The sequence below is a fragment of the Psychrobacter sp. AOP30-A2-5 genome, from assembly GCF_052378115.1.
Lineage (GTDB): Bacteria > Pseudomonadota > Gammaproteobacteria > Pseudomonadales > Moraxellaceae > Psychrobacter.
Genome location: NZ_JBQSXK010000014.1, coordinates 1 through 57,671, shown reverse-complemented (window position 1 = coordinate 57,671; position 57,671 = coordinate 1). Strand labels below are relative to the sequence as shown.

Sequence of the window (57,671 nt, the reverse complement as noted above, 5' to 3'; positions counted from 1 at the left end):
TCCATCAAAAACTGGTTTTTTGGCGGTAATCTAGTCGTACGCGTTGGCGTGATCGTCTTACTTATCGGTGTGGTGCTACTACTTCGCTTGTTAAGCGACTATATCGAAGTGTCGATAGCATCCAAGCTTTTAGCGATAGGCATCCTCGGTTTAGGTCTGGCAGCATTAGGTCTAAAATTGGCAAAAAATCGCTTTGCTTATGGCATCACCCTACAAGGCGCAGGCTTAGCGATTGCGTATTTAACGACCTTTTTTGCCTATAGCGTTTACCAAGTCTTGCCTAGTTTACCGAGTTTTATTGGGCTTGGGCTATTATCTGCGATTACCATTGCACTCGCCGTGCGTCAAAACGCTTTTCCGCTGGCGTTGTTGGCATTATCGGGTGGTTTTTTTGCGCCTATTTTGACCAGTGAAGACACGGGCAGTTTGGTGATATTGTTTAGTTACTATCTGCTATTGAACGTGACGATTGCGATTATCGCGCATTACCGCCCATGGAAAATACTGAATTTATTCGGTGTCACTGTGACCTTTGGGTTAGCTTACTACTGGGGCATCAGTGAAAATTTGAGCACAGTCATTGAGGCGCAGCGCTGGTCTTTAGTCCTACTGGTCACCTTACATTTACTGCTATATCTGTTTGTCGTCATTCGCTACGCCCAACAAATCATTGTCTACAATACCCTTAATGAAACAGACATCATCCAGACAGATAGCGCAGACAACGTAAAACATCTAGATAGCGTTCACGTAAGAAATAACAGCTATGTATTTCCTATTGATACTGGCTTACTATTTTCAGTGCCGATATTAGCCTTTGGTTTATTTGCGGCATTATTAGATGACATTTCTAACGCCTTAACCATCGCGAGTGCTATTTTAGCCACTGTTTATTTAGGACTTGGCTGGTTGTTTATACAACGTAGCCAGCGTTATGCCTTAATCACCGAAGGTATGCTGGCTTTAGGATTTGGTTTTTTGGCGCTGGTAATACCTTTAGCATTAGATGCTGAATGGATTGCTTTTGGCTGGTCAGTACAAGGACTGGCACTGGTATGGTTTGGACGGCGCTCATTGCGAGCGTGGTCAGTGCTATTCGGTCTTTTATTGCAGCTAATCAGTATCGGCATGCTGATGGTAAAAGTCGTCTTCGCCATTCAAGATTATCCGACATTGGCATTAACCATTTCGGCTATGACTTATCTAGCCACTGTATTTATTTTACGCACGAACAACTCGCCAGCTATGCTAAATGATAGTTTGAACGAAGACTTAAATGATAGCTTAGATAATCATTCAACATATTCTCAAGAGCAAAACGCCACGCCAGATGCGATAGCAACCTATACCAACGCGTTAGGTATTAGCACTCATGCCGCCCAGCAATGGCTAACCTCAATCAATAGCCAAAGCACCGTGTTTAATCTTGTTTGGCACAGCCCTGTATTCATGCGGTTTTTGACCTTTACTGCTATGGCTTGGATGATACAAGTATTGTTGCTTGATTTTAATCAATGGTTTGCCAGTTGGACACTGGCAACGACGACCATGATTGCACTCGCAGCACTGGTCAGCCTTGCCATTTATTGGACAATCAATCGTTATCACTCGTGGATAGAAATCAGACAGCTTAGCCACGGCTTATCGATCGTCTTTTATCTCATGCTCGTCATACAATTGCCGCAAAAATTCGAGTTTCATTTAATATGGCAGACAGCAGATTGGCTACTATTTACTAGTTTAATCGTTGGTTGGTTGATTATCGGACAATCGTGGTTAAAGACGTGGTACGACCATTCCGAGCTGTCACGCTATGATGGCACGAGCTGGCTGGGAGCTAGCATTTTAATCATTGCTGCCGCCGCCCACTATGGACTCGCAGATTCCGCTGGCGTGATGGCTGTCTTGATGCCAGCCATTTTAATATTGGCTGGGCTATGCTTCAGCTATCGTAATTCCGATTATCGTCAGCAAAATAAGCGCACGAATCAGCTATTAAAACAAAGCCCACTATACTGGTTTGATTGGCAACAAGCGCTATTAAGCTGCGCGGCTATCTTTGCGCCCATTGCTTTAAGTTGGGTCATCATTACCAACTGGTTATATGATGGTGTAATTTGGGGTATGTCCTACTTCCCACTACTGAATTTATACGACATTACCTCATGGCTGACGCTATCGGTTGGCTTTAGTCTGTATTACATCAGCCAACGTCGCCACAATGAAACCGTTATCGATTCGAGTGTAGCTGCCAAATCTAAGCGCGTATTCACCACTGAGAATTTGCTAATCATATTGGGACTAATCAGTTTTTGGTTAATCTCCAGCATGTTGGTCAGAACGCTACACGCCTTTATTGGTACGCCACTTTGGGATGACCATCAAGGCGGCGCATGGCAGAGCGAGCAAGTACAAACAGGACTGACGATTTTATGGACGCTCTTGGCATTGGTTGCCACCATCATAGCGAGTCGCTACTGGCAACGCGCGCTTTGGTTTATGGGTATTGGGCTATTGGGTGTCGTCGTCCTTAAACTAGTCTTAGTCGATTTGTCACAAACCGAAGCGATTTGGCGAGTGATATCCTTCCTTGGCGCAGGCAGTTTAATACTATTAATTGGCTATCTCGCTCCATTACCACCCACGCACGAGGAAACAGAAAACCAAAATCAAGCGTAATGACAAAGCTGGTTGGGTGAAATTGTGCCGTGAGCAAGGTGGTTCTGTAGTAAACTGGACACCATTAGAAAGTAAACGTTGATTGTTTTACTTTTAGCATTTTTTATAAAAGGTTATGAAAGCAGATGGATAAGAGAGCAAGTATTCAGTGGTTCCCTGGGCATATGAACAAAGCCCGTAACGAAATCAAAGAAGTCATGCCGCAGATGGATTTGGTCATCGAGGTGATTGACTCGCGTATTCCTTATAGTAGTGAAAACCCAATGGTTGCAGCACTACGCGGCGAAAAACCTGTTATCAAAATCCTAAACAAAGCTGACCTTGCCGATCCTGAATTGACTCAAGCATGGATGGATTATCTCGAGCAGCAAGATGGGGTCAAAGCCATTGCGTGCGATACTGAAAAAGCCAATGATGTAAAACGCATCATCGCCATCTGTAAGCATCTCGTACCCAATAAAGTCGGGACTGGTCGTCAAATCAAAGCGATGATTATGGGTATTCCAAACGTTGGCAAATCAACGCTGATCAATACGCTAGCAGGACGCGCTGTAGCAAAAACAGGCGACGAGCCAGCAGTGACCAAGTCGCAGCAGCTGATTAAGCTCGACGATGACATCATGCTCTATGACACGCCCGGTATGCTATGGCCAAAGGTTGAAAACGAAAACTCTGGCTATCGTTTAGCAGCGACGGGCGGTATCCGTGATACTGCTTTTGACTTCGCTGATGTAGCCAGCTATACCGCTGAGTACCTAATGCAAGCCTATCCTGAGCTGCTAAAAACTCGCTATAAAATTGAAGAGCTGCCAAAGACTGACTGGGAGTTTTTTGAAGTGGCTGGACGTAATCGCGGCTGTGTACGCGCGGGCAACCAAGTCGATACCTACCGTATGTCTGAGATTCTCATTAACGAATTGCGTAGCGCAAAGATTGGTCGTATCACGCTAGAAACACCAGCGATGACTGAAGCTGAAGAAACCGTGGTCGCTGAACAGCGCATCGCTGCTGAAGAAAAGAAGAAGGCGAAAGAGGAAGAAAAGCGCTTACGTCGTTTGAAAACGCGGAAGAATCGGAAGTAGGGTTTACCTAAAGGCTTATTACTCAAAAAACTATTGCATATATAAAAGCCCTTATGGGCTTTTTTTATGTCTGTATTCTCTTTATAACATCAGTATCGTATATCTAAAATATAAATATAGAGAATGAGTAATGACAGATTATAACGTAATGAAAGATTTCACTTTTGGTAGTAGAGATGAATTCACACGTGAGCCTATCGCCGAAAAAATCATCAAGCTATTAGATTCTGCAATTGATGTTTCTCCAATGATTATTGATGGTAAATGGGGTACAGGTAAAACCGAATTTTGCTTTAAACTCAAAAATCTAATTGAAGCAGATAATCTCAATAATTACAAAGTTGGCTACGTGAACGCCTTTCAAGCTGACCACGCTAACGAGCCGCTTTTAACACTTATAGCTGAGGTGGCTGGATTCTATGGTGAGGACGATGATAGGCGAAAAAGCTTTATCAAAAATGCTATTCCCTATTTACGTTTAGTCTCAGGTATAGGTATCAAGGCAATAGCGAGCTTGGCATTTGGCAAATACGCAGCAGATATTCCTGACGAATTTCAAGAAGGTATGGAAGCTATAGAAGAGGGTTCAGACTCATTTATTGACCAATCTCTTGAGTCGATAATAAAAGACCAAGTAGAAGCGGAGAAAAATTTAGCTGACTTGAAAGCTGCTCTTGTTTCGATATCAACAAAAACCCCTATCATTCTCCTCATTGATGAACTTGATCGTTGTCGGCCAGATTTTGCAGTGATGATGCTTGAAACTATCAAGCATGTTTTTGATGTTAAAAATGTGCAGATTATTTTAATTACTAATGCTGATCAGCTCAAAGCAACTATAAAACATAGTTATGGCAGTGAGACCAACTCTCATGATTACCTATATAAATTCTTTAAATATCAGATTAACTTGCCAACTGCTACCAAAGGTACTGAGGGTAAATCAGTTGAAAATAATGTTACTCACTTTAAAACGATTGTACAAGCTAGTAATGTTATCCCTCAAGAATTTAAAGATAATGAATTTATATATGAAATTCCAACCTTCTTGGATCTCAGTGAATTATCACTTCGTAAAATTGAACAAACTGTTCGTTGTATAGAAACTCTAATAATTTTTGAAGACAAAGAACAAAGTAAGTCACAGATTGTTGAGCAAATTCTGATGGTTTTCCTATCCTTTGTCTATATGATTGATGAAGGAACATTTCAGGAGATAAACAATAAAGAAATTGATGACGTTAAGTTTTTACACTTTACTAATGCATCTCAGCTCAATGTCTCAGAGTATAGCTCAGTGGAGGAGCTGGGATTAAGGGATATAATTTCCATTATTTTTAACAAATACTTTGGGCAAGAATGTTTGTACTTGCCTACAGGCCATTTTGATCGCCAACGTGCGGCTCAGAAATTAAGTGAAATCCTAGATATTTATAAGTTTAGTGCAGAAACAGATTATTTAATAAAATTTAAAGACAATAACTCTTATATCTATAAATACATCGATCATACTATCAACAACCTCTTACTTTTCGACATAGTTAAGTAGTTATTTTTATTATGTTATTTAATAGCATCACGTTAGAGAACCCAGCAATGACCGAAACGGAAAAAATCGTCGTCGCTGAGCAGCGCTTAGCAGCAGAAGAAAAAAGAATCGCCAAAGAAGAAGAGAAGCGCTTACGTCGTTTGAAAACGCGGAAGAATCGGAAGTAAATCGATAACCCTTTTTGTCTATAATGTTAGCTGTATAAAATTATTTTAGAGCTCATGCAAAAAAAGCCCCTAAGGGCTTTTTTTTATGTCTACTGCTAGCGAGATATCGAAGTTATTCGATGATATCTAAATCATTTAGCAATATCTAAGCCATCAACTACTTCTGTTTAGGCATGACTTTTTCGATAGCTTTCAACGCACAAGCTTCATCTTGTACTGCACCGCCTGCGCCGCCCGCTGCAATAGCGCCAATCACATCATTGCCAAATTTTAATGGTACACCACCGCCAATCAGCAATAAATCATTTACCGTATTCAGGTTATTTGAGTCTGGATTAGCGCGAGCATTATCCGCCAAAGTGCGTGAAGGCGTCTTGGTAGATAATGCCGTAAATGCCTTGCGAACAGCAGCATCAGTATTGTGCGGACCAACGTTATCATCACGCTGTAGCGCGATTAAATTGCCAGCACGATCAACAACTGCGACCACGGCAGATTTGCCCTCTGCGTGACAGGCTGCCATGGTGGCATCGATTAATTCATTGGCCAACTCTAAAGAAACATTGGGCTGTTGTAATACTAGATTTGGTTTGGCGGCCATAACGTTGGCTGAACAGCCAATGACTGCTAGCGCCAATATTGCTTTAGATAAGTAGTTCGACATTAACTTCATAAAGAGTCCTAAATATTACTCATACATGTGAGCGTTTGTTTGAAATGATGCTTAGTGAGCTTTAATAAGCGTATTTGATGAAACCAGACAATGAGTTATCGTTAACTCAAAGGTGCTCTTGCGACCCTAGCGAGAATGAGAGTCATAATCTTGCAAAAAGCACAACAATGATAAGTTAATTTTTCTACAAAATTCACTTAATTTTGTAAGATTTACTTTATAAATTTGCAACTCTACATTAAGTTTTCTGTTACATACTCTGTTTTTTAACACTCATACTCAAAAGACGCTTACATCGTGGTAATCTCAAACAGCGCACGACAGCAATATCAACTTACTTCTCTCAAAAATCGGTTATAATTCATACACTAATATGCCACAAATTGATGATATGACTCAGCTTACCCCCACTGCAAACCTCACAACGATAGAAAACACTTTTACTCAATACTCTACTTCTCTCGATTCGTTCGCCCCGCGCCTACTCGATTGGTTCGCCGAAAACGGTCGCCATGACCTACCTTGGCAGCAGCACCAAACCGACGCGCCCAATCCTTATATCGTCTGGCTATCCGAAGTCATGCTCCAGCAAACGCAAGTAACGACGGTACTGCCCTACTTTGCCCGTTTTATGGCGTCGTTTCCAACGGTACAAGATTTAGCAGCCGCAGAATGGGATACGATTGCGGAGCATTGGGCAGGACTTGGTTATTATGCGCGTGCGCGTAATTTGCATAAAGGCGCGAAACAACTGGTCGAAGTCATTGATGAGACGGGCGACTTTCCGCAGACGCTAGCAGGGTGGGAAGCCATATCTGGCGTCGGGCCATCAACTGCTGGCGCGATTATGGCGATGGGACTGCATCGTTATGGCGTCATTTGTGATGGCAATGTCAAACGTGTCTTGACGCGTTGGGCAGCGATTGACGGTGATATCACCAAGTCTGCCACCACCAAAGAACTATGGGCATTGGCAGAGCGTTTGACCCCAATAGAGAATTCAGGGTTATTCGCACAAGCGATGATGGATATGGGCGCGACGTTATGTACGCGTAGCAAACCTGCCTGCCTATTATGTCCTCTTCAAAAGGACTGCTTGGCACATGCTGAGGGGCGCGAAACGGATTATCCAGTCAAAGCAAAAAAGCAGCCCAAGCCCAGCAAGTTTAGCAATGCGTTATTGATTGAAGATATTGATGGCAGAATACTATGGCTACAACGCCCTGACAATGGCATTTGGGGCGGACTGTGGAGTGTACCTTTACAGTTTGTAGAAAAAACCGCAGGCAAAGTGAATACTAAAACTGCCGCAGAAAAGACGACTGAAATTGACGATACATCATTAAAAGTGACCAGTAATGAAAAAGTATATGAAGCAGAATTTACCACTGCCGAGCAAATTATCAACGAGTGGTTAGATAAGCATAAATTGGCAGCAAAAGCAGTCAGTAAAACTTTATTAGACGATGCTCCTATTAAGCATTCACTGACCCATTTTCATTGGTATTTGACACCGCGTAAATTAACGATTGACGCTAAGCAAATAAACGAGCTGAATGAGAAATTGTCAGCGGCTGAAATAGCATTTAAATGGTTGACACAACAAAAAGCGCAAGACAGTTTAGGACTGCCTCGCGCTATGGAAAAAATCATCGAGCGTTAAAATCAGTTTTATTAACTAATATTCTATATTTAACTATTTATTGAAGGTAATTTATGAACAAACCTAAAAAAATTCAAGATAATCCTTCAATTGCCAAAATAACAAATCAAATGGAAAGTATAGAGACTCTATATAAGATATCTCCAATTCTAAAAATATTTTTTCCGAAGATAAGTAAGGCTTTTGATAGTTTCCCTGAAATTAAAAATCAAGCCAAAATCTTTGAAGTACCTGATAAATTTAACAAGCGATTTTCAGAATTGGGTTGGGTTGCTTATGAATCAATGAGCTTAGAAATTATGAAGGAAGCTATTGCTAAATATGATACTGAAGGTGTAAAAGTCGCTGAGCAGTTTCTTACTGATTCATATGATGCCGATTGTCTAAAATGGGGAGTACTTAGGTTACAAGGTAATCAAGAATTTCGACGTCGTATCCGACTTATTGAACTTGCAAAAGAAGATTACTTAGCAAAACGCTATCATGCCTGTATTCCTCTACTACTTAGCTTGCTTGATGGTATTGTGAATGACATTTCAAAGCATGTTGGTTTTTTCGCCGACTCAGCAAACATGACGGTATGGGATTCTATGGCTGCACATGAGACAGGGTTGCAAGTAGTAGCATCTCTATTCACTAAAAGTAGAAATAAAACTAGTGAAGAAGCTCTTACTATTCCTTATAGACATGGGATCCTCCACGGTAGAGAGTTAGCTTTTGATAATAAATTAGTAGCAGCAAAAGTTTGGGCAGCACTTTTTGCGACTAGAGATTGGGCAGATGCATTAATAAGTGCTAAAAGTTCTGATTCAATAGAAGAAAAAGGTTGGCAAGAAGTTTTAAGTGATTTTTCAGACACCCAGCGACAAAAGAAGCTAATAGAAAGCTGGAAACCACGTTCAAAAGAAAATGTTACTTATCTGCCTTATATAGGCAAAGCAGAGGAATTGCCTTTAAATACTCCAGAGCGAGCAGTAGCAGAATTTATAGAGAACTGGATAACTAGAAGGTATGGGCTATTAGCAGAATCACTTGTATATTTTGTCGATAAATCTAAAGGGAGAAAAGCAGGATTAACTAAAGAAGACTTTGGAAGACATATACCTTTAGCATATAAAATAGTATCAATTGAAGACAAGGCTGCAGCTATCACTTTAGTAACGGTGGAACTAGAATTCGAAAGCGGTGACCAAAAGATTATCAAAGAAATTAGCGTGTCTACTAATTATCAAGACAACGAAAATAATATACTAGTAAGAACAGAAGATAATGGTCATTGGAAAATCATGCAAAACTCTTTCACTAATATTCTGTATGCTCCTTCTCTTTTTAAAGAAATTTAAAACTAATGTCTATCCCAAAATTGAAAAAAGCGACTTAACATCATGCTAAGTCGCTTTTTTTATTTAACGCTCTTTATAACTATCATTAGCGCTAAGACTTTGGCACACGTAAACGCATCAGACCTTCTTGCTGTACCGTAGCAACCAGCTTACCATCTTGCCAAAACTGCCCATGGTTTAAGCCCTTGGCATTAGACGTGGTATCACTCCACATGTCGTATAGCATCCAACCGTTTAAATCAAAATTACGATGAAAATGCATCGAGTGATCGATACTGGCCGCTTGCAAGCCGCTGGTCATAAAGCTAACACCATGTGACATCAGCCCTGTACCAACCAGATAAAAATCGGACGAAAATGCCAATAGCGCTTGTTGAATCGCAACAGGTTGATTGCCCAATTCGCGGATACGCAACCAGTTCGCCTGCTTCGGTTTCATTGGCTCTGGATGAATCGGATCACGCGGTTTAACGGGTTTAATTTCGACATGGCGACGCCGCATAAAACGGGCTTTGAGTGCGTCTGGGACTTTTCCGACATACTCTTCTTTTAAATCTTGCTCAGCCAGTAAATCCTCTGGTGGCGGATAGACGGGCATGTCTTCTTGATACTCTAAACCCTCTTCCATCGGCGAAAACGAGGCTATCATTGAAAATATTACTTGCTCAATGGGCGCTTTACCACGCACTTCTTTATACTGAATCGCCGTCACTTCACGCGCAGACAGACTACGACCGTCACGCAAGCGGCGCACCTGATAAATCACTGGCTGCGTGATATCACCACCGCGCAAAAAATAGCCGTGCAGTGAATGACAGGGTTTGTCTTTGTCCAGTGTATGCGCCGCTGCCATGATGGCTTGGGCGAGCACTTGTCCACCAAAAATACGACTGCCAACATAGTCATGGCTCTTACCCTCAAAGACATCGGGGGTCACTTCAATAAGCGCTACAGTAGCTAGCAGCTCATCAATCAATTGCGAATAATCGGACATGACGGTATGTTTCCTTATTTTTATCAAAAACGCTAAGCATCTGAAAATACGCACCCAACGATATCAATATCATATCGCGAAAGACAAAAGATACTTTGCATTTGAATGTAAAATAATATGAAATCACTTGCTAAAAATGCACAAGAGAGATTTAACACGAAAATTTTAGCGCAAAAAACACGGTCATAGCAGCGCTATCACCAGCATTTATTATATAGTTGTTTCAGCTTAAAAGAAGTACAAAGCCATCGAGTACAAAGGTATATGTGATACTTCACACGAGATGCGCTCACCCTTTTATAGCGAATGGGCTATAAATCGAAAAGATAAACATCTTACCCAATATCGATGGCTTTGACTAGAGAGCGACGCTCACTTGGCAATATCATGTTGATATTTTTGCTTAACATGCCTTAAGGCGCGCTCTAGGGCGTGTCCTCATTTTAAAAATGGTCATAAAAATGAGATAAATTGTCGTCAAACAAGGAAAGTAGCGCAAATAATATCGAGATATTGATAAGCTATTTGACGATGTTTGGCAAAATTTAGCCATTTTTAGCCTTTTTTAGCCCATTTAGAAGATAATCGATTGAATTGAGGACACGCCCTAATATAAACGATATTAATCATAAAAAAACGAGATGCTATTAAACATCTCGTTCTTTTGATCATTTACATTTATGGCTTCACTGCCACTAACACACGGATGGAGTCTGGGACTAATAACAGACTACCTAGTGCTTGCTCACCTTGGGCTTTTAGCTGCTCCAAGCGCTCAATTTCGGCAGGGCGTACATTAGGATTAATCGTTTGTAGATGCTTTAGGCGTTTGATTTCACGTGACCACTGCTGGCTAAAACGGGCACTGGCTTGTTCGCCAATCTCAGCAAGCTGCTGACGGGCAATCTCTTCCGCTTCATAATAACGCTGCTCAATCACATCACCGCGTACTTTAATGACTTGGCGAGCACGGTTTTTATCCAGACGCTCAATATGCGGCATAATCATCTCCGCACTGATACGCGAGGACAAATCACTGCCTTGCTCACTGATAAATACACGGATATTTTGCGTGGTCAGCGTCGCGGGTAAATTGAGTAACCTTGGCGCAATGGCTTCAACGCGGAAATTCACTTCGAGCAGCACCATACCTTGTGGTACAGCAGAACTTTTTAGCATCGCCACCGTGGTATTACCAAAGGTGCTGGTACTCGCCAACTCATAAATCGCGCGCATCAATGGATGTTCGTGAGTGATAAATTCGATATCTTCACGCTGTAGTGCTTGCTCACGCTCGAATGTCAACGTCATACCGTCTTCGTCACCGAGTGGCAGACCATCGATATAATCACTAATTTCAGTGCTGTCAATCGGAGCAATCACCCACGAGCCATCGCGCTGGATATTGTGATCGATATTGGCTGAGGCAAAAAAGCGCTCAATAAACTGCGGCAATAGATTATGACTATCAAAATCGCGCATGGCGTCAGCGATACGTTTGGCAACACGTGGGCGACACGAGTTGTATTCTAATAGGCGATCACGACCCGCTTGTAGCTGTGCCTCTAACCCCAATCGCGTCTGTTTCGCTTCTTCGATGATATCTTGTAGTATCGCACGGTTCTCGTCAGTATCCGCGCCTTCAAGCATGGGCTTTAGCTCTTGGATATACTGCTCTTGCACGCTCTGCGCCGTTGGAGAGATTTGATTAAACATATTCAACGCGTCGTGATACCATTTATACAGACGCTCTTGTGCTGTGCCTTGTACATAAGGCACATGGAGCATAATTTGCTGCGTTTGTCCGATACGATCTAGGCGACCAATACGCTGCTCTAAGGTATCTGGATTGGCTGGCAAATCCCACAATATCAGCTGGCTGGCAAACTGGAAGTTACGACCTTCCGAACCAATCTCCGAGCACAACAATATCTGAGCGCCTTCGCTATCGGCAAAAAACGCCGCTGCTTGGTCACGCTCAAGTAAGGTCATCTGCTCAGTAAAGATAGCGGTTTTAATACCAGCATGTAAGCGTAATACCGCCTCCAAGCTCTCAACCGTCGCGCCACTACGGGCAATCAACAGCACTTTTTTGTGCTTAAGCTCGCCGCGCAAAATATCAATCAACCAAGGCACGCGTGGGTCATCTTCTAGCCAGCCGCCATCAGGTTGGTTTTCTTCGCCCCATAGCTGCTCACGCAATTTACCATTGGTTTGATAGCTGTCTTTCCATGCGGCAGGTAATGCCAATGGGTACGGCTGGCTGCTACGACCATAGAACCCTTTCACACTTTCACGGGTATTACGGAATAGAATACGACCTGTACCATGACGATCTAATAGCTCGTTGAGCGCATAAGTACGCAATTTTTCGTCATCATTAATCGTTGCCAACTCATCAAGACTGATGTCTAACAAGCTGCTTAAAGCGGCAATTTGACTGTCGCTTAATGGCTTATCTTCTATCAATACACCAGCGACAGCAGCCGTTTCAGCAAAGGCTTCTTGACCATCAATAAACTCATCCAAATCATCAAAGCGATCCGGATCGAGCAAACGCAAACGAGCAAAGTGACTTTGTGCCCCAAGCTGCTCTGGCGTCGCTGTCAATAGCATGACCCCTGGCGTTTCTTCAGCAAAATCAGCAATCAAGTCATATTTATCATTGCCGCCTTGCGCCTCATCCCAATGCAGGTGATGCGCCTCATCAACCACCAATAAATCAAACCCTGCATCCATCGCTTGGTCGTACAAATCAGGGTGATCGAGTAATAAATCCATACCCGCAATGATACATTGCTCAGTGGCAAAGACGTTTTGCTCAGGATCGTGTTCTTTAATGGCTGCTGCACGTACCAAATCAAATAAGGCAAAATTTAGATTAAAACGACGACGCAGCTCAATCATCCACTGATATTGCAAACTATCTGGTACAAGAATGAGTACACGCTCAGCTTTGAATGTCAACAACTGTTGATTAATAATCAAACCCGCTTCGATGGTTTTGCCCAAACCAACTTCGTCAGCAAGCAACACACGCGGTGCGATACGTTTGCCAACTTCATGAGCGATATAGAGCTGATGCTCAATGATATCGACACGCGCACCCATCAAGCCTTTAAGCGGATGACCCGCTAGCGCCGACTGCATACGCAAGATATCTTGACGCAGCTCATACCAATCACCACGCTCAATCCGACCAGCCAGCAGACGCTCAAGCGGCTTAGCAAGCGTAATATTGGCAGCAAGACGGGTTTCCATAATGCCTCGTTCATGCTCATCGACACTGTATTTGAGTACACCCATCACTTCTTCGACCGCGGTTACGGTATAGCTTTTACCCGCTTGATCAGAAATACTATCGCCGACTTTAAACACCACGCGTGATAATGGCGCGGAGTTTTTGGCGTAGACGCGCGTCTCTTCACTTTGTGGAAATAGAATGTGCACACATCGGTCATCTACATCGATGACCACACCCAAGCCCAGCTCGGACTCCGTATCAGATAAATAACGTTGACCAACGGCAAATTCAGTATTGTGCAATGAAGCGATAGAGATAGTCATAGGGCGATGTCTTTTGTACTCAGATAATAGGAAAAAATAGATAGCTCATAATGAGAGTTGCTAGCGTGAATCACTAGCGCGATGTCATTACTTAATAGTCTGAGAGGTCGCCGGCCATACCGGCAGCGTCAGCTCATTAGCTAGGTCGCAAGATAAAGCCGACCATTATATAACGTTAGCAGCTAGATGAGTGCGCTAAGTTGACTTTTCAAGAGCAGATTATTGCAAGATTATATCAACGCCAAGCATAAGTTGGTCATATAAAACAATAAGATAACGACTCGCAAGTAAAGAAAAAATATTGTCATTATAAAATTGATTCTGTATTGTTAAGAAATGCAATAAAACATTTCTTCTTTCTTACCTGACTTATTCAAACTCACGTCTACCCATACTCTTTTGCCGCCTAGTATTCATGATTAATTATCCTTCAGGGTTTACGGGCACAGTATGGCCTTTTATAGTCCTTTAAGTTATAAAACTATCAATAGTTAAGTCGGTTAAGTTATGAGAGTAAAGTTATAGTTTTAATTTTTTGCCATATGTACAGACCATTTTAATTAAGATTACGCATTACCACCTAATTGATTGCCACCAATACCTAGCATTGGCACTCTTCTTCGTGGTCACTATTATCCAAGGACTATCACCATCATGAGTGCCTCCAAAAAAGTTGGCTTTTTTAATCAAGTCAGTACCCAAGTAACCACTATTTTATTTATTGCTTTTGCGGTCGTACTGGCGGTCGTCGTTTATGTTGTTGATAAAGAGGGCTATGAGAAAATTCGCCTTGAATCTGCAAAATTGGTGGCTGAACGTGGCAATACCGCGGTAAATAGTATTTCAGCCGATATCAATCGGGTAATGCGTAGTGCCTTGCTACTACAGCAAAGCGCGCAAACCTTGCCCACAGAAGAGGCGATTTTACAAACCAGTACTGCCAATGCCTTTGATAAGCGTGATTATAACTTACTGGGTAGTGGTGGCATTTGGCCTGAAAAAGGTGCACTTGGGGCAAATACCGCGACCCATCCATTTTTGATGGTGCGTCAAAACGGTGATTATCAAGCGGTGTTGAGCGATCCAAATCCTACCAATCCTTATTATCAAGAAGATTGGTTTAGCGTCTTAAAGTTGCTCAAACCTGAGAGCTGTATTTGGAACCATGTACGCGCCAGCCAAACCAAAGGCGAGCTTGCGATGAGCTGCGGTGTGGCAATCGAGCGTGACAATCAGTTTTGGGGTGCCAGTACGGTTAACTTTACGCTGAATCAGCTACAAGAGAACATCGTCAAGTTAAGCGAAAGCTCAGGCTCAGGCTACATTCTACTCTTGGATAATAGTGACAAGGTGATCGCCTCCTCTAACCCTGAACGCTTAAGCTATATTGATGAGAAAACGGGTACGCCGCTTGATATCAAACAAGTCATCAACTCAGACCCTGCTTGGCAACCCGTGCTTGATTTCTTAGATGTCCAACGTAATGAGATCATCGAACAAGTCGCCGCCAGCGTCTCACCACAAGTTCAGCAGGTACTGACCACGCTTGATAAAGCTGAAACTGGTACGGCAAAAGGTTATTATCTTGTTAACTACGCTGCTTACCTAAATAATGGTAAAAACAAGCAAAACGCCATGGACAGCCGCTTATTACAGAGCTTTGAGCTGGCAAAAGACAGTTACTATAACGGCAGTCAAGCCTATGTGTTTGAGATTCCTGAGACTTATTGGAAGCTGATCGTTGTCCAACCTGATGCTGAAATTAACGCCATTGCAGATAATCTCAGTGAAAACTTGGTTAACTGGATTGCATTAGCGCTACTTATCACAGCGGGCGTCATTTACTTCATGCTGACTTTCTTAGCATTCAAACCCTTGAAAGAAACCACTGATAAAATCTCTGAAGCGGAAAACTTAATTAATAATAAGCAATACAATAAGCTGAGCGAGGTTAAATTCGCAGAAGGTCGCAACGAGATTGGACTGGTGAACGGCTCTATTAATGACCTACTAGGCCGAATCCAGTCTAACGAAGGTAAGCTTGCCAACATTAACCAACAGCTAGAGATTAAAGTCGAAGAACGTACTGCTGAGCTACAAGAAACGCTAAAAGAGCTGAAAAATTCGCAGTTGCAATTGATTCGTTCAGAAAAAATGGCAACGTTGGGACAAATGGTGGCAGGCGTTGCTCATGAAGTGAACACACCTTTATCATACGTGCAAAATAACCTTGAAATTATTGGCCAGTTAACTGAGCAATACGAAGAGCTGATTGAATTGGTACAAGGATTAAAAAGCGTTAAAACTGACGCGGCGGCTGATGGAAAAATTGACAAGCTATTGGCGGATATTATCCGTGCTTCTGATGAAATCCAAGAAGATGACCTATCAGCTGAATTAAAAGAGCTGATTAAAGATTCGTTATTTGGCGTCGAGCAAATCACTGAAATGGTACTAAATCTACGTAACTTTGCCCGTCTTGATGAGTCAAAAGTGAAAACCATCGATGTGCGCGAATGTATCGAAGCCTCGCTTAAAATCGCTGGCAACTCCATTAGACATCAAGAGATTGTGACTGATTTTGCGCCCACGCCTGAAGTGAAATGCTCACCGTCGCAAATTAACCAAGTCTTGGTCAATCTACTGAACAATGCCGCGCAAGCTATGGGAGAAAAACCTGATGGCAAAATCGAAGTGCGCACCCGTGCCGATGATCACAATGTTTATATTGATGTGATCGACAACGGTAAAGGTATGAGTCCAGAAGTTCTCAATCAAATCTTTGAGCCGTTCTTTACGACCAAAGGCGCAGGCGAAGGCACAGGTCTTGGTATGGCAATCAGCCAGCAAATTATGGAGCAACATAATGGCGATATCAAAGTCGTATCGACCGAAGGCGTTGGCACCACATTTACGTTAATACTGCCGATTAATAATAACTTAACAGAGCAAAACCTAGTCGCGTAAGCGCTGGGTCAGCTGTCCTGTTATGTAGAACATATTTAGATATTTAACGACTATTATTCATCATCATAAGGATATCATCATGAATGAATTAGAAAATGACTTAACCACAGTTGAAAGCAGCGCTGAGTCAAAGCCGAAGTTGGCATTTATCGACGATGAACAACGCATTTTACGGTCTATGAAACTGCTGTTTCGTAAGACCCATGACGTGTTTATCACCACCGACCCGACTGAGTATATTGACTATATCAAGAACAACCATGTACACGTGGCGGTCAGTGACCAGCGGATGCCTGAGCGAGTTGGTGTGGATATCTTACGTGAAGTAAAAGATGTCTCACCGTCTACCATGCGTATTTTATTGACGGGCTATGCCGATTTAAACGCCATTATTGGCTCTATTAACGATGGTGAGATTTATCGTTATTTGACTAAGCCTTGTAAATCTGAAGAGCTGATCACCGTGGTCGGACGCGCTACCGAAGTCGCCTTGACCTATAATCCAGACGAAGATGCCGATCAATTCGACAGTTCAGGTAATAAGCAAACGCTGCTAGTGATCGATGAAACCAATGAGTTGATTGAGCAAATACGTAAGCAATTTTCTCACAGTTATAAAGTACTGCACGCTGAGAGTTTAGAGGAAGCGTACGATTATTTGGCGAATGAAGATATCGGTGTTTGTATCACCGATATCAATGTCAGCGGCGAGAATATCGCGCCGATTATCTTTACTTTAAAACAAGATGCACCGCATTTGGTGGTTTTGGTACAGACTGAGTTTCAAGATGCTGGCTTGCTGATTGATTTGATTAATAAAGGTCAGGTCTATCGCTGCTTGCCGAAACCGATGCGCGCCAGCCTGCTTGAGATTAGCGTCAACCGTGCGTTTCAGCATCATACGAAACTCAAAGCCAGCCCTGATTTGGTCAAACGCTATGAAGTCGAGCATGACCCTGAAAACGACGTGCGTATTGATTTAAGCAGTCGCGTACGTAGCCTTATTGGTAAACTGCGTAAGCGTTTCTCTTTATAAGTACATAAGACTAAATAAGCACAAAAGACTACTGTCTCAATCAACAAAACCTCTATTTCAATATTGAAGTAGAGGTTTTTTGCTTTGGACTTTTTAACGACCTTTTTGACTAAAATCACCAACGTGCTACATTAAGTCGATCATTATTAAAATCATTTAAAAATAACTATTTAATAAGGAATAACCATGCGCGCGGTTTTTTTAGATAAAGGCACTTTTTCTGATGGCATCGACTTGCCAGCCCCAGCAGGCATCAGCGACTACCTCACTTATGATGATACCCCAAAAGATGCTGCTGTTATTGTAGAGCGCTGCAAAGACGCCGACATCATTATTACCAATAAAGTGCAAATCAGCGCTGAAGTGATAAGTAAATTGCCCAAGCTCAAGCTCATTCAACTGACCGCTACTGGTATGAACAACGTCGATCAAGACGCTTGTGTTGAGCACCATGTGGCGCTTTATAATGTCGCAGGTTATGCAGTCAAAAGTGTGCCCGAACATACCTTTATGCTCATGCTCAACGCCATGCGCGCAGGTATTTATTATCATCAAAAAGTCGCTGATGGCACATGGCAAGCAAACGGTAATTTTTGCCTACTGGATATTCCGCTAATAGATTTGGAAGATAAAACGCTAGGTATCATTGGCGTTGGCACTATTGGCAAACGTGTGACCGATATTGCGCGCGCTTTTGGAATGACAGTATTGTGGGCGGAGCAGCAAGGACGCGCACCGCGCAATGACGACTATACCGCGTTTGACGACGTACTGGCACAGTCTGATGTACTGAGCTTGCATTGCCCATTAAACAAGAAAACTCAGCACCTAATTAATGCAGATACTTTAGCAAAAATGGTCAAACAGCCGCTCATCGTCAATGTCGCTCGTGGTGGCATCGTGGATAGCCAAGCGCTGACTGATGCCATTAACAATGAGCAAATCATCGGCTACGCCAGCGATGTGTTTGAACAAGAGCCCATCACTGCTGACGACCCTTTATTAACCATTGCCAAGCATCCCCGCGTTATATTTAGCCCGCATAATGCGTGGGGCAGCAAAAGTGCACAAGAAACCTTGTGGCAGATCTTAAGCAATCAAGTTACTGATTTTATTAATGGCCATTAAAAAACATTGAGCAAATGACTGTAACCAAGCGACCTTAACGACTAAAACGTAACCAATCATCTTTTATTTTGCGATGTTTGAGCATAATGCGGTCGCTTAGATAGTTGTTTGTCACCCGCCAAGGATATATATCGCCTTGCTTGGGTAGCTCATGTTGAGCGCGCTTGACATATCCTGAGGATAGCGCGCCCATCACCGTATCTTTCTGTGTAAGCGCTTTGGCATCTTTAGTCTGTGCTTGTGGCAATACCACTTGATAGCGATGCTGATGCATATAGCCCAGCAGTCGCATCACATACTGACAGGCCAAATCAATCTTTAGCGTCCATGAGGCATTGGTATAGCCAAACAGTGCCATCATATTTGGTATATCTTCAATCATGACCGCTTTATAAGTCATGCGCGAACCAATATCTATCGCCTGCCCGTCAATATATACTTTGGCACCGCCGAGCATTTGTAGCTTTAGTCCTGTCGCTGTGACGATGATATCAGCATCGAGAGAGTTACCCGATTCGAGCATGATGCCCGTCTTGGTAAAATGACTGATTTGATCGGTGACGACGCTGGCGCGTTTGCCATGCAATGCTTTGAATAAATCACTGTCTGGCACCGCACATATCCGCTGATCCCAAGGATTATAGTCCGGTACAAAATGCGCCACATCGATACCGCTACCTTTTAGCTCTGTTTTGACACCGCGTTTTAATAACGCTTTCATAAGCTTGGGTGCCAATATAGCCGCTCGATAAGTACCTTGCTGAATCAATACATTACGAGTACGCAGCAGCGTATAAGCTTGCTCTTTTGACAATGGTGAAAATTTACCTGCTAGCCAATCAAGCGTATAATCATCGCCCGGTACACTTGCCACATACGTGGGAGAACGCTGTAGCATAGTGACGTGACGCGCGCATTGCCCACCAGTTTCATCCACCAAAGCTGGCAGCAATGTCATCGCTGTAGCACCACTACCGATAATGACTACCTTCTTATCGTCATAATCCACATTTTGCCAATGCTGCGGATGAATGATTTCACCTTGAAAATCTGCTTCTTTATTAAAAGAAGGACGATAACCTTGTTCATAATCATAGTAACCCGTGGCGCCAACGACGAACTTTGCCGTTACCGTAAACACCTCACCGCTGGCATGATTTTTTACCGTCGCCGTCCATTGTTGATGGCTACTTGACCACGATAGCTGCTTTACCTCGTGTTGATAGCGAATATGTTCGCTGATACCACACTCACGCGCCGTATCAGCAATATAGCTTTTAATATCACCGCCTTTTGCCAAAATCCTATGATTTAGCCATGGTCTGAAACTGTAGCCAAACGTCAAGGCATCAGAGTCAGAGCGGATGCCTGGATAGGTGAATAAATCCCATGTACCACCCAAATCTGCTCGTTTTTCTAACACCAAAAACCGCTGTGCACTTTTCTGCTGTTGCTTTGATGATTTGCGTTTCTGCTTACCTGGATTTTTATGACCAAACAGTCCTTTGTGTTTTTGCTGCTGCAATCGGCACGCCATACCAATACCGGCAATTCCTGCACCAATAATCAGTACTTCATAATTCACTGGTGTGTCTGAGAGTGCCGATTGAGCTTTGAAGCGTTTCTTAACTGCCTGTTTGGCTGCCGTCATATCAAGCATAATACGTTCCTTGTTTTTGCATGATGGGTTTAAAAAATTTGGCATAAATTCATTTAAAAAGGGCTTGGGCTTTCCCAATCCATCCACGCACCAAGCGTAGGATGCTTGAGACGCAATTGCTGGGCATGGAGATTAAGCCTTGGCGCAATCGCTAAAGCCGTGCCTTCTGCATAAATAGGATCGCCAATCATCACATGACCAACATGCACCATATGGACGCGCAGCTGATGACTACGACCCGTGACCGGCTTTAGCATTACGCGCGTGACTGTCTGACCGTTGCATTGCTCATGGCTGATGACTTCATATAAAGTTAAGGCATGCTTTGACCAGCTAGGATCGACGATATGGCGCGGTTTCGTCTCCGGCTCATAGCGCACTGGTATAGATATCTCACCCGTTGCGCCGACACGCTCCCACTCTCCAAAGACGCGTGCCTGATATTTTTTTTGTGGCAAACGTTCAATGAATTGCTTACTAATATGGGTTTGTGCGGCAGCATTTTTGGCAAAAATGAGCAACCCTGAGGTATCCATATCCAGACGATGAATCAGCTTGACTGCGGGATTGGCACGCTCAAGTCTCGCCAGCAAACTGACCTTGAGCGTTTTGCCATCGACACTCAACAGACCTACAGGCTTATCAACCACCCAAATATCATCATCTTCGTAGACAGTAATCTGTTGCGCAAAGGCTTGAAAAAACTCAAGCGGATAGGCGTTTTCTTGAGCATTGAGGGCGTTGACTTCTTCAGCAGTAAAAGGCATAAAAATGGGCACTTATATAAATGGGCTTGAATGATTAATGAGCTTGCATATGAAAGCTGTCTTAAGTGGTAGATATTAGAGTATAGATATAGTGTTATAAACCGCTTATTTTTGAGTAAAAAACACAGACAGTATTATCAAGTGACAGATAAAACCATGCCTGTGTCGTTATGTGTCGATTTATTGTGCTAATCGTAATTGTTAAACAATTTAACCAGCCTGCATCTGTTAACCCCGAACAAACATGTTAATATAATGGCACATTTTAACCACTTCTAAACGCTTCTTTGGTCACTCATCATTCTATTATGCAAAAAATATATTGGTTGATGGATGGCGATAGAAATAATAAAACAAGAGAGATAAATTATGTCAGACCTTATTTTACATACTACCGATGCCGACTTTGACAAAGACGTATTGCAATCAGATGTGCCAGTATTGGTAGACTTCTGGGCAGCATGGTGTGGTCCTTGTAAAGCAATCGCCCCTATTTTAGAAGATCTAGCCACTGAGTACCAAGGCAAAGTTAAAATCGTCAAAGTTGATGTGGATAGCAACCCACAAGCAGCCAGCCGTTTTGGTATCCGTAATATCCCAACACTATTTGTCTTTAAAGATGGCGAAAAAATTGACTCAGTGATGGGTCTACAGCCAAAAGCTGAATTGGCAAAAGTGTTAGACAAGCATCTCTAAGTCGAGACTTGCTCGTTTTGCATAAGCATTCTAAAGAGACAGCAACACCGTCGAAAAAGTCATTATCTAACGTAGATAGTGGCTTTTTTGCTTGTTTTTTATGCAAAAAACTCAATTAGACGACTTTTTTGGCAAAATTTATTGACAATGCTATTGTGAAGACCGTATAGTCTGCTGACAACAGAAAACTAACGGTTTTCCTAACTGTCTTATCGCTATTCTCCTCGTGTTTATCAACAAAAACACAATCGTCGTTATAAACACCATTGCTGAACGAAATGACTAAACACAATTACTGATATTGAGTTTTTGACGCAGACTCTTATGTAGACTTCTTTATCCTTATTTCTTATTACCTTGCATAAACGATTGCAATTCGTATATAAGCTGACACGTAATATCCAAACTACATAAATCCAGCTCTGTGCACGCACCCTCTATCACCATACTATCGTTGTTTTAATCACTGTCGTGACTTGTGCTGCTAATGGCATCTCTCATCTGATCAATTGCTAATGACCTATCTATGAATCTTACTGAATTAAAGAAAAAATCAATCGCTGAGCTATTGGCTATCGCCAAAGAAATGGGTCTTGATAATATGGCGCGTAGCCGTAAACAAGACATCATCTTTGCTATCCTAAAAACCCATGCGCGGAACGGTGAAGCCATTTATGGTGACGGCGTACTTGAGGTTCTTCCGGATGGTTTTGGCTTTTTGCGCTCATCAGAAGGCTCATACTTAGCCGGTCCTGATGACATTTATGTCAGCCCTAGCCAAATTCGCCGCTTTAGTCTGAAGACGGGTGATAGTATCGCTGGTACGATTCGTCCACCGAAAGATTCTGAACGTTATTTTGCGTTATTGAAAGTTGGTGAAATCAACTTTGATACCCCAGATCGCTCACGCCATAAGCTTATCTTTGAAAACCTGACACCTCTATTCCCAACTGAGCATTTAAAACTCGAGCTTGGTAACGGCACTACTGAGGATCTGACGGGTCGTATCATCGACCTAATCGCGCCGATTGGTAAAGGTCAGCGTTCTATCATCGTCGCACCGCCAAAAGCGGGTAAAACGATGCTGCTACAAACCATTGCTCAGTCGATTACTCGTAATAACCCTGAATGCTACTTAATCGTCCTATTGATTGATGAGCGTCCAGAAGAAGTCACCGAAATGGTACGTACGGTACGCGGTGAAGTGGTTGCCTCTACCTTTGATGAGCCGCCACAGCGTCATGTACAAGTCGCTGAAATGGTTATTGAAAAAGCCAAACGTTTGGTCGAGCACAAACAAGACGTGGTTATTTTACTGGATTCGATTACTCGTTTGGCGCGTGCTTACAACACCGTGATTCCATCATCAGGTAAAGTATTGACCGGTGGTCTAGACGCCAATGCGTTAGAGCGCCCAAAACGCTTCTTCGGTGCTGCTCGTAATGTTGAAGAAGGCGGCAGTTTGACCATTATTGCCAGTGCGCTTATCGATACGGGTAGTAAAATGGACAGCGTTATCTTTGAAGAGTTCAAAGGTACTGGTAACCAAGAGATTACGCTTGAGCGCGATCTGGCTGAAAAACGTGTCTTCCCTGCGATTAATATCAAAAAATCTGGTACACGCCGTGAAGAGCGTCTGCTTGATGAAGATAAACTGCGCAAGGTTTGGATTTTACGCAAGCTATTACAGCCGATGGATGGTGTACAAGCCACTGAGTTCTTACTAGACCGCTTAAAAGAAGCGAAAACTAATGACGAATTCTTTGAGCAGATGAAACGTAAATCACAGAACTAATGATAGATCCGTGCTGCCTTCCCATACTCAATAAATAAGCAACTTAAGTAGAAAAGACCGCACTCGTGCGGTCTTTTCGTTTTGTATTCATTTTTTATATATTCAGGCATGTCCTGAATATATAAAAAATGGCAATAGAAATGAGAACATACCCTAACACCTAACGATTAAACGCCAAAAGTGCTATTTTCAAAAACAGTTAGCTTACTATCAATATAAATACAATAACCCTAAGCAAAACCCCTACCAACGATACAGTGGAGAAACATCCTTTACAGGCTATTTGCAAAGCTTAGCGCTTTTACTACGCCTAGAAATTATTATATGGGTTAGTATAGGAGCCAGTATAGATATACTCTGCTATCACGTGTTAATAGCGGTATAATTTTCGAGATATTTAACATCCTTGATGTAATCCTTACTAATGCAGACCTTTGTATGTCTTGCGGTAGCACAATAGATTATTCTAAGATACTTGCCCAAATATTTTAATACAGCTTACTATCGGTATTAAAATTAGTGGTAATAAAAATATCGTATTTTGATTTTGATAAACTAACTTGATAACCTAACAGGTGATACTATGAAATTTGCTAAAACTATCGCAATGACTGCCCTTACTAGCTCTGCCCTTATCATGGGTGGCTGTGCAACTAATGGATACAATAGTGGCTTGAGCAATACCGCTAAAGGTGCTGCTGCCGGCGCTGCTGCTGGTGCACTTATTAGAAGTGGCGGCGATAGCAAAGACATCGCTCGTGGCGCACTTGGTGGTGCTGCAGTAGGTGGCGCTGGTGCTTATATTCTTAACAACAGCAGATAATCGCTAAATGATTATTTGGTGCTATCAAGACCGTTTTTAAGCATTTCAACTGTGTGTATTTTAAATCTATTGAATATGTCTAAATTGAATATGTCTAAAACGCTCTAAAATACAAAAAGCCTGCAATCGATGTTGCAGGCTTTTTGTTGGATCGCCTTTTTTAGGCGATAGTTAATACGCTAAAATATCATAGCGATACTGACTATAATGCCCCGCTAAAAGTATCACAAGACTGCACGTTGCCACTTTCCAAACCACGAGTGAACCACTGAACACGCTGCTGACTGGTACCATGAGTGAAATTATCAGGTACGACTGCTCCACCGCTAGCACGCGCTAAACGATCATCACCGATTTGACCAGCGGCATTGATGGCCTCATCGATATCACCTGCCTCCAAAAACTGTACACGCTCTTGGTTACGTTGTGCCCAAACTCCAGCAAAACAATCAGCTTGCAGTTCTTGTAGTACGGATAGCTTATTGGCTTGTGCACGAGTGACTTGACGGCTGGCTTCATTAACTTGCTGGCTGATGCCTAACAAAGTCTGTACGTGGTGACCAACTTCATGCGCAATAACATAAGCTTGCGCAAAATCACCCGCTTTACCTTGATTATCTTGGTCGCCAGAGCCTTGCTTATCACCCGTTATACCGAGATTTTGGCGCATTTCTACAAAGAAAGATTTGTCTAGATAGACAGTCTGATCGCCTGGGCAATAAAATGGGCCCGTCGCGGAGCTAGCACTGCCGCAGGCTGAGCTAACTTGACCATTGAAGAGAATCAATGATGGCTCCTGATAGGTGCTGCCTGCTTCTTTGAATATCTGATGCCAAACTTCTTCAGTATCAGCCAATACTACTTTGACAAACTGCGTATCTCGATCGTTACTTGTCGCAGGCTCGGTAGAGGCACTGCTATTGCCACCGCCTGCTACTACTTGACCCGTCTGTAAAGCGGTCATTGGATTTACCCCAAATACCAGCCATAAAATGCCAGCAATAATAATACCACCGATACCACCGCCTATCATTTTGCCACCACCACTGCTGGTGCGCACATTGGAACTGCCGCGTCTACCTTGCCATTTCATTGTTTCATTCCTCAAATATACGATATATATTGCTACTCGTATTGATGATTTTTTATATAGTGTAATTTTGACTCAATTCTTTATTTTCTGATCAAATCCGATTTCTGATACGTAAGTAGTGACAAAGTATTTTTGATAAACGCTACTTTACTAGGCTCTTGATATTGCACTAATCAAGACATTTAATGACTATTAAACCCTAATAGATACAATAGATGCTTAAAAAGCATAGTGGAAATCAAGACATCGAAAAAGTCATCAAAATAGGCTGATGTCATTGATTATACGTCTATTAATTTGGCTCGTTGTATTAAAAATTATAATGAATAAGTGATGTAAAACACTATTTACAATTTTATTGTTACTTAATTGTACAGCCTATTTCTATTTATATAGAAATCCTATAGAATGCGTGAAAGCTGAGTAGCTGTAACTAAGACTAGTTGAATTCTGAGAAATCTCAGCTTTCAACCTTTTTTGCTGCTACTGATCATTTCATTTTCCCGGAGAAAACCTTATGAACTTAAAATTACTTGCTCTAGCTGGTATCATGACTGCAACTATGGGCCTTACTGCCTGTGACAGCAACAAAGAAAACGCCGCTGAAGATTTATCTGACGCACAAGAAGAAGTGCAAGATGCATCAGAAGAGCTAAACGAAGCTGCTGCTGAAGGCGAAGTAACTGCTGATGCTGACGCTGCTGTTGCTGAAGCTGAAGCTGACATCGCTGATGCTCAAGTTGCTACTGCTACTGACGAAATCGATGCTGAAGTACCTGTAGACGGTACTACTACTAGCGTTGACGTAGCTAGCGAAACTCCAGCTGTAGACGCAGCTGACGAAGTTGTAGTTATTGAAGAACCAGCTCAGTAATTTTATCGTTTATATGATAGAAATACTGTAGTAAAAAAAAGAGAGCCTAAGCTCTCTTTTTTTGTGCGTGTCATTTACCATCGTTCATGGTTATTAATAGCTAAATATGATAGTTAATGATCTCTGATCAAATGTAGATCAACCATCTCACATTAATAATAAAGCGTAACTTTAACAACCATCATGAAGTCATGATATATTTATATGTTCAGTTTTATACGATTGACAGTTACTGCTACTCGTCAAAGAGACGCTCATCAACTTGTTGACGGAATTTTTGCCCTGTTTTGAAAGTCACCACGCGGCGTGCTGATACGGCGACTGGCTCTCCTGTCTTAGGGTTGCGACCTGGACGGCTATTTTTATCTTTAAGCTCGAAGTTGCCAAAGCCTGAAAGCTTGACCTCTTTGCCATCAATTAAACTCTCTGACAATTCATCAAAGAAATTCTCTACCAAACAGCGGCCTTCTTGGCGTGTTAGGTCAAGATGACTCATCAAATGCTCAATCATGTCAGATTTGGTTAAGGTGCTCACAGTACGACTCCTATGCTATGTCGTGATGTCGAATATCATGGTTTAGCGGTATGAGGGTTAATGCTAGTTATTATAAAGGTTTTCTAACCTCTTTTTAACAAAGACTGCTTTAAAATCCTTTATTAATAACCACTTAACTATTTTTATGGATAAAAATTTTATAAAATCATAATTCTTATAAATAGCAATGCCCTATAGCCTCTTTAAGAGTGAGGCTACAGAGCATGTCTATGATAAGAGTTATATGTTAGCTGTCACGCAACTTTGCAGCATGTTGCTCAGTTAGTGCTTGTACCACTTTGTCAGTCGCGGTTTTAATGGCGTCATCAGATAGCGTTTGTGCATTGTCTTGCCATATTAGCGCAAAAGCTAATGAGCGCTGACCAGCTGGCACGTTGTCGCCTTGATACACATCAAACAGCCACAGATCAGCCAATAGCTCACCAGCTGCCGTGCGTATCGTCGACTCTAATGTCTGTAAGCTGATCTCACTATCTACTAAAATGGCAATATCACGGCGTACTTGTGGAAATTTGCTCGGGGTGCTGATGGTATGCTGCTCACGGGCAAGGGTCAGTAATGGCGCAAGTGATAATTGAGCAACCCACGTAGCTGGCAAATCTAACTGCTTAGCCGTGTTAGGATGCAACTGACCCAACCAACCGACATATTCATCATCAATATAGAGCTTAGCACTTTGACCCGGATGCAAGAAAGCAAGCTCACTGCGCTCATAGCGAATACGGGCGCTATCCATTTGTGCAGGTAATAACTGCTCAATATCATGCTTAAGATCATAAAAGTCTAACGCACGGTTTTGATACGCTTGCTCGTCCCAGACATCGCCAACTGCTACTAACGCAATACTTGGCGTTTGTACCAATTCACTAATACTTTGACCAACAAAGCTAAGCCCTGTTTCAAAGAAACGCACGCGCGGCTGCTGACGATTGAGATTGTACTGCACGCAAGGTAATAAGCTTGATAACAAAGTACGGCGCATCACGGCTAAGTCACTAGAGATAGGATTGGCCAGTGCCAACACTTCTCCTAAAGCTTTATCATCGAGCAAGGCTTCTATTTTTGCGTCACTAAAGCTAAAGCTAATGGCTTCCATATAGCCATTATCGACCAGCGCGAGCTTCATCTCGTGTGTCAAGTCTGCGGTATCGTCATAATCCATGCTGACTTGCAAATGCGGCAACACGCTTGGAATATTGTCATAGCCATAGATACGCGCAATTTCTTCGATGAGGTCTTCTTTAATACTCATGTCAAAGCGATACGATGGCGGCGTGCAAATCAGGCTATCGGCTTGCTGCACTATCTCAAAGCCCAATTGGGTTAAGATACGAACCATGACTGCTGGCTCAATCTCAATACCGATGACATCACGAACTTTAGCAATTGGTAAAGTGATCGGTGCGCGAGCTGGTAAATGCTCACTGCTTTCTGCTTTTACTATTTGTCCGGCTTGCCCACCAGTAACGCTAGTAATCAAATCAACAGCGCGTGCCAGTGCTAGCTCTGGTAACGCAAAGTCTACCCCACGCTCAAAACGTTGTGAGGCATCGGTATGTAACCCAAAACGGCGTGCGCGCGCGGCAATAGCTAGCTGACCAAAGAAAGCGCTTTCTACAACAATATTGGTTGTGCTATCAGTCACACTACTACGCTGACCGCCCATGATTCCGGCAAGTGCCAATGCGCCTTTATCATCAGCGATGAGCAATTCATCACCGGTTAAGGTAATGGTTTGCTCATTCAATAAAGTAATCGTTTCTTCAGGCTGTGCCAAACGCACAACGATATCGCCCTCGATAGTATCAGCATCAAACGCATGTAGCGGCTGACCCAATTCCATCAATACATAGTTGGTCACATCAACCAAAAAGTTGTGCGAGCGTAGTCCTGACTGCACTAGTGCATCTTGCATCCACTTTGGTGTATCGATGCTACGATCAATATTGCTGATTAATTGTAGTAAATAGCGTGGGCACGCTTCAATTGCACTAACCGTTACCACTGGCGTAGCAGTACCAGCAGCGTTTTCAGTAACTACCACATTGGTAGGAATCTCAGGCAGCTGCATTGGCAAATCATTGATAACTGATATTTCGCGTGCAATACCGCGTACACTAAAGCAGTCACCGCGATTTGGCGTGATAGAGATATCTAATATCTGATTGTCTAAACCTAAATACTCACGAATATCCATACCAATCGGTGCATCAGCTGGCAATTCAAGCAGACCATCGATGCTATCGATTAAATCAATTTCAGACGCGCCGCATAGCATACCGTTAGAGTCGACACCACGTAGGTTACCGTTTTTAATTTCAAAACCTGCACCATTATCAGAAGGCAAAATGGCACCAACGGTCGCAACCGGTGCTTTCATACCAACGGTGACATTAGGTGCACCGCAGACAATTTGTAATGGCTCAGCGGCACCAATATTCACCTGCGTAACGCGCAGTTTATCGGCATCTAGATGTTGCTCGACGCTGATGACTTCACCGACAACCACACCACTGAAGGTACGGGCAACCGCATAGCGATCATCAATCTCAAGTCCTGCCATCGTGAGTTGTTCGGCCAATTGCTCACTGCTATTGTTGGGGTTTACCCATTGACGTAGCCACTGTTCGCTAATTTTCATAAATATCTCAGATCAGAATTTTATAATAAAGGTTTTGGAGTAAAGGTAGAGGTATTATTAAATAATAAAATCTAGCCAAACTGCTTTAAAAAGCGTACGTCATTTTGGAAAAATAAACGCAAATCATCGATGCCGTAATATAACATCGCGAAGCGCTCAATCCCCATTCCAAAAGCAAAGCCAGTATATTTTTCGGCATCAATACCGCAGTTGGTCAGTACTTGTGGGTGTACCATACCGCAGCCCATAACCTCAAGCCATTTACCATTGTCATCGAGAATATCCACTTCAGCTGACGGCTCGGTAAAGGGGAAAAATGACGGACGGAAACGTACAGTCAGCTCTTTGGCAAAAAATGCTTCCAAGAACTCACTAATCAGACCCTTTAGCTCAGCAAAAGTGCTCGACTCAGTGACCATTAAACCTTCTAGCTGATGGAACATCGGCGAATGCGTTTGATCCGAGTCATTGCGATAAACGCGACCTGGGCAAATAATACGAATAGGCGGTTCATTCTTTTCCATGGTGCGAATCTGCACGGGGCTGGTATGCGTACGCAGTAGATAATGCGCATCAAAATAGAAGGTATCGTGCATCGCGCGTGCTGGATGATGCGACGGAATATTGAGCGCTTCAAAGTTATAGTAATCGCTTTCGACTTCAGGACCAGTAGCAACGTTAAAACCCGCTTGTATAAAATACTGCTGCATACGCTGGGTAATCATGGTCACTGGATGCAAATGACCTTTTTGACCACCGCGAGCAGGCAAGGTGATATCAATACTTTCGCTTGCAAGCTTGGCATTTAGTGCAGCCACTTCTAACTGCTGCTGCTGCGCTGTCAACGCATCTTGAATACGGCTACGAACTTGATGTAACCAGCCGCCGTAGGTTTTTTTATCGTCGCTGCTGAGTTTACCCATCTGCTTTGACCAGCCAGTTAATGGGCTCTTTTTGCCGGTCAATTGCACACGCAAATCTTGCAACGCACGCACATCGGTTACTTGTAGAACCAAGGCTTCAGCGGTACTGGCCAACTCATTTAGCTGAGCTTCATTAAGCTCGCTTAGCTCTGTGGACAAGGTCGGTAGCGCCGACAAATCGGTGGTAGCAGCAGGGGTAGTCATAAGATGCATTCTTCCTGATTTAAACGGACTATTAATAATAGTGATTGGTAATTGTAGGGATTTGACCAAATATTGCAAACCATTTACCCAGTCATTCAAAAATAATACCAGTGATATGAATGGCTTGAATATTTAGACGATGATAAAAGCTATCTCAAAAAAGCATATTTAGCGTTGGTGCTAAAACAAGGCTGTGACATGAAGTATTAAGATAATGTGATATAAAAAAAGCCACCGACCAGCGGTAGCTTTTATTAATATCATACTATTAATCAATATTATCCCTATCCATATAGATAACTACTTGTAAATTCTGACTAAACAAGCAGCAACCCTAAAGGAAGGTTAATATTTATGCTAATGCCGCTTTTGCTTTTTCGACCAACGCTGTGAAAGTCGCTGCATCATGCATAGCGATGTCAGCAAGTACGCGACGATCGACAGTGATGTTAGCCAATTTCATGCCATTGATAAAGCGGCTGTAGCTTAAGCCGTTTAAGCGTGCACCAGCATTGATACGTGCAATCCAAAGACGACGGAAGGTACGTTTTTTGTTGCGACGGTCACGATAAGCATATTGACCAGCTTTGGTCACTGCTTGTACCGCTACGCGGTAAACACGTGAACGGGCACCGTAGTAGCCTTTTGCGCGTTTTAGGATTTTTTTGTGACGACGATTCGCCTGTACACCACGTTTTACACGGGCCATAAATTACTCCAAGATTTCTTTAATCATTATTAAACGAATCACGATGTCATCGAATAGTAGACATCGCTATCAGATTGCAAAGTCAGATATTTTTAATCCAGTCGCCATAAATTAAACAGCGCTTAATTAAAGATAAATGACGATAGCCTACTAGATGTATGGGCACATGCGACGAACTGCTGCTTCGTCAGACTTGTCCACCATCTTTAGACCGCGCAACTGGCGAATACGCTTAGCTGATTTCTTGGTCAAGATATGGCTTTTGTTTGCTTGCTTACGCTTGAAGCCGTTCGCTGTTTTTTTGAAGCGTTTAGCTGCACCGCTTCTGGTTTTCATCTTAACTTTCATGATGATTTGCCTCTTTGTCTTTGATAGAACCTGGTCGTCAAATAGTTAATAACGAATAGTGGCTGTAAAAACACCCACTAAACCTCTATTTGCCTCGAGGTGGGAGGCGGTATTTTAGCAGATAATGCACTGTTTTGCCAAGGAAACTTTTACGCCTCGCCTAGGGCGTGTCCTCAATCTGAACGAAAGCAAATAAATGGACTAAAAACGGTTAAATTCTGCCAAGCTACGTTAAACAGCTGGTTCATTTCTCGATATTATTTGCGCTACTTTCTTTGTTTGACGGCAATTTATATCATTCTTATCATTATTTTTAAAATGAGAACACGCCTTAGTAGGTATGACAGTGGATAATGAGTATGAGCCCATTTATAAAGATTTTAGTCAAAACACTCATAAAACTGCGGATTTACCGCCAAATAGATTGAATGTCAGCTTAAGCTGTGCTTAAGTAGAGACTGAACCTTAGTATAAGCTGAGCGTTAATAATACAAAGTTATTTATCACACTTATCGAGCGCCTATCGTACGATGATGACGCTACCAACCTACACCATGATTAGCAGCACTCATAGCCTGCAATCAATCTAGGAGATAACGTGTCAAAACAAGAATTAGACTTTGATAACGACATATTTGTCTTTGAAACAGTGATGCGTGTGCGTCATATTGAGCTTGATATGGCTCAGTACCTGACGCTCGAATCATTGACGGCATTGCTATGTGAGGCGCGGCAGAGATTTTTTTACTCTAAAGGTATTAAAGAGATCGATGCAGATTATCACGGTTTAATTATCGATGAGTTACAGCTAAGTATTGTCAGTCGCATACGGGCGCGTGAAGAGCTATTATTTGAAGTAGGCGTTGAGCCGTTATACGATAAGGGTGGCACTATAGTGATAAAAATCACCCGTATGCATAATGGAGAAACAGTAGCCAAGGCGCGGCAGCATTTTGTCAATTATGACTTTCGCCTCAATAAGTCGATTGCGCTTGATAAAATTATGAAAGAAGCGCTGTACCCACATCTCTACAGGATTTGATATTGAGGACATGCCCTAACACCAACCGCTTTTTTATTCAGACCATAAATAGAATCCGTTACGATTCACTTATTCCCCTTTGATTTCTATATAAATAAGAAGACAGATATATTATGACTTTACCTGCTTGGCTGGCTGCCATAAAATTTAATGATGATGGTTTGATTCCTGCAATTGCTCAAGATCATAAGTCTGGGCGTATTTTGATGATGGCTTGGATGAATGCCGAAGCACTACAGTTAACCGCGCAAACGCAGACAGCGGTTTATTTTTCACGCTCACGTGCAAAATTGTGGCATAAGGGCGAGTCATCGGGTCATACTCAGACCGTACATGATATTCGCTTGGACTGTGATGCAGACGTGATTGTCCTTAGTGTCACTCAGGCTGGCGGTATCGCTTGCCATACTGGTCGCGAGTCTTGCTTCTATCAGCGTTTAGATTTGTCGGGTCAAACGCCTGAATGGCAAACCGTCGATAAGGTATTAAAAGACCCTGCTGATATTTATCATTCAAGCGATGCAGGAAAAGCCACTCCTAAAACTAACGAGACGCAGGCTCACGATGTAATCCCTTCAGATGCCAATCACAGTCACCATGACAACGACACTACCAATCGCTCTATTTTGCAGCAGCTTGACGGTGTATTGGCAGAGCGTAAACAAGCAGATGCTGATAGCTCGTACGTGGCAAGCTTATACGCAAAGGGTTTAAATAAAATTCTAGAAAAAGTTGGCGAAGAGAGTACTGAAAGTATCATTGCCGCCAAAGATTTTGCCAATTGCGACGAAAATAGCAATAAAGCGCAATATGATGACGCTCGTCACGAGCTCATCTATGAGGTGGCCGATGTCTGGTTTCATACCTTGGTTGGACTGGCGTGGTTCGATATTGAGTCGGATGCAGTATTAAATGAGCTAGGTCGACGTTTTGGTCTATCAGGTATCGATGAAAAGGCGGCGCGATAGTTTCTATAAGCTTGACCATTGCCCTGTTTGATTATTGTTGATTTCACCTTTTTGTCACAAGTGCAGGTTATAATATAGCTCTGTTTTACTTCGCATTGTATGTCGAGGCTGTTTATTGAGTATAACGATATTCGATACACCCAAAGTAGGCATACAAAGACTGAAAATCAAGACACAAGGATACATTTATGGGTAGTTTTTCTATTACGCATTGGCTGATTTTATTGGTGGTAGTGGTGGTCGTATTTGGCACCTCGAAGCTTAGAAATGCTGGCAAAGATTTGGGCGGCGCAGTCAAAGGCTTCAAAGAAGCGGTCAAAGACGAAAATACTGAGCATGCTAAAAAGCATGTGGTGCTCGATCATGATGGCAATGCACACACTGAAGAGCGCCCAACAACCACCAAGGTTGATGACACGCATAATGTATAGCCTCTAGACAGTGACCTTTTAGACAGTGACATCGGAACATTATGTTTGATATCGGCTTTTCTGAACTACTCCTCTTTGGTGTTATCGCCCTAATCGTCTTGGGCCCAGAAAAACTGCCACAGGCAGCGCGTACCGCTGGGCAGTGGTATGCCAAAATTCGCCGCACGGTATCCACCCTGCAATCTGAAATCGAAGCTGAACTTGATTTGGCAGAGACCCGCCAGCTTATGCAAAAAGAGTTGGCCAAAATTCGCCAGACTGAAGCAGATATGAGGCGTGAGATGGTGGAGATGCGCGGCAGTATGCAAGAGTTTGAATCCTCGCAAAACCAGCATTTAAAAGCATCGCGTGATCCAGGCGATGACAATACGCCTAGACAAAGTAGTCAAGCCAGTAGTGAGAATGATGATAATCGACCAGTGCAGCCAAAAGCGTTTGACTACGCCTATGACAGTAATAGACAGGCTGAGAAACCAGAAAGCCCTGAGCAGTCATCGGCACAAGGCGATAATGATAGTCTAAAAACTGACTGTAGTGATAACGCCAATCCAGTGTCTCAAACCATCACAACTAGACCGTGGGAAAATATGTGGTTTCGTCTTGGAGCTTATGATAAAGCGCGTCGTTTGCCGCAACCGCCCTACTTACCAAATTATAAAGCCGATATCTTACTAAACAGCCATATAGACAGTCCTTTACCTAAACAGGCTTCTGTTCATGAGCAGGAGAGTCATTAGTGGGCTTATTTAAACGTAAAAAAAGCCGTCAAGAAAAAGTCGCGGATTCAGATATCGAGACCTCAACAGCTACCCTTGATGGTAATGTCGACAGCAATACTGAGGACTCTGGCGATATCCTAAGCTCACTTGGCGATATGCCGATTACCGAGCATTTGATTGAACTGCGTCATCATTTGATTAAGATATGTGTTGCCGTACTGGTCATATTCTTGGCTTTGGTCGGATTTTCACGCGAGCTCTATGATTTTTTGTCCAACCCATTGGTTGCCCAGTTGCCTGCCAACGCAACGATGATCGCGACGGATATCACCTCTAACTTTATGGCACCGATACGCCTGACTGTTTTTGTCGCTGCATTCTTTGCAATGCCCTACATCTTGTATCAAATCTGGTCGTTTGTCGCTCCTGGTCTCTATAAAAAAGAGAAAAAAATCGCTATTCCCGTTTTAATGTCCTCTATATTTTTATTTTATGCGGGTGTGGCTTTCTCTTATTTTATTGTCCTTAAAGGCGTTCTCAAATTTTTTATTATGTTCGCGCCGCAGAACGTCTTGCCGATGACCGACATCGACAGTTATTTAAGTTTTGCACTCAAACTCTTTATGGTATTTGGTTTAACCTTTGAGATTCCAGTCGTCACCTTGCTATTGATATTGACGGGCGTCGTCTCCATTCAGAGCCTAGAAGATAAACGCCGTTATATTATTGTCGGCTGTTTCGCCGTTGCTGCGGTCGTGACACCGCCTGATGGGGTGTCGATGTTGATGCTCGCCATTCCGATGTGGTTGTTGTTTGAGCTAGGATTATTTTTAGCAAAAATTTTAATTAAAGAAGAACACAGTCCTGCCTTAGCAAGCGATGCAGGGTTAAGTAAAGAATAACATCACTTGTCAGGTACTTATTCCAAAAACAGCCAACGCGCTAATCTGTTACTATAACCTACTTATTTCCACCTTTATTTTCTATGAGTTTTTGTATTATTGTCATGTGCGCTTGCAAGTATTTTGCAATTTCATATGACGAGCCAGCCATTGTCTATGCAGTGGCTTTTTTTACCCCCGTCATTTTTGATCCGTTTTACTCTTTTAGGTAATTTTTTATGTCCGCATCTATGCCAGCTTATATGAGCGATCCCACTGATGAGCAGCTGAGCGCGCTCAACATGGCGATGGATCACAAGTCATTTAAAGTGGTGGCTTATGCGGGTGCTGGTAAGACGACGACCTTAAAACTGATTGGTGAGCGTTTGCGTGGACGCGGTTTGTATTTGGCATTTAACAAAACCATTGCCAATGATGCTCGCTCAAAGTTTCCACCGCATGTGGAATGTCGCACCTTTCATTCGCTTGCTTATCGGCATGTCGCCCGTGATATCACTGCTAAGCTGTCGTTGCCGCGTTTTTCACCCAAGCGTTTGGGTGATGATTTGGGTTTGCAGCCCGTCCAAGTACGTCGGCAAATGGATGGTATAAACAAATATATTACCCTCACTCCAGCCCGACTGTCGCGATTCGTCAGTGATGCTGTCAGCAATTTTTGTAGTACCCATGCCAGTTATCCTGCCCCTAGACATATATTGTTTCCCAGCTGGCTCGATGATTCTGATGCCGAGCAGCTGCGTGAAATGCTCTACCCTGCTGTTGAGCAGCGCTGGTTACAGTCTATTGATGCACGCCATCCTGCTGGTATCGGGCATGATATTTATCTTAAATTATGGGCACTGTCTAAACCCAGTATTCCCGCTGATTTTATTTTGTTTGATGAAGCGCAAGATGCCGATCCCTTGATGATGGGAATTTTGACCCAGCAGCCACGGCAAGTAATTTATGTGGGTGACGCTCATCAGCAGATTTATGAATGGCGCGGCGCAGTCAATGCGATGAAAAAACTACCCTTACCACAAACCTTATTGACCCAGTCATTTCGTTTTGGCGAACCGATTGCTGAGATTGCCAATACTTTGCTCAAAGCATTGCAAGAAGACGTCCCGTTAAAAGGCAATCCTAATAAGCAATCTTCTACTGATAAGGGTATGGTACATAGTAAAAAAGATGCCATCCTTTGCCGCACTAATGCAGCCGCAATGTCGCAATTATTAACTGGATTAAAATTAGGTCATAGGGTAGCGCTACAAGCCGATACCGATCGTATGCTTAAATTTTGTCAGGCAGCTGAAAATTTAAAGAATGGTAAATCGGCATATGGCGTACCTGAACTGGCGTATTTTTATAATTGGGGTGATGTGCAAGAGTATTCTGAAACCAATGAAGGCAGTGATCTGAAAACACTGGTGAAATTGGTCGATGATCATGGCACCAATGTCCTGAGCCAAGCGGTCAATAGTCTCACCAGTATCGAAAATGCTGACTATGTTATCTCCACTGCCCACAAAGCGAAAGGGCTCGAATGGGGAAAGGTACAGCTGGATGATGATTTTTATTATGATGTGACGACCAATGCGGTCAAAATAAGCCCTGAAGAGTTGCGTTTGCTTTACGTCGCTTGCACACGTGCCCAGAGCAATTTGGACATCCATAATATTAAAGACTTGATATCTGGTTTGCAGACAGGCAAAAAAGTGATTTTTGGTAATACTTAATTTTTCTCAGTTAGTCACTTCTGTATTTGCCACTCTAAACCTCTAGCCTACCTGTCTTTATGGCAATCCTTTAATAGCACCCTTTTAGCAGTGAACAACAAGCATGAATACTAATCAGCAACTTCAAATACGTCAAAATACCATCCGTCAGTTATTCGCCAATCCCGTCCGCCTCCTTGCACCAATGGAAGGCTTGACCGACCCATTAATGCGGCAAATCCTCACGCAAATTGCATCAGACTTGGGTCGCCCTTATGATTGGTCGGTTAGCGAATTTATCCGTGTGACTCAGCACGTATTGCCAGCGCATGTATTTTATAAATACGCTCCAGAACTGCGTCATGATGCTAAAACTGCCTCTGGCACGCCTATTCATGTCCAGTTGCTCGGTAGTGAAGCGCAACTCATGGCAGAAAATGCTGCTTATGCTGCCGCGCTTGGTGCACCAGCAATTGATATCAACTTTGGTTGCCCTGCCAAGACGGTCAATAGCCATCGTGGTGGTTCGGTATTATTGGATGAACCCGAAACCATGTATCAGATTATCAGCGCGGTGCGGCAAGCGGTTCCCGTTCATATTCCAGTCTCAGCTAAAATTCGTTTAGGCTACACCGATACCAGCCGCATGGATGATATCAAAGCTGCGATTGAAGACAGTGGTGCTGATTGGCTGACCATTCATGCACGGACCAAAACCCAAGGCTATAAGCCACCAGCCTATTGGGACAAAATCCAGAGCTTTAACACGCTAGATATTCCAGTCATTGCCAACGGTGAAATATGGAATACAGAGCACGCGAAAAACTGTATGACTCAAGCTGGTACAGAACATCTGATGTTAGGTCGCGGCGCGGTTACTCGTCCAGATTTGGTTGCTCGTGTGGATTGCGGTTCAGATGATGCCATGCTAAATGCAGCAACGTTGTCGTGGGAAGCAATGGTCACCCATCAGATAAGATTTTTGGAAGGTCGGGCTAAAACTGAGGTGATATTAGTGGGTCGTTATAAGCAATGGCTTGCGATGCTCATCAAAGGCTATAGCGAAGCAAAAGTTTTATGGGACAGTATTAAAAGAGAAAAAAATAAAGCAGCTATCATTAGTGCACTGCAAGCCAGTGTGCGCCAATAATAGCTGCTTTTATCTTAAAGGCAATCTGTTTTAAAACAGCACTATCTTAAAGCCAATCTGTCTAACGAATAAGATTAAACACTCACCCTAATCGCTAAATAGAATAGCATCAAACAACAGGCAATCGATAACACCCAAAGTATGGAGCGAAACGTCGCCAAATTAGTAATATAAGCCACGCAAAAACCGATACGAATCAGCACGTACAACCAAGCCAGTATATTGATAATCGATTGTGGTACAAAGAATAACATCGCCGTTAAAACAGCCGCCAAAAATATTGGCAAAGTTTCATAGCTGTTTTGCTGGGCCGCGTTAGCACGTGCGGCCGCGCCCGTCGTACCTTGTAAAAAATCACGTGGATGGGCATTGTCAGCCAAATTAAAGCCGCCAATAGCTTTCGCTGTCAATGCCATGGCAAGCGGTAGTAAACTTGCTGCGACCATCGCCCAAATGGCGGACGCTGCGGTATCAGAGACTAATTCCAGAAGTGCATTCATTAGTATACTTGCCCCTACCCTGCAATCACTTCGAAATCATGGGTGACGTTCACCCCACCTTGTACCAACATTCTACTGGCCGAGCAGTATTTTTCTGCGGACAGTTTTATGGCCTTCTCTACTTGGCTTTCTTTGACATCTTGTCCTGTCACCACAAAATGCATGTGAATGTCAGTATAGACAGCTGGTACAGTTTCAGCACGCTGAGCGGTCAGCTCACAACGCACGTCTGTCACCTCTTGACGCGATTTTCGTAAAATCGCTACCACATCGTAGCTAGCACAACCACCAAGCCCCAATAGAATCAGTTCCATCGGACTTGCGCCTTTTTCTTTATCGGCATCGATCTGTACATTATGCCCTGATGGTGACACGCCCATAAATGCTTTGTTTTCTTGCCACGTTACACTTGCTTTTGACTCTGACATCTTGACCATTCCTTATTTTAATTAGCTCGTTGCCCGATTTTTATTTTCTGGCAATATTTTTACTTGGCTAGTGTAGCATAAGCCAATGGCACATTTTATCGAGCCATTGTCATCCAAAATCATTATTATTATAAATAGCTCACCTATTTGTCTTTTGTAGCCTTATTTTTAATTAAACCTTTTTACTAAAATTTTCTTAGCAGTGAATTAACATTCAGACACCGCCTACTGTTTATTATTCAAACCTATCCTCTTATAGTTCGAACCTATCTTTGTAGTAAGATTCCCCAAAAAACATTACAAAAGTTTAATTATAACTGGTTGATTTTAAACAGTTAAGCTCGTGAAACATTTTATAGCAAAATACTGTTACACATTTTGCTTGTTTCTTGGTTTAATAACGGTAATGAATCTTATTTTGACCTAATATCGACAACCATCACCTTATAATAATTATGATTGCTGTCACGGTTCTAGCTCAAAATAAGCTATTTTAAATAAATTAAAAAGGTTTAATCATGATAGATGCAGACGGCTTTCGCGCCAATGTCGGCATCATCTTGGCAAATACACAAGGGCAGGTTCTGTGGGCAAAACGTATTGGTCACAACGCTTGGCAGTTCCCACAAGGCGGTATCGACCGTGGGGAGACGCCGATGGATGCGATGTATCGCGAGCTCTGGGAAGAGGTCGGCCTGCATCCGCGTCATGTAGACTTATTGGCAGTGACGCAAGATTGGTTGCGCTATCGTCTGCCAAAACGCTATGTGCGGCATGGACAGCACCCTTTATGTATTGGGCAAAAACAGAAATGGTTTTTGCTACGCTTAGATGAGACGAACACTCAACATATCCGCTTTGATGAGGGCAAACCAGAATTTGATCATTGGCAATGGGTCAGTTACTGGTATCCACTTGGACAAGTGATTCATTTTAAACGAGGCGTTTATCGCCGTGCCTTGCAAGAGCTAGTGCCTGAGCTACCTCTAAGACAAGAGCTGATTATTCCTGAACAAGATAATCACTTGTTGATAGGATGAACTGACATTTTGATTAAAAGTAACACGTAATAGAAGAGCCTGTATCCTTTAGATGCAGGCTCTTCTATTATATAGCGATTATATCTTGCGGAATAATTATGGCTTGATAGCAATTTTTAGTACGCCGTCACGCTGATGCATGAACAAGTCATAAGCCTCTACAATATCATCCAAGGCATAGGTATGCGTCACCATCTCTGATAAATCTACTCGACCCGACTCGATGACATTCATCAATCGGCGCATACGCTCTTTACCTCCTGGGCAGAGAGCCGTTCTTATCGTATGATCGCCAAGACCAGAGGCGAAATGAGCCATTGGAATGACTAAATCTTCAGAATACACACCCAAGCTTGAGAGTGTACCGCCTGGTTTTAATATTTTGAGGCATTGCTCAAACGTAGACTGTAAACCTAACGCCTCGATACTGCTATCCACCCCACGACCACCAGTGATTTTCATGATCTCATCAACCACGTCAACTTCCGTGAAGTTTAGAGTAATATCTGCTCCCAGTTTTTTTGCCATGGCCAAACGGTCATTATTGCCATCGACAGCGATAATCAGTGACGCGCCTTTAATCCTTGCCCCAGCAGTAGCGCATAAACCGATAGGGCCTTGTGCAAAGATAGCAACCACATCACCAATCTGAATATTGGCGTTTTCTGCGCCTTTGAAGCCTGTCGACATAATGTCAGGACACATCAACACTTGCTCATCCGTCAGTCCATCTGGCACTGGACATAGATTGGCCTGCGCATCTGGCACTAGCACATACTCTGCTTGCGTACCATCAATGTGATTACCAAAACGCCAGCCGCCTGTGGCTTTATAACCGTGACAAGAACATCTACCATCTGCATCAAGATAACCACCATCTTGTGAAGGGAAACCATCTTGACTGGCATAGGAGGTAAACGTTGGGCAAATGGCACCAGCAATGACTCGCTGCCCTTCTTCATAGCCCATGACTGCACTACCAAGCTTTTCAATGATACCTACTGGCTCGTGACCAATGGTTAAGCCTTTTGCAACGGCATACTCACCTTTAAAGATATGGATGTCAGTACCACAAATGGTCGTGGTCGTAATTTTTATCAAGGCATCATTAGGGCCTACATCAGGGATTTTTTTATCTACAATTTCAATTTTGCCTGGTTCAATAAATATCAGTGACTTCATCATGCTCATTTCACACTCCTTGTTTTATGATCGTTTACTCAGCTGGTATGAACTTTAGTGACACCTATATTTATCTTACGCCATATAAATAGTAATTTAAAGTGAAATCCATTCTTTAATAAAGGGATTGGTGATTCTCTATTGTTAGATATTAAAACTGTAGTATCAAACTTCTCATGGAAATTGTACGTGAGCCTCATTAAGAGTAGATGAAAAAGCTAATAGATTAGAAACCCATAGGCTACTTATGACTATCATGTCGACATTCTTTATAACTGTCATGCTGACACTCTCGGCTTACTAATCTAGCAATCTCATCCACTGCTGAATCTGCCAACTGAGAATGACATTTCAGGGTTAAAATGCTTTGGGTACGTGTCGCATAAGTGGGCAAATTATTTTGCGTATGATTAAAAGCAACAGGCTCTATATAAATAGAAGACAGAATCTGCTCAATCTCAACAGCCACTCCAGTCTCCGGCAGCTTATCCACTGGCGCTTGCGTATTATCAGACAATACCGCAAAGGCAGCTTCTTGCCAGTACTCAGGTTCGCTATTCTCAGCGATTAGTGGCAATACTTCTTGGCGCAGCCTACCTCGCAGCTTTTCAGTTTTAAACCAGCTGTCCTCAGGCTGACCATTGGAAATGACATGCAGTCCTGCATATAGTGGCATAGGAGCATGACCACGGTTATTGACGATAACGGCTTGTGTCATATCACCAATAATGAGATTGAACCCAGCATAGTTTTGCAAACTAATCTGCCGTGCAAACTCCATCGGGCTGATATCACTGGTTAAGAAATCCGTGACTAGCGCCCCGCGTGAGCGCTCATCAGAGCTTGCCTGCACGCCATCGCGAAAATTTAATACCGCAGCCCAACGTCCGTTTTGCTGATAATACTCTTTAGGCGCTTGATGATTGGCTTGATGGGGCTGTTGATGAATACCCAACCAAGTACCGCCACTTTGTACATCGCGTCCTGCAAAAACAGGCTTATCTTCCCATTGATGTAGCAGCTCTGTCGGACGCTGCAAAAACTCATCGCGATTGGACAATAACACCAAAGGCAGCTCATCAAACAGTTGCCAAGCAATGGCGACAATACACATAAGACTCCTAATTTTACTAAAAATATGCTTAGCAAACAGCCAAGCTTGATTTAAGTGTGAACTTAGTTCACTGACAAATTAGTTCACTGATAAGTTTTTGCTAGCAGGATAACTAATCTGAGAGGTCGACTGTATGACTTTCGATTGTTTACTTGGTAAATCGAACTCCCACGCAACCATACCTTTATTGTCATTCCAGTCACGCTCAGTCACTGGCGGTGTATGAGTGATGGTTACTTTAAGACTATCGTCGCGGCTAATCGGCTCACTGCCTAATACTTGTAAATGCATAGGTCGGTTGTGCTGATTGGTAAATTGATACGCTTGTGTTTTAGTCAAGGTTTGCGTGCGATTGAAAGCGCCTTTATCACCCTGCTTATCTTCATCAGCTATCTGCTTTACGATGGTATTAGGGTCAATACCAAAACCGATACCTTGCTCTTTGAGCGCTTGATAATTATAGCGCGCCTGCCCGACATAATTATCATCACGGTATAACTGTAGCGAACCATCTACCCAAGCTGGTGTCAAGAAAGGTGCGGATGCATACCAATAGCCAGCTGCCTCCACACTCGGCGTACTACGAATCCATAGCTTGCTACTGCCCGACTGCTCATCAATGACTGTCCGTACGCGCCTGCCATCGCTTGGAATACTAATACGCTGCGGCAAGCGGTATTCGGTAATGCCGTTTTTATTCTGACTGCTAACGGTAAAGCTTGGCAGCGGCGCCATGTTAGGTGTCGAGGCACCACCATAGCTGTCTCTTGCAGATACCACAACAGGCATGTTTTCCGCCATAGGTGGTACAGATATAGTCCGGTTTTCTCTATCTTCTTCATATAAAGAAAAACGCTCAACTCGTGGCAATTGGCTGGTGGTGTTTTGATTGGGATTGACAGAGCTTAGCATCAAAGGGACATTGAGCCAGTTTTCTCCTGTCTGCTGGGCAATAACCGCAGAGGCAATGATATTTAATTGCTTGGTTTCAGTATTCAGCCTTGCTTGATACGTTGGCTCCCAACCCGCGCCGCGTACTTGATAGTGCAGTTTCACACTGCTTGGTACTCGACTGGCAGTACGTACACTCACTTGAGTCACACTATTTTGAGTGGAAGTCGCGCTGCCTGCCATTAGTTGATTGAGCGCATCTTGTGCACGGGCTTGGCGCTGCTGAATTTCTAGTATGCGTTTATTGATACTGACTGCTTGGGTTTCCAGATCTCGTGCATTATTGGCAAGCGTGCCATCTGTACTAATTTGCGTGACCTTGGTTAAATTCTGCAAGTAAGCTTTGGCTAAGCGTGCCGCTTCTAACTCAGCATTGATAACTGCCAAATTATCTTGCTGTGTCTGCACTCTCGCCTCACCTTGATACTGACACTGTGCTGCTTGCTCATCGCTTAAAGTCTCGATACTGACTTCACCAATATTGATGCCATTTGCTGCTTGTACGCTCACACTGTCTTTATCGATATAAGGGGACAGACAAGAAAAAACCAGCGTCTGCTCGCCGCTACCATTGATTGGTAACGCACGAGTCACGCTAGCTAAGCCCTGATAAATGGTCACTTGCTCAATACTACTGTTCGCTGCCTGAGCAGGAGTCAAAGCTAAAGCTGCTAAGCCAAATAAACCCAGTGGCATCAACTGTTTTTTAGAGGGTAAAAAATTAGGTAATATTGCTACTTTTGATAACTTAGCTTGCATAATCATTCCTTAAAAATACGGTTAATCCATTAATACGGTGCATTAGCGCAAGCGCGCAGTATCTAACGCTTCATTAAATATAATGAGGCAATATTTATGATGGCACTTATCTTCAGCAGATTTTTTATATCTTAGCGGTTTTCTGGCTTTCTTTCTAGATGTTACCCGTAGCAGATAAGTTGTTACCATGAGATGAGCCTCACCGTAATTTGGTATGCCTCACTGGCTATTTTTGCTATTATGAGCAGCATTCTATTACCAAATTTATGATGCCCTTATGATGATACATCCTCAGTACGATCCTGTAGCGCTGTCTTTGGGTCCAGTAGAAGTGCACTGGTATGGCCTAATGTATTTATTAGCATTTGCCGCCGCCTTTGGTCTGGCTTGGTATCGCAGCACCAAACGTGACAATTGGAACACTGACATGGTGTCCGACTTGGTATTTTTTGGCGCACTTGGCGTCATTTTGGGCGGTCGTGTCGGCTATGTATTGTTTTATCAATTCGGTGAATTTTTACAAAACCCCGCTTACCTTTTCAAAGTCTGGGAAGGCGGCATGTCTTTCCATGGCGGCATGATTGGTGTCTTACTGGGCATGTTATATTTTGCCCGTAAGTATAAAAAGACCCCGTTTCAGGTGCTGGACTTTATCGTTCCTTGCGTGCCAACGGGCTTATTATTTGGTCGTATTGGCAATTATATCAATGGTGAGCTATGGGGCCGTGTCTCTAACGGTGGCTACAACTGGCTTACCTACTTCCCGCAAGCGGCTGCTACTGATATGCAGCAATTGCAAACCAACCCTGAGCTGCAAGAGTTGATGCTTGAAGTAAATGGGCAGTATTTGCTACCTCGCCACCCCTCACAGCTGTATGAGGCACTTGCTGAAGGGTTATTATTATTCCTATTCCTATGGTGGTATTCATCAAAACCGCGCCCACGTATGGCAGCATCGGCAGTATTTTTATTGGGCTATGGCATCAGCCGCTTCATCATTGAGTTTTTCCGCCAACCCGATGCGGACCAAGGATTTGTATTACTAGGCTGGATGACCAAAGGGCAGATACTCAGCGCTCCCATGATTATTATTGGTTTCATTATGCTGGTATACGCTTACAAACGTGGTATCTATGACTGGGGTAAGCAGTCGGCTTATTAAGCACTAATTCACATCAAGTAGCCTGTTAAAAAACAATACAACTATGCGTTTTAATAGCGTAGAAGAGCAATTTTATGACCATGAGCAACTCCATTATTAGTAACAACAATCAGAGTAAAAATGAGCAAGCCTATCTTGATTTGCTGCGTCTTGTCCTGACTGAAGGCACTGAAAAAGGCGATCGTACTGGCACTGGTACGCTGAGCCACTTTGGCGCGCAGCTACGTTTTAATTTAGCCGATGGTTTTCCATTATTAACCACCAAAAAAGTCCACTTTAAATCTATCATCTATGAGCTATTTTGGTTTTTAAGTGGCAATACGCATGTTGATTATCTACAAGCCAATGGCGTACGTATTTGGAATGAGTGGTCTACGGCTGAACAGACAGCGCGCTTTAACCGCCCTGCTGGTGATTTAGGCCCTGTCTACGGTCATCAGTGGCGCAATTATGGCGCAAGCCAGCGTGAAGATGGGAGCTACAATAACGATGGTGTCGATCAAATCACCCAAGTCATTGAGCAAATAAAAACCAATCCCAATTCAAGACGTTTGATTGTGTCTGGTTGGAATCCCGGTGAAGCAGATCAAGTTGCGTTGCCGCCTTGCCATACGCTATTTCAGTTCTTTGTTGCGGATAATAAACTGTCATGCCAGCTATATCAGCGTTCAGCAGATTTATTCCTATTATACCCCCATAACAATAATGCACAGTATGGAGTACTGGATCGTATATAATGCAATACATAATTCAGTCTATGTATTGAGATAGTGGGTATTATGGATATTAAAGTTTGTTCTGATGTAGAGCTAGATTTATCACAGTCTTGTTTACTTAATGAGATTCCAAACTTAACATTGAACAAAACTATAAAAGTGAATGGTGTTGGAGTATTTGACGATGATGGCAAGATCCTTCCTATTATTTCTGAGTATTTATCGTATCAATCCAAACATCAAATAATTTCTTATAAGTCAGCAGTTACTTATGGTAGAAACCTAAGCTACTTCTTAAGTTATATTCGTAGTCGTCCAGATTATGATGACAGTGAATCTGATGAAGTATTTATTACAGTTCCAAAATACGTAATTCAAGAATACCTCACATTTTTAATTCGTGAAGATGATAAGAGCTCATCTACTGTTAGAAGTCGAGATGAGACAATACATGCTTTCATTGAATATCTTTGTAGCCCTACAGAAGACCGTGATAAGCTTAGACAAGATAATCCATATAGTGATGGCTTGCTATCAAAACCACCAAAGCGAACACCCATTAGTTCTTGCACACTTGATGACCTTTTTATATTGATTAAGTTTACTGATTCAGAACGAGAAAGAGCTTTACTCCAGTTTCTATACGACTCTGGCTTACGTCGTTCAGAACTACCTAGAGTTACTCTTCAAGACTTTAAAGATATTAACAATTTCAATTCTGAAAAGTTTATTTCCTGCGATAATGATCAGCCTATCCATGCTGATTATGCGCCTTTAAAAGTCAAAGGAAGTAAGGGCCGTGGTAATCAAATTAAGCCACGCTGGACTCTGCTGAGCTTAGCAACTATCAAACGTGTGCAGAAATATCACGCATCTCCTCTGTATAAAAAACACGCCCGTAAATATGTAGACCCGTCTGAAACCCCAGCATTTTTTAATGCTAAAGGTACTCCCTATACGCCTAGTGCGATCAACAAATTGCTTGAACGTATAAGTGAACGTGCAATAAAGAAAGGTTGCCTTGATCGAAGCATCTCTCCTCACAAGTTAAGGCACGGTAATGCTTATGCAATATTGCAGTCAAATGATTTAGGTGCCGATTACTTAGATCGGCTTGTTATTGTGCAGAAAAACTTAGGACATAACCATCTCCATACTACACAGATATATACAAGCATTCCCCAAGATATCTATAACAGCATGTGTGACGAGAACGGTGAATTACTAACTAGAGCCGAGAAGATGAGGCGCTTGTCTGAACAGACGCAATTAAGAATTGGCATTAAGGACATCAAATGAAAAACGATGGAATAACCATTGATAAGGTTTATGAGAATTTTTCTGAGCCAGGGATTTCAGGTGCAGACTTTAAGAAAGTTGAAGAAAAGCAACCGATTAAAGACGCCAAAGCAGCTGTTATAGAATGGGTATCGAAAACAGTTGGAGATACAGAAGCACTATGGGAAATACCAATTAGTAAAGCTGATAATGCTTTAGGCTTCAGTGTAGCTGTTAATCATATTCAAAGTGCTGTAGGTGTCTCATACTCTGTTGCACAAACACATAGGGGTATTACGACTCCTTTAATTGAAAAAATGATTGAAGAAGGTATTCTAGTAATACCAAGTGAAAGCTACGAAGCGGCTGGCATCGAAAACACGAGGAAACTATTGAATTGGTACAGACAACTATCTGTAGAGGAAAAGCACACTTTACCTATTTTCGGCAATAAGATTTCGATAGGAAAAATGTCTTCAGAACAACTACCTATAAAAAAAGGATCCTTGAAATTTAATGTTGTTAAAGATGCTTGGGAATTCATTCATCAAGACCTAGAGAAACTTGGAATTATTGATGCTAATTATAAAAGCGTTGCTGAAAGAACAAGCGAAGCGAATATCAATAGAAAAAGTTCCAGTGAAAGTCAGATAGACCGTTTTAATAGACTTGCAGCAAGAAAGTTAAATGCTGCTGAAGATTTTCTCGTTCCTTCAGAATTAGAACCTTTCATTCAGGTAGAGCAGCTTTTTGCTGCTCAAAGTGTGACTGTAACTTCAGATTCAGGTAAGGAAAACTATAGAAATGCCTGTAGTCAGTTTATAGAATTCTTGACTAATTATTACGGACCTGGACCGTTGAGAATCAAGGTAACTTTTGACGCGCATCTCTTGTCTAGATATCGGAAATATTTGCAGCAAAAAATAATAAAAAAAGAAACCTCAAGCCATTACGCAAATACGAATCTAAGTGCTGCACGCAACGCATTACAAAGACTAGAACAAGTGCCCGATATGGAATACAGTTTTTTTGATATAGATGGGTTTTCTGTAAGCAGAGAAACAGACGTTAAAAAGCCATTTACTATGAACGAGCGGCTCCAAATATTAGATGCTATCGAAAAAGGATTGAGTGAATCCAGAACAGCCCTTACACCTTACAAGAAGACGGGTGTAGGTAGGAATCCTTTGGACAAGAAATGTTCGATCATAAGAGGTCTCTCGACACTAGAGAATGCGCGATGGCTCTTTGAAAATGCCTTAATGTGTAAACCAATTCATCATAATACAGCTAATTCACCTATCGAGAAGTCTTTCTTAAGAATTATTAAGAATTCAGGTACGGGTTTAATAGAGACATACAATGAATGGGGCGTTACCCCAATGATAAATATGGATACACTAACGCCTTACATTTTAAGGCTTGCTCAAATCACTGGTTTAAATGCAGATCCTTTACTTTCTCTTAATATGAATGATTACGTAGACTCCCACCTAGCAACATCACGACCTTGCCTTAGATATTGGAAAGAGCGATCTGATGGTCACAAAGAGTACCACCTTGATCTTTTTAATGCAGAACTGACATGGCTTACATCATCTCAAGCTGAGTCAATAAAAGTTATTTTTGAAGAACTGGACCAATTAACTGGTAGTTTTCGACAAGATATTAAAGATGATGCTTTTAAAGATAGGTTGTTCATCTATCAGTCGGATAGTACAAAAAAGCACGGCAGAGTATCTCCAATATTAGGAAATAAAGAAAAAAATGCAAAAGCATTGGGAGCTAGTTTGTCTAGGTTTGTTGAGAAATATAATTTAAAAAATGATGCAGGAAACCCCTTAACTCTTACAATAAGTCGGTTCAGACCAACCTTTGTTAGTGAGATGCTTAGAAATGGCGTAACTGTACGTGAAATTCAGCTCATGTTGGGCCACTCCTCACTCCAAACGACTCTTGGCTATATAGATTCTCTAGATTTTAACTCCATGAGTAGAATGAAGATAAATGATGAATTAAAAGAGATACATCAAGCGACTCTGGATAAACAAGTTGAGAAAGTGCCAGAAGATATAAAGTCCAAAAAAAATGATGAGTTGGTAACAACCTTTCATACTCCTCTAGCTGAATGCAGAAATATTTTTGACCCGCCAAATTTTGTAAAAAACCTTTCATCCTACATACCTGGTACTCCATGCTCACAATATAATAAGTGCTTGAGCTGTGACAATGTCATTATTACAGCTAAAAACCTCCCTGAAATCTTTGCAATGAAGCGTGACTATACGCTTTTGACAGAGCACTCCCGTGTCATGGACACACCCTATGGGCATGTAATCTCAGAGAATTTAGAGCTGATAAAAGGCATCACAGAACCAGAACTATCTAATTTTTCCTTAGAAGAATTAGAAAATGGGCGGCGTTTAGCAGAATACATTGAAACGACCACACTAGTTGATGGAGTAATCTAATGGACTATGAAAAAAAGCTAAATGTATTAGTAGGTTTTGCAGAACATCGTTTATATATCTTAGATGCTCTAGACCATGCTACAGTTCAAAAGAAGAAACACCTTCAAAATAATTACACATATGACATAGCGTATGTGACGTACCTTATGGACAAACCTGTATCGAAATTATCAAAGTTTTCTGACATGTGTTGGAATTTTAATAACGACTATCCTAATGCTGCACAAAATGTCCAAGGTGCAAAGCTCCGCATTAATTTTTCAAAGCATACAGATATCCCAATATTCGTTTTAACAGAAATTAAAGTTATATTCGAGCTGGCTCTGCTAAACAATTCGATTTTCAAGCCGCAGGGAAAAGAGGGGAAAAGCCGAATAAAAAAATCATTAAAAGCGAACTCGTTGATTGCAATTTTCGAAAGAGGTTTAGCATTTATTAATGAAATATTTAAACAGGCATCTTATGAGTTAGGCTATGAGTTTGTTCAAGAAAAAGTTAGAACGCTCTCCGATATAACACCCGAACTGTATTCCAAAGCCGCTGAAAACTATGATCGTGTAAAAGATAGAGAACTAGATGAATTTTTTAAATATCTACGCAGTCCAGCTTCGGTTAAATATGTATTTGAAAAACCTATCGCTTATGTAGAGTTAAATAGCCTGAAATGGAAGAAGCTGGCGAATGCTGATAAAGACAAGAAAGGCCAAGTGTTACCAGACTTAGTCTTTGAATCTTTATCAAAGATTGCATCTTTTATTGTAGTAGATTTTTTGAGTGCTATAGGAGCTTCAGCAAAGATATCAGATCCTAACTCTTTAGAAAGATTTGATACAAGCAACTACGTATCATGGGCAAATAAAGAAAGAGTAACCCACGAAATTTTCAACGCCTATATTGCTATTAGATTAGGAACCAAAGGTTATCCTCCGAGTTTCGTTACAAATATAGTCGAACCTTATGATTGGATGCTTAACAAAGACTCTAATGTTATGGGTGGACTGACTTTACGTAAAGCATTGAAAAAACGTGGTTACAAGTTAGACGATCTTAGAGAATACTTTAACCTCGTAGCGTATGCATGCACATATTTAGTAGGCCAGTATACAGGTATGAGACCATCTGAACTATCAGAAATAAGAGTTAAAGATTGTTCGTGCTTAGTTCAAGATGATGGCGTTTGGCTTATTGAAAGTACCGTCAAGAAACATAAAGATGAAATTAGTACAGGTTTGTTTGACGACAGATGGGTAGCTATACCGATTGTTAAAGATGCAATATTAGCAGCATCGTATATTTCAAAAATTAAAGTTTCACCTTACTTAATTTCTAATGTAGATACTGTTAAACCAGGTAGCTCCCCTCAGTCGATGGCTAGTAATGGCATTACACATCAAATGAATAGTTTTATAGGCCAACTGTTAGGCAAAAACATTGCTGATGAACTGAAGTTCAATCCCTACATGCTAAGACACACATTAACATATCAATTGTTTAAGGCTGAAGTTGGATTGCCTCTTATATCGTTTCAATTGAAACATTTTGTAGAGAGTATCTCTAAGTACACATCTGCTGGCGCCACCTCGTCAGTTACGTTAGGCTACGGTGATATAGGTGAGATGCTGTCAAAAGACGGTAACCGAAAAGGTGATACGAAATCACTGCGCCGAGCAGCTGAATTAGATGCTATTAAGACTGCCCATAATCCAAATGGTACATATTATGGTGGTAAAGCGAGTGAGCATAAAAAAGGTCTGATCAAGACGTTTAGTGGATATATGGCTGAAGGATACACAGAGGATGAGATTTATGAGGCTATGGTAGATCAAGGGGTTGCCATGGTCTATATGGGACAAGGGCTTTGCTATGGTGGTAGAGCAGAAGAGTATGACTCAAGCCTACCATGTATTGGTTCACTACGTTGTAACCCAGCTCGATGCAAACAAGCCGTTGTAACTACCAAGCATGCTCCTAAATGGCGTGAAGTTTACATGTTAAATAAGAACAACCTCAATAAACCAGAATATTTGGAGTCTCGTGAGCAAATTCTAGCAGCAATGAACGAGGCCAAAATGGTATTGGAAAATCTTGGTGAGGCAATCGAACTATGAGTAATGAAGCTTATGATCAAAAAAATAATGATGACTATGAAGCAATAACTTCTGCTCTAAATATTGCCCTAATAGATCTTCAAAATAACAAAAAACTAAAACCCACTATAGCGCAACTTTCGAAGATGACTGGTATTCATCGAAATACTATTACAAACCGTGGTTGGCCTGTCCAAAAGCTAAATCAGCTCAAAGATATCAGAAAAGCTGAAGAGAAATCGCGTAAAGAAAAAAAAGCTATAGATAACGCTGATGTTAAGAATGCGCTTGAAGCAAAAATGATTCAAGCACAAAATGAGGTTATCTACTGGTTTAATGAATATCAAGATATAAAAAGAGTCGCTCAACACTCAGATAAACGGTTACAAAAAATGAGAGAGTCACGAGATTATTATAAAACACAATCTGATACAGATAAAAGGTCGTTATTAGAAGCTAGACAGGAGATTAAAAAACTGAGACAAATGTTAGCTTTAAAAGATGCAACACCGAACCAGCTGATGCACTAATCTATCGAAAACTACCTATGCTATAAAAAGTATAAACTTAATTTCCTTGTACTTAAAAGCTAGCAAGAGCTTAGCTAACAAATATATACCTTATAGCATAAATCACATATATTAATACTTTATGCCTAACAGAAATTTATCATCTTTCTTAACTTTTAATTTATATTTGTATCAAACTGAGAATGGATACGCGATAGACTCATGATACTGATACCCTTCCACTTCAAAATCGTCCAATGTTACCCATGTCTCAATATCTTCGAGAGACTTAATTTCAGGGTTAATGTGAAGTTTAGGGGCTGGATACGGTTCGCGTTTTAATTGCACGTCACGCATTAATTGTAATTGATCTTCATAAATATGTGCATTTACGATCTTATGATAAGCTTTTCCGGCCTCGTGGCCCGTAATTTGAGCCATGAGAGCTAGTAAGGTAAACACTTGAATCTGATTAAAATTTTGACCTAATGGTACATCACATGAACGTTGTGATGAAGTCAAATAAAGCTTGCCACCTAACAACGAAAATGTATGAGTATGCATACAAGGACGTAAACATCCCATATGAAACTCACCTGGATTGTAGAAGGTTAGAATTTCACCTCGGTCATCAATACCGTTTCGCAAGTTATCATAGATCTTATGAAGCTGGTCAAACTCCTCTCCTACTGAATTACGCCACCTGCGCCCCTGTACACCATAAACTCGGCCCATATCATCCTTACCTTTACGATAAGGATTAGCTAACCAAGCTTCATTTTCATTGGCATTAGCGTTCCATGTATTACATCCAATAGCTCGAAACTGAGCTGCGCTATCATAACCACGTAGATACCCTAATAATTCTGCGATAGCTGCTTTCCAATAACTCTTTCGAGTAGTTACTAAGGGAAACTCATTAGCTCCTACATTGTAGTTTAAATCAGCATTAATAACGGTTAAGCAGCGTTTTCCAGTCCGTTCATTCTCGACCCATACACCCTCATCAACTATACGTTGACATAAATCTAGATACTGTTTCATTCAATAACCTTAGTTGGACTACAAACTTATCTCAAAAGGTGATTTTTGTTGAACTGCGTGGACAATACATTTTACCTTTTGATTTCATTGAGCATTATAAAGTTTCAAGGCTCAATTGTACAAACCTGTTCGTAACAACTAATTGTCTTAATAACTTATCAACAGGCTATGCCCCAATGGATCCAATGAAACCGAATCATTCTATCTAAAACCATTTACCATGATGTACCTTTATACGTTAACTCCTTTCTTTTTTGTCTTCTTGAATAAGTTGTTCACGTCGTAAGAATGCCCAATCGATCAAAGCCTCCATTGACGGTCCCAAAGCGATACCCATTTTAGTCAAATGATACTCAACCTTAGGTGGCACTTGCGGGTAAACCGTTCGCTCTACAATACCATCTTTCTCAAGTTGCTTAAGTTGTTGGATCAGCATTTTTTGATTTATGTCATCTATACGTCGCTCAAGCTCAGAGAAACGTAGGGGGCATTTTGCTGCAAACAGTTGACAGATAATCACCATTTTCCATTTCCCTTCTAGGACTCTAAGTGTCTCACTCGTTGCCGCAGCCCAAATAAGCTGTTGTTTCGGATCTTCGCAATGCCAATCTCGTTCACTCATATACTTACCTTTTGGTGTGTACCATACTTTTTGGTAGGTTCTTGTTATTTAGTAAGTTTAAGTATATCTTAATTAGCAAATCAATAGTGAGGCATTTATCTATGAAAATTGGAATTATTGGCACCGGTCATATTGGAAAAACATTAGTAATAAGATTAAGTGAAGCGGGTCATCAGGTAAAAGTAGCCAATTCACGAGGTCCACAATCTATCGAAGCTGATTTGCTGATAAATGGAGCGCAGCCTGCAACGACTGAGGAAGCAGTAGCAGATGCCGATGTCGTTATATTGTCTATCCCACTAATGCGGATTCCAGATATCGCACCTCTCATTAGAAAACTTCCAGCTAAAACAATCGTTGTCGATACTTCGAATTACTATCCTCTTCGAGATGATCGAATAGAAAGTATTGATGAGGGTCAAGTTGAAAGTTTGTGGGTAACAGAGATATTAGGTAGGTCAGTAGTCAAGGCATGGAATGCTATTGGTTCCCATTCTTTCGCCGAAAAATCATCTCCCGTCAATAGCGTTGATCGCATTGCGATTCCTGTTGCTGCTGATAATGAGGAACATAAAGAGATCGGAATGATGCTTGTTCAACAAACGGGATTCGATGCAAGATATTCTGGAACGCTTGCAGAGTCGTGGAGACAACAGCCTGGCTCACCATCTTATTGTACTGACTTGACTTATGAGGAGCTTGGTTCTGCACTTTCAATGGCAGAAAAAAAACGCCTCCCTAAAAGAAGAGATATATCTGTCGAAGCTATCTCTGAGCGAATGGGCGATAGTAAGACAAATCCTGATGCTGACTATGCTGTACGTTTAAGTCGTGCCCTATTTATGTAAAATATTACTCTATGGATAGAAGCTAAATGCTTTAACAGAGATCAGATATTGCCTGAACACCATGCCTATTATGGCGAGCACCTAATTCTCAAATTGTAACCCAATAATTATTTCCATTTATCAATAGGAACAAATCTTATGTCCAAAATCATTCGTTTTCACCGAACTGGCGGTCCTGACGTTCTTCAAATCGATAATGTCGACGTCGCTGCTCCCAAAACCAAAGAGGTTCAGATACGTGTGAAAGCCCTTGGTATTAATCGTGCCGAAATTATGTATCGAACTGGACAGTACGTCATTGAGCCGCAGTTTCCCGCTGTTTTAGGCTATGAAGCAGCTGGTATTGTTGAAGCCGTCGGGCCGGACGTGACCGAGTTTGTGGTTGGCGATATAGTCAGTGTGGTGCCCGCTTTTTCGTTTGCTGACTACGGTCTTTATGGCGAGTTGGTTAATGCGCCCGCGCATGCGGTGGTTAAGCATCCAGAAAATCTGTCCTTTATCGAGGCTGCGGCAACGTGGATGATGTTTGTTACTGCCTACGGCGCCTTGATCGAATTTGGTAAGCTTGAAGCGGGCGAAACCGTACTGATCGGGGCAGCCTCAAGCAGCGTGGGACTAGCCGCAATCCAGATTGCGAATATGGTTGGAGCGACACCGATAGCCTTGACGCGCAGCAGCAAGAAAAGACAGGCATTGCTTGACGCCGGAGCTGTGCACGTGATTGCAACGCAAGAGCAAGATCTGATTAGCGAGGTAATGGCGCTCACTGACGGCAAAGGTGCACGCATGGCGTTCGATCCTGTGGGAGGTCCCGATGCTGGGAAAATTCTTCAAACGCTGTCCATGCAAGGAATCTTCTTTCAGTACGGTGCACTGGATAACCGCGATATTCCCGTTCCGGTCATGGATATATTGAGCAAGCACTTAACGCTGCGTGGCTATGAGCTTTTTGAAATTACTGGCGATCTGGACAAGCTGGAACAGGCAAAGAATTTCATCAATCATGGCCTTGCCAATGGCGAGCTGCGTCCTATTATTAATCGGACATTCGCTTTTGAAGAGATGGCGGAAGCTCACAGCTATATGGAATCCAACACACAGGTTGGCAAAATTGTTGTGACGCTATAGGAAATTTCTAGAGGCATACCTCAAGGGAACTAGTCAGGTGCTTTCACTGGTTCGGTTCCCTAGTGAGGACTTGAACACTAAGCTGTGGGCTAATGGTATCAACGTTTTAACTCGCTGAGATAGTCTCAGTGTACTTCATGGTGTACAAAACGTTAGATTATCAAGCTTAAAAAGCCTTGGATAGAACTATTGCTGAAGTTTTAAGTGCCACTATGGAGGTTATTTTACCAACTGATAAAAATCCTTCTTTAAAGTTTCCTCAAAATCCCAACATGGGGATGATTTACTAAATTCTATAGTTACAAATGTAGAGTCTCTATTCTCCCCAAGTGCTAACCCATACTTATCTTTACAGAATAAATATCGCCCTTTCTCCTGATAATCTTTTTTATACTGTATCCAACCATCGGCTTTGATTTTACTTATATTATCGTCAGTTATACCATCACTATCTTCAAACATTATTCCGTAACGTAACGAACTACTACCCCTGCTCGTTCGACCTTCAGATATTGAGTTACTCTTAAAAATCTCCTTTAAAGAGGGTGCAAGCTTTTCTCGAGCAATAATTTCACTTTTTTTGACGTTTTCAAGATAATTTTCAGGTGTTTCTAATTTTTCTTTGAACATCATAGCCATAATGAAAACAAATACTCCAGAGAAAAATATGTTAAATGTGCGTTGACTAAAAAAACCTTTATTATTTTCTTTCATGCCTTTCTCTCGTTAGCGGTAAGGCTTTTTAATATATAGCCGACGGTTCGATGCTCTATACAGGCACCGTACTATAAGAATGACCGCTTACTTAAATACTGGGTAACATAGGCAACCAAAATACTAAAGCTAAAAGCGTTACGAGTAGTACTGGCGGTGTTATGAATAAGCCAATCTTCATATACTGACCCCAGCTGATTTTATAATCCTTTTCCGCCAGTACATGTAGCCATAATAATGTTGCTAAACTTCCAATTGGGGTGAATTTTGGC

48 protein-coding genes and 1 pseudogene (1 of these 49 running past the window's edge) are annotated in these 57,671 nt (G+C 42.1%); 29 read left to right on the top strand and 20 right to left on the bottom strand.

Features of this window, described 5'->3' with window-relative positions; all coding sequences use genetic code 11:
* From ACT3S4_RS10605 to ACT3S4_RS10590, 4 genes are all read left to right on the top strand, one after another.
* Window positions 1–2,679: the 3' portion of a DUF2339 domain-containing protein gene (locus ACT3S4_RS10605; RefSeq protein ID WP_444761025.1), read on the top strand. The gene continues 372 nt to the left of window position 1, outside the view; 2,679 of the gene's 3,051 nt are visible here — the last part of the coding sequence; the start codon falls outside the window, past its left edge; the stop codon is at window positions 2,677–2,679.
* A gap of 125 nt (window positions 2,680–2,804) precedes the next feature.
* Window positions 2,805–3,761: a ribosome biogenesis GTPase YlqF gene (gene ylqF / locus ACT3S4_RS10600; protein WP_444761024.1), complete on the top strand. Its 957-nt coding sequence runs from the start codon at window positions 2,805–2,807 to the stop codon at window positions 3,759–3,761.
* Between the two features lie 130 nt (window positions 3,762–3,891).
* Entirely contained in the window at window positions 3,892–5,310 is a 1,419-nt protein-coding gene (locus ACT3S4_RS10595) for a KAP family P-loop NTPase fold protein (RefSeq protein WP_444761023.1), read from the top strand.
* A gap of 11 nt (window positions 5,311–5,321) precedes the next feature.
* Window positions 5,322–5,477 (top strand): hypothetical protein, encoded by a 156-nt coding sequence (locus ACT3S4_RS10590; RefSeq protein WP_444761022.1) that lies wholly within the window; start codon window positions 5,322–5,324, stop codon window positions 5,475–5,477.
* A gap of 157 nt (window positions 5,478–5,634) precedes the next feature.
* Here ACT3S4_RS10590 and ACT3S4_RS10585 read toward each other — a convergent pair whose 3' ends face one another.
* A complete protein-coding gene (locus tag ACT3S4_RS10585; protein ID WP_444761021.1) occupies window positions 5,635–6,150 on the bottom strand; it encodes a GlcG/HbpS family heme-binding protein in 516 nt (171 codons plus the stop codon).
* Between the two features lie 391 nt (window positions 6,151–6,541).
* Here ACT3S4_RS10585 and mutY point away from each other — a divergent pair, with 391 nt between their 5' ends.
* Window positions 6,542–7,813, top strand: coding sequence for an A/G-specific adenine glycosylase (mutY, locus tag ACT3S4_RS10580; RefSeq protein ID WP_444761020.1), 1,272 nt, complete (start codon window positions 6,542–6,544; stop codon window positions 7,811–7,813).
* Window positions 7,814–7,866: 53 nt separating this feature from the next.
* Complete coding sequence (locus ACT3S4_RS10575; protein ID WP_444761019.1) at window positions 7,867–9,156, top strand: hypothetical protein; 1,290 nt, start codon at window positions 7,867–7,869, stop codon at window positions 9,154–9,156.
* A gap of 91 nt (window positions 9,157–9,247) precedes the next feature.
* On the opposite strand, the gene ACT3S4_RS10570 is transcribed toward ACT3S4_RS10575, so the two are convergent.
* Window positions 9,248–10,150 carry an acyl-CoA thioesterase gene (locus tag ACT3S4_RS10570; protein WP_045452453.1) on the bottom strand — a complete coding sequence of 301 codons (903 nt, stop codon included), beginning with the start codon at window positions 10,148–10,150 and terminating at the stop codon, window positions 9,248–9,250.
* A gap of 678 nt (window positions 10,151–10,828) precedes the next feature.
* Window positions 10,829–13,717 (bottom strand): RNA polymerase-associated protein RapA, encoded by a 2,889-nt coding sequence (gene rapA / locus ACT3S4_RS10565; RefSeq protein ID WP_444761018.1) that lies wholly within the window; start codon window positions 13,715–13,717, stop codon window positions 10,829–10,831.
* 654 nt (window positions 13,718–14,371) lie between these two features.
* Between rapA and ACT3S4_RS10560 the strand changes: the two genes are divergently transcribed.
* The 3 genes from ACT3S4_RS10560 (at window position 14,372) to ACT3S4_RS10550 (ending at window position 18,848) form a co-directional block, all read left to right on the top strand.
* Window positions 14,372–16,684 (top strand): sensor histidine kinase, encoded by a 2,313-nt coding sequence (locus ACT3S4_RS10560; RefSeq protein ID WP_444761017.1) that lies wholly within the window; start codon window positions 14,372–14,374, stop codon window positions 16,682–16,684.
* Window positions 16,685–16,763: 79 nt separating this feature from the next.
* Entirely contained in the window at window positions 16,764–17,720 is a 957-nt protein-coding gene (locus tag ACT3S4_RS10555) for a response regulator (RefSeq protein ID WP_444761016.1), read from the top strand.
* 186 nt (window positions 17,721–17,906) lie between these two features.
* A complete protein-coding gene (locus tag ACT3S4_RS10550; RefSeq protein WP_444761015.1) occupies window positions 17,907–18,848 on the top strand; it encodes a D-2-hydroxyacid dehydrogenase in 942 nt (313 codons plus the stop codon).
* A gap of 34 nt (window positions 18,849–18,882) precedes the next feature.
* On the opposite strand, the gene ACT3S4_RS10545 is transcribed toward ACT3S4_RS10550, so the two are convergent.
* Entirely contained in the window at window positions 18,883–20,508 is a 1,626-nt protein-coding gene (locus ACT3S4_RS10545; protein WP_444761014.1) for a flavin-containing monooxygenase, read from the bottom strand.
* 53 nt (window positions 20,509–20,561) lie between these two features.
* Window positions 20,562–21,275 (bottom strand): RluA family pseudouridine synthase, encoded by a 714-nt coding sequence (locus ACT3S4_RS10540; protein ID WP_055125332.1) that lies wholly within the window; start codon window positions 21,273–21,275, stop codon window positions 20,562–20,564.
* 369 nt (window positions 21,276–21,644) lie between these two features.
* Here ACT3S4_RS10540 and trxA point away from each other — a divergent pair, with 369 nt between their 5' ends.
* The 3 genes from trxA to ACT3S4_RS10525 all read left to right on the top strand — a co-directional run bounded on the left by trxA (window position 21,645) and on the right by ACT3S4_RS10525 (window position 24,589).
* Window positions 21,645–21,971 carry a thioredoxin gene (gene trxA, locus ACT3S4_RS10535; RefSeq protein WP_250163259.1) on the top strand — a complete coding sequence of 109 codons (327 nt, stop codon included), beginning with the start codon at window positions 21,645–21,647 and terminating at the stop codon, window positions 21,969–21,971.
* Window positions 21,972–22,497: 526 nt separating this feature from the next.
* Complete coding sequence (gene rho, locus ACT3S4_RS10530) at window positions 22,498–23,766, top strand: transcription termination factor Rho (protein WP_055125334.1); 1,269 nt, start codon at window positions 22,498–22,500, stop codon at window positions 23,764–23,766.
* A gap of 583 nt (window positions 23,767–24,349) precedes the next feature.
* Entirely contained in the window at window positions 24,350–24,589 is a 240-nt protein-coding gene (locus ACT3S4_RS10525) for a hypothetical protein (protein WP_055125335.1), read from the top strand.
* Window positions 24,590–24,791: 202 nt separating this feature from the next.
* Here the strand turns inward: ACT3S4_RS10525 and ypfJ are convergent, their stop codons facing one another.
* Entirely contained in the window at window positions 24,792–25,682 is an 891-nt protein-coding gene (gene ypfJ, locus ACT3S4_RS10520) for a KPN_02809 family neutral zinc metallopeptidase (protein WP_045445932.1), read from the bottom strand.
* 517 nt (window positions 25,683–26,199) lie between these two features.
* On the opposite strand from ypfJ, the gene ACT3S4_RS10515 reads away from it, so the two are divergent.
* Window positions 26,200–26,556, top strand: a complete 357-nt coding sequence (locus tag ACT3S4_RS10515) for a hypothetical protein (protein ID WP_045452446.1) — start codon at window positions 26,200–26,202, stop codon at window positions 26,554–26,556.
* Window positions 26,557–26,791: 235 nt separating this feature from the next.
* Here ACT3S4_RS10515 and ACT3S4_RS10510 read toward each other — a convergent pair whose 3' ends face one another.
* From ACT3S4_RS10510 to rpmI, 5 genes are all read right to left on the bottom strand, one after another.
* A complete protein-coding gene (locus ACT3S4_RS10510) occupies window positions 26,792–27,091 on the bottom strand; it encodes an integration host factor subunit alpha (protein ID WP_045445928.1) in 300 nt (99 codons plus the stop codon).
* A gap of 247 nt (window positions 27,092–27,338) precedes the next feature.
* A complete protein-coding gene (gene pheT / locus ACT3S4_RS10505) occupies window positions 27,339–29,753 on the bottom strand; it encodes a phenylalanine--tRNA ligase subunit beta (protein ID WP_201560896.1) in 2,415 nt (804 codons plus the stop codon).
* Window positions 29,754–29,824: 71 nt separating this feature from the next.
* Window positions 29,825–30,880 (bottom strand): phenylalanine--tRNA ligase subunit alpha, encoded by a 1,056-nt coding sequence (gene pheS / locus ACT3S4_RS10500; protein WP_444761013.1) that lies wholly within the window; start codon window positions 30,878–30,880, stop codon window positions 29,825–29,827.
* Between the two features lie 352 nt (window positions 30,881–31,232).
* Window positions 31,233–31,589 carry a 50S ribosomal protein L20 gene (rplT, locus tag ACT3S4_RS10495; RefSeq protein ID WP_025651520.1) on the bottom strand — a complete coding sequence of 119 codons (357 nt, stop codon included), beginning with the start codon at window positions 31,587–31,589 and terminating at the stop codon, window positions 31,233–31,235.
* 150 nt (window positions 31,590–31,739) lie between these two features.
* Window positions 31,740–31,937: a 50S ribosomal protein L35 gene (gene rpmI / locus ACT3S4_RS10490; RefSeq protein ID WP_010197866.1), complete on the bottom strand. Its 198-nt coding sequence runs from the start codon at window positions 31,935–31,937 to the stop codon at window positions 31,740–31,742.
* Window positions 31,938–32,535: 598 nt separating this feature from the next.
* On the opposite strand from rpmI, the gene ACT3S4_RS10485 reads away from it, so the two are divergent.
* The 7 genes from ACT3S4_RS10485 (at window position 32,536) to ACT3S4_RS10455 (ending at window position 38,846) form a co-directional block, all read left to right on the top strand.
* Complete coding sequence (locus ACT3S4_RS10485; protein WP_426138507.1) at window positions 32,536–32,979, top strand: acyl-CoA thioesterase; 444 nt, start codon at window positions 32,536–32,538, stop codon at window positions 32,977–32,979.
* A 113-nt stretch (window positions 32,980–33,092) separates the two neighbouring features.
* On the top strand, window positions 33,093–33,947 hold the full coding sequence (hisIE, locus tag ACT3S4_RS10480) for a bifunctional phosphoribosyl-AMP cyclohydrolase/phosphoribosyl-ATP diphosphatase HisIE (RefSeq protein ID WP_270896917.1): 855 nt from the start codon (window positions 33,093–33,095) through the stop codon (window positions 33,945–33,947).
* A gap of 188 nt (window positions 33,948–34,135) precedes the next feature.
* Entirely contained in the window at window positions 34,136–34,378 is a 243-nt protein-coding gene (tatA, locus tag ACT3S4_RS10475; RefSeq protein ID WP_045445916.1) for a Sec-independent protein translocase subunit TatA, read from the top strand.
* A gap of 41 nt (window positions 34,379–34,419) precedes the next feature.
* A complete protein-coding gene (tatB, locus tag ACT3S4_RS10470) occupies window positions 34,420–35,115 on the top strand; it encodes a Sec-independent protein translocase protein TatB (protein WP_444761012.1) in 696 nt (231 codons plus the stop codon).
* On the top strand, window positions 35,115–35,999 hold the full coding sequence (gene tatC, locus ACT3S4_RS10465; protein ID WP_444761011.1) for a twin-arginine translocase subunit TatC: 885 nt from the start codon (window positions 35,115–35,117) through the stop codon (window positions 35,997–35,999). The genes tatB and tatC overlap by 1 nt, the downstream gene beginning before the upstream one ends.
* A gap of 218 nt (window positions 36,000–36,217) precedes the next feature.
* Window positions 36,218–37,717, top strand: coding sequence for a UvrD-helicase domain-containing protein (locus ACT3S4_RS10460; protein WP_055125342.1), 1,500 nt, complete (start codon window positions 36,218–36,220; stop codon window positions 37,715–37,717).
* A gap of 103 nt (window positions 37,718–37,820) precedes the next feature.
* A complete protein-coding gene (locus ACT3S4_RS10455; RefSeq protein ID WP_444761010.1) occupies window positions 37,821–38,846 on the top strand; it encodes a tRNA dihydrouridine synthase in 1,026 nt (341 codons plus the stop codon).
* A gap of 74 nt (window positions 38,847–38,920) precedes the next feature.
* On the opposite strand, the gene ACT3S4_RS10450 is transcribed toward ACT3S4_RS10455, so the two are convergent.
* A complete protein-coding gene (locus ACT3S4_RS10450; protein WP_444761009.1) occupies window positions 38,921–39,346 on the bottom strand; it encodes an MAPEG family protein in 426 nt (141 codons plus the stop codon).
* Window positions 39,347–39,360: 14 nt separating this feature from the next.
* Window positions 39,361–39,774 (bottom strand): OsmC family protein, encoded by a 414-nt coding sequence (locus tag ACT3S4_RS10445; protein WP_444761008.1) that lies wholly within the window; start codon window positions 39,772–39,774, stop codon window positions 39,361–39,363.
* A gap of 518 nt (window positions 39,775–40,292) precedes the next feature.
* Here ACT3S4_RS10445 and ACT3S4_RS10440 point away from each other — a divergent pair.
* Complete coding sequence (locus tag ACT3S4_RS10440; RefSeq protein WP_045452438.1) at window positions 40,293–40,814, top strand: RNA pyrophosphohydrolase; 522 nt, start codon at window positions 40,293–40,295, stop codon at window positions 40,812–40,814.
* Between the two features lie 96 nt (window positions 40,815–40,910).
* Here ACT3S4_RS10440 and ACT3S4_RS10435 read toward each other — a convergent pair whose 3' ends face one another.
* From ACT3S4_RS10435 to ACT3S4_RS10425, 3 genes are all read right to left on the bottom strand, one after another.
* Window positions 40,911–42,005 (bottom strand): NAD(P)-dependent alcohol dehydrogenase, encoded by a 1,095-nt coding sequence (locus ACT3S4_RS10435; protein ID WP_201540634.1) that lies wholly within the window; start codon window positions 42,003–42,005, stop codon window positions 40,911–40,913.
* Between the two features lie 232 nt (window positions 42,006–42,237).
* Entirely contained in the window at window positions 42,238–43,110 is an 873-nt protein-coding gene (locus ACT3S4_RS10430; protein ID WP_444761007.1) for an NRDE family protein, read from the bottom strand.
* A 78-nt stretch (window positions 43,111–43,188) separates the two neighbouring features.
* Window positions 43,189–44,820: a DUF4139 domain-containing protein gene (locus ACT3S4_RS10425; protein ID WP_444761006.1), complete on the bottom strand. Its 1,632-nt coding sequence runs from the start codon at window positions 44,818–44,820 to the stop codon at window positions 43,189–43,191.
* A 277-nt stretch (window positions 44,821–45,097) separates the two neighbouring features.
* Here ACT3S4_RS10425 and lgt point away from each other — a divergent pair, with 277 nt between their 5' ends.
* From lgt to ACT3S4_RS10395, 6 genes and pseudogenes are all read left to right on the top strand, one after another.
* On the top strand, window positions 45,098–45,982 hold the full coding sequence (lgt, locus tag ACT3S4_RS10420; protein WP_087813630.1) for a prolipoprotein diacylglyceryl transferase: 885 nt from the start codon (window positions 45,098–45,100) through the stop codon (window positions 45,980–45,982).
* A 74-nt stretch (window positions 45,983–46,056) separates the two neighbouring features.
* Window positions 46,057–46,707, top strand: a pseudogene (gene thyA / locus ACT3S4_RS10415) (thymidylate synthase); the annotation flags it as partial.
* A gap of 54 nt (window positions 46,708–46,761) precedes the next feature.
* Complete coding sequence (locus tag ACT3S4_RS10410; RefSeq protein ID WP_444761005.1) at window positions 46,762–47,997, top strand: tyrosine-type recombinase/integrase; 1,236 nt, start codon at window positions 46,762–46,764, stop codon at window positions 47,995–47,997.
* Entirely contained in the window at window positions 47,994–50,447 is a 2,454-nt protein-coding gene (locus ACT3S4_RS10405) for a tyrosine-type recombinase/integrase (RefSeq protein WP_444761004.1), read from the top strand. Before ACT3S4_RS10410 ends, ACT3S4_RS10405 begins: the two co-directional genes overlap by 4 nt.
* Window positions 50,447–52,555 carry a site-specific integrase gene (locus tag ACT3S4_RS10400; RefSeq protein ID WP_109592142.1) on the top strand — a complete coding sequence of 703 codons (2,109 nt, stop codon included), beginning with the start codon at window positions 50,447–50,449 and terminating at the stop codon, window positions 52,553–52,555. Before ACT3S4_RS10405 ends, ACT3S4_RS10400 begins: the two co-directional genes overlap by 1 nt.
* The gene (locus ACT3S4_RS10395) at window positions 52,552–53,064 is read left to right on the top strand and encodes a hypothetical protein (protein ID WP_109592144.1); all 513 of its coding nucleotides are present in this window, start codon (window positions 52,552–52,554) and stop codon (window positions 53,062–53,064) included. The genes ACT3S4_RS10400 and ACT3S4_RS10395 overlap by 4 nt, the downstream gene beginning before the upstream one ends.
* Window positions 53,065–53,235: 171 nt before the next feature.
* On the opposite strand, the gene ACT3S4_RS10390 is transcribed toward ACT3S4_RS10395, so the two are convergent.
* Together ACT3S4_RS10390 and ACT3S4_RS10385 are read right to left on the bottom strand one after the other, a co-directional pair.
* A complete protein-coding gene (locus tag ACT3S4_RS10390) occupies window positions 53,236–54,087 on the bottom strand; it encodes a thymidylate synthase (protein WP_036600623.1) in 852 nt (283 codons plus the stop codon).
* A 238-nt stretch (window positions 54,088–54,325) separates the two neighbouring features.
* Window positions 54,326–54,709: a winged helix-turn-helix transcriptional regulator gene (locus ACT3S4_RS10385; RefSeq protein WP_095570550.1), complete on the bottom strand. Its 384-nt coding sequence runs from the start codon at window positions 54,707–54,709 to the stop codon at window positions 54,326–54,328.
* Between the two features lie 14 nt (window positions 54,710–54,723).
* On the opposite strand from ACT3S4_RS10385, the gene ACT3S4_RS10380 reads away from it, so the two are divergent.
* Window positions 54,724–55,557: an NADPH-dependent F420 reductase gene (locus tag ACT3S4_RS10380; RefSeq protein ID WP_409520882.1), complete on the top strand. Its 834-nt coding sequence runs from the start codon at window positions 54,724–54,726 to the stop codon at window positions 55,555–55,557.
* Between the two features lie 138 nt (window positions 55,558–55,695).
* Window positions 55,696–56,685: a zinc-dependent alcohol dehydrogenase family protein gene (locus ACT3S4_RS10375; protein WP_109592148.1), complete on the top strand. Its 990-nt coding sequence runs from the start codon at window positions 55,696–55,698 to the stop codon at window positions 56,683–56,685.
* Window positions 56,686–56,904: 219 nt separating this feature from the next.
* Here ACT3S4_RS10375 and ACT3S4_RS10370 read toward each other — a convergent pair whose 3' ends face one another.
* Window positions 56,905–57,399 (bottom strand): hypothetical protein, encoded by a 495-nt coding sequence (locus ACT3S4_RS10370; RefSeq protein ID WP_068405210.1) that lies wholly within the window; start codon window positions 57,397–57,399, stop codon window positions 56,905–56,907.
* Window positions 57,400–57,490: 91 nt separating this feature from the next.
* A partial coding sequence (locus tag ACT3S4_RS10365; protein WP_444761003.1) for an ArsB/NhaD family transporter occupies window positions 57,491–57,671 on the bottom strand: 181 nt, incomplete at its 5' end.

Excerpts from the sequence above, each read along its gene's own strand:
- ACT3S4_RS10400 (WP_109592142.1), top strand. The coding sequence starts at position 50,447 with ATGGACTATGAAAAAAAGCTAAATGTATTAGTAGGTTTTGCAGAACAT.
- pheT (WP_201560896.1), bottom strand. The coding sequence starts at position 29,753 with ATGAAAATTAGCGAACAGTGGCTACGTCAATGGGTAAACCCCAACAAT.
- ACT3S4_RS10515 (WP_045452446.1), top strand. The coding sequence starts at position 26,200 with ATGAACTTAAAATTACTTGCTCTAGCTGGTATCATGACTGCAACTATG.
- hisIE (WP_270896917.1), top strand. The coding sequence starts at position 33,093 with ATGACTTTACCTGCTTGGCTGGCTGCCATAAAATTTAATGATGATGGT.
- ACT3S4_RS10555 (WP_444761016.1), top strand. The coding sequence starts at position 16,764 with ATGAATGAATTAGAAAATGACTTAACCACAGTTGAAAGCAGCGCTGAG.
- ACT3S4_RS10455 (WP_444761010.1), top strand. The coding sequence starts at position 37,821 with ATGAATACTAATCAGCAACTTCAAATACGTCAAAATACCATCCGTCAG.
- ACT3S4_RS10375 (WP_109592148.1), top strand. The coding sequence starts at position 55,696 with ATGTCCAAAATCATTCGTTTTCACCGAACTGGCGGTCCTGACGTTCTT.
- rplT (WP_025651520.1), bottom strand. The coding sequence starts at position 31,589 with ATGGCCCGTGTAAAACGTGGTGTACAGGCGAATCGTCGTCACAAAAAA.
- ACT3S4_RS10425 (WP_444761006.1), bottom strand. The coding sequence starts at position 44,820 with ATGCAAGCTAAGTTATCAAAAGTAGCAATATTACCTAATTTTTTACCC.
- ACT3S4_RS10540 (WP_055125332.1), bottom strand. The coding sequence starts at position 21,275 with ATGCCTTTTACTGCTGAAGAAGTCAACGCCCTCAATGCTCAAGAAAAC.
- ACT3S4_RS10390 (WP_036600623.1), bottom strand. The coding sequence starts at position 54,087 with ATGAAACAGTATCTAGATTTATGTCAACGTATAGTTGATGAGGGTGTA.
- ACT3S4_RS10575 (WP_444761019.1), top strand. The coding sequence starts at position 7,867 with ATGAACAAACCTAAAAAAATTCAAGATAATCCTTCAATTGCCAAAATA.
- tatA (WP_045445916.1), top strand. The coding sequence starts at position 34,136 with ATGGGTAGTTTTTCTATTACGCATTGGCTGATTTTATTGGTGGTAGTG.
- lgt (WP_087813630.1), top strand. The coding sequence starts at position 45,098 with ATGATGATACATCCTCAGTACGATCCTGTAGCGCTGTCTTTGGGTCCA.
- ylqF (WP_444761024.1), top strand. The coding sequence starts at position 2,805 with ATGGATAAGAGAGCAAGTATTCAGTGGTTCCCTGGGCATATGAACAAA.
- ACT3S4_RS10560 (WP_444761017.1), top strand. The coding sequence starts at position 14,372 with ATGAGTGCCTCCAAAAAAGTTGGCTTTTTTAATCAAGTCAGTACCCAA.
- ACT3S4_RS10550 (WP_444761015.1), top strand. The coding sequence starts at position 17,907 with ATGCGCGCGGTTTTTTTAGATAAAGGCACTTTTTCTGATGGCATCGAC.
- rpmI (WP_010197866.1), bottom strand. The coding sequence starts at position 31,937 with ATGAAAGTTAAGATGAAAACCAGAAGCGGTGCAGCTAAACGCTTCAAA.
- ACT3S4_RS10410 (WP_444761005.1), top strand. The coding sequence starts at position 46,762 with ATGGATATTAAAGTTTGTTCTGATGTAGAGCTAGATTTATCACAGTCT.
- ACT3S4_RS10525 (WP_055125335.1), top strand. The coding sequence starts at position 24,350 with ATGAAATTTGCTAAAACTATCGCAATGACTGCCCTTACTAGCTCTGCC.
- ACT3S4_RS10570 (WP_045452453.1), bottom strand. The coding sequence starts at position 10,150 with ATGTCCGATTATTCGCAATTGATTGATGAGCTGCTAGCTACTGTAGCG.
- ypfJ (WP_045445932.1), bottom strand. The coding sequence starts at position 25,682 with ATGAAATGGCAAGGTAGACGCGGCAGTTCCAATGTGCGCACCAGCAGT.
- ACT3S4_RS10590 (WP_444761022.1), top strand. The coding sequence starts at position 5,322 with ATGTTATTTAATAGCATCACGTTAGAGAACCCAGCAATGACCGAAACG.
- tatB (WP_444761012.1), top strand. The coding sequence starts at position 34,420 with ATGTTTGATATCGGCTTTTCTGAACTACTCCTCTTTGGTGTTATCGCC.
- ACT3S4_RS10395 (WP_109592144.1), top strand. The coding sequence starts at position 52,552 with ATGAGTAATGAAGCTTATGATCAAAAAAATAATGATGACTATGAAGCA.
- rapA (WP_444761018.1), bottom strand. The coding sequence starts at position 13,717 with ATGACTATCTCTATCGCTTCATTGCACAATACTGAATTTGCCGTTGGT.
- ACT3S4_RS10450 (WP_444761009.1), bottom strand. The coding sequence starts at position 39,346 with ATGAATGCACTTCTGGAATTAGTCTCTGATACCGCAGCGTCCGCCATT.
- mutY (WP_444761020.1), top strand. The coding sequence starts at position 6,542 with ATGACTCAGCTTACCCCCACTGCAAACCTCACAACGATAGAAAACACT.
- ACT3S4_RS10405 (WP_444761004.1), top strand. The coding sequence starts at position 47,994 with ATGAAAAACGATGGAATAACCATTGATAAGGTTTATGAGAATTTTTCT.
- ACT3S4_RS10595 (WP_444761023.1), top strand. The coding sequence starts at position 3,892 with ATGACAGATTATAACGTAATGAAAGATTTCACTTTTGGTAGTAGAGAT.
- ACT3S4_RS10430 (WP_444761007.1), bottom strand. The coding sequence starts at position 43,110 with ATGTGTATTGTCGCCATTGCTTGGCAACTGTTTGATGAGCTGCCTTTG.
- ACT3S4_RS10460 (WP_055125342.1), top strand. The coding sequence starts at position 36,218 with ATGTCCGCATCTATGCCAGCTTATATGAGCGATCCCACTGATGAGCAG.
- ACT3S4_RS10435 (WP_201540634.1), bottom strand. The coding sequence starts at position 42,005 with ATGAGCATGATGAAGTCACTGATATTTATTGAACCAGGCAAAATTGAA.
- ACT3S4_RS10585 (WP_444761021.1), bottom strand. The coding sequence starts at position 6,150 with ATGAAGTTAATGTCGAACTACTTATCTAAAGCAATATTGGCGCTAGCA.
- trxA (WP_250163259.1), top strand. The coding sequence starts at position 21,645 with ATGTCAGACCTTATTTTACATACTACCGATGCCGACTTTGACAAAGAC.
- ACT3S4_RS10370 (WP_068405210.1), bottom strand. The coding sequence starts at position 57,399 with ATGAAAGAAAATAATAAAGGTTTTTTTAGTCAACGCACATTTAACATA.
- ACT3S4_RS10545 (WP_444761014.1), bottom strand. The coding sequence starts at position 20,508 with ATGCTTGATATGACGGCAGCCAAACAGGCAGTTAAGAAACGCTTCAAA.
- rho (WP_055125334.1), top strand. The coding sequence starts at position 22,498 with ATGAATCTTACTGAATTAAAGAAAAAATCAATCGCTGAGCTATTGGCT.
- ACT3S4_RS10445 (WP_444761008.1), bottom strand. The coding sequence starts at position 39,774 with ATGTCAGAGTCAAAAGCAAGTGTAACGTGGCAAGAAAACAAAGCATTT.
- ACT3S4_RS10440 (WP_045452438.1), top strand. The coding sequence starts at position 40,293 with ATGATAGATGCAGACGGCTTTCGCGCCAATGTCGGCATCATCTTGGCA.
- ACT3S4_RS10385 (WP_095570550.1), bottom strand. The coding sequence starts at position 54,709 with ATGAGTGAACGAGATTGGCATTGCGAAGATCCGAAACAACAGCTTATT.
- pheS (WP_444761013.1), bottom strand. The coding sequence starts at position 30,880 with ATGACTACCCCTGCTGCTACCACCGATTTGTCGGCGCTACCGACCTTG.